This window comes from Rhizobium album, from assembly GCF_003122325.1.
Classification (GTDB): Bacteria; Pseudomonadota; Alphaproteobacteria; order Rhizobiales; family Rhizobiaceae; genus Metarhizobium; species Metarhizobium album.
Map to the genome: position 1 here is coordinate 1 of NZ_QFBC01000025.1, position 57,671 is coordinate 57,671.

The window sequence follows — 57,671 nt, forward strand, 5'->3', positions numbered from 1 at the left end:
TGGCAATCGAAATCGATTTTGGCCTTCCGAAGAAATCTCCGGCATGAGCAATACCCCCGATAACCTGCGTTATAAGGGGTATTGCTGAATATGGTCCTAACGATTCCACATTTAAGTTAGTGGCTGGCGGTCGAAGCCGGGCTTTTTCGTCTGTATTCGGATCGGCCGATCAGGCGGCGTTGGAGATCCAGCTGGAAAGCGCCGTCTTCGGAGCAGCACCGACCTTGATGTCGGCCACTTCGCCGCCCTTGAAGATGGCGAGCGTCGGGATCGAGCGGACGCCGAACTTGGCGGCCAGTTCCGGGTTTTCGTCGATGTTCAGCTTGGCGATCTTCACCTTGCCGGCCAGTTCAGCGGAAATCTCTTCGAGGCTCGGAGCGATCATTTTGCACGGGCCGCACCATTCGGCCCAGAAATCCACGACCACCGGCTCGGCGGAATTCAGGACTTCGGATTGGAAATTGGCACTATCGACTTTCACGGTCGCCATGAGGCTGCTCCTTTGCGGAAGAATTCTGTTGCTTGCTATGTGATGCTGAGATGACGGAATTTCAATGCTCCGTATCTCACTTTGTCTTGAGCGCGGCAAGGCTGGCGTCGAGATCTTCGCGGGAAAGGCGGATCAGGTTGGCCGTCTCGGTATAGACCAGCACGCAGTCGAAGTGTTTATCCGGATAAAGCGGCTTGAGGATTTCCCGGTAGATGGCAAGCTGCGCCTTGTGGGCCAGCGAAACACCGGCTGCATTGACCGGCGGAACGCGGTTGGTCTTGAAATCGACGAGGATGACGCGGTCGCCGTCGACCGCCAGCCGGTCCATGCGGCCGGAAACGGCATAATCCTGATCGTTGATGCGCACCGTTCCCATGACGGCCACTTCGGCACGGGCTTCGGACGAAAAGACGGCCGCAAGCTCGGGATGGGAAAGAACGGAAAGCACCGAGGCGGCAAGGCTCTGGCGTTCTGCCGCCGGCCAGAAACGCGCCGCCCGTTCCAGATAACGAATGGCCGCCGCCTCGCGCTCCGGCGCCGGCATGTCAGGCAGGATCTGCAACATGCGGTGGGTGAGCTTGCCGCGTTCCAGCGACCGGTCGCCGCGTGCTGCCTTCTCGCCGAACAATGCCGACGCGACCACCAGGTCGTCCGCCTCGTCGTCGACGATCAGGCCGGCGCCGGACGGGCTGAGCGGCCGTGGCAGATATTTTTGCGGCGGCAGGGCCTGCCCCAGGGCCGGCGGCAGGTCTTGCGTTGCGTTTTCGATTGTCTCGCGCTGCTTGCGCTCGATCTGCCGGGAAATGCCGGGAACGCGCCAGGAAAGCCCGCCCCATTCGCCATCCGGTCCGGAAAAGCTGGCCGGTTTGCAAAAGGTATCGTGCTGCGCCAGCGCTGCGGCAATCATCTTGTGCCAGGTATCGGGATTGTCGCGCACACCGCGATAACCGCAGACGATCAGCCGGTCGGCGGCCCGTGTCATGGCGACGTAGAGAAGCCGCCGATATTCTTCCTCGGCAAGCCCTTGCAGGCGGGCGGTGTCGGCATCGGTGAGCGCATTGCCAAGACCGCCGACCGGAACCCAGACCGGCAGCGGCACGGTCTCGTCTTCGGAGGCGAGCAGCCGGAATTTCGGCAGATGCGTATGGGTGAAAGCCTTCGATCCGCCGTCGACCAGGAAGACGATCGGTGCCTCCAGCCCCTTGGCCGCATGCACGGTCATGATCCGCACTTCGTTGCGGCCCTTATCCTGCTCGCGCTTGACCTCGGGTGCCTCGAGCTCCAGCGTCGAGACGAAGGATTGCAGGCCCGGCAGGCCGGAACGTTCGTGATCGAGGGCAAAAGTCAGGAATTCGTCGAGGATGTCGCTGACCTCGGTTCCGAGCCGCGCCAGAAATTTTCGACGCCCGCCTTGCGAGCCGAGCACGCGGGCATAAAAATCATGCACCGAAAGCTCCCGCGCCATGCGCAGGAAGGTGCCGAGCCGCCCGACCACCGCCTGCAGGCGCGGATTTCCCTCCGCCGCCAGCTGTTGCAGGTGATGCCAGACGCTGTCTTCGGTCTGCCGCAGGGCGGCGATCTCGAAGACATCTTCCTCGGAAAGATCGAAAAGCGGGCTTTTCAACAGCGCCGAAAGGGAAAGGTCGTCCGCCGGCAGAAGCATGAAGCGACCGAGCGCCAAGAGGTCCTGGATGGCGATGTGGTTCGTCAGCCGCAGGCGGTCGGCGCCCGCCACCGGAATATTGTTGCGCCGCTTGAGGGCGCGGGTGAGCGCGTTGACGAAACTGTCGCGCTTGCGCACCAGGACAAGAATGTCGCCGGCTTCGATCGGCCGTTCTGCGCCACCCTCAATGATGGTTTCCTTGCCGACCAGCGAGGACAGGACATGGGCAATCCGCCCGGCCAGGATGGCGGCGGGCGCGCTTTCCGGCGTGGCATCGAAGGGGGCGGTCCAATCCTCTTCGGCGGCAGCCGGCTCCGGCGCCACCATGTCCCAGAGATCGACGGCGCCGGGATGGCCGATGCGGCTGGAGCGGTGCACGACCGGATCGCCGCGGGCACTCAGCCCGCGGGCGTTGCTATCGAGCGAAAATACCTGGTCGACGGCGGCAAGCACGTCGGCGGTGGAGCGGAACGACAGCGGCAGCCGCACCGGCGAAAACCCCTGCCCGCTCAGCCGCACCCGGCGCGCCGTTTCTTCGCTTTCGCGCGAAAACCGTTCGGGACGCGCGCCCTGGAAGGAGTAGATCGACTGTTTTTCGTCACCGACGGCAAACAGCGTGCGGCGCGCCACGCGGGCACTCTGGCCGGAAAAGAAATCCTCGGCAAGCGACTGGATGACGCTCCATTGCACCGGGCTGGTATCCTGCGCCTCGTCGACGAGGATATGGTCGATGCCCTGGTCGAGCTTGTAGTGCACCCAGGGGCTGACGCCACTGCGGGTCAGAAGCGTTGCGGCGCGATCGATCAGGTCCTCGAAATCGAGCTGGCTGCGGACCTTCTTCAGGTCGTCATAGTCGCTGTTCAGCCGTTCGGCCAGCACCAGCGCTGCCCGCGTCGCCTCGAACATGCGCAGCAACCGCAGCCGGTCGCGGCAGGCGAGAATGTGCTGGCGCACCGTCGTCAGGACGTCGACCAGGCCGGGGGCCGCATCCTTCATCGCCTTGGCGATCAGCGACGTATCCGCCTTGGCCTCGCCCTTTTGCGTCAGGAAAATGCTTTCCAGCATCTGTGCCCTTAGCCGCGGATCGGTCTCGGCGGCGGCACGGCGCAGGCCCTGCGCCACGTCCTGCACCTTCACCCCGCCCTTTTCGTCGGCAAGCCGCAGATAGGTGTCGAGTTGCGGGCCGAAAAGCTCCGGCAGCGGCCAGTAGCGTGCGATGACAGCCGCTTCCGTTTCTCCCGGCGCGATGCCGAGGCGGGCACGCAGCACATCCTCGACCGAACCGATCTCGGCAGCGGCATTGATGAAATGGCGGATCGCATTGCGGTTGGCGACGATATCGCCGAGCAGCGTTTCGAGGCCGGATTCGTCGGCCAGCTCCAGCACCTGCGCAAAGGCTTCCGCCAGCCGTGCATCGCCCTCGGTGGAGGTCGCGGTCAAAAGCGAGCGGCGCGCATCGGAAAGAAGCGTGGCGGCGGCGCGGTCGTCGAGCACCGAAAAATGCCCGGCGACATTGGCCTCCAGCGGAAACTGGTGCAGCAGGGCTTCGCAGAAGGCGTGAATGGTCTGGATCTTCAGGCCGCCCGGCGTTTCCAGCGCCTTGGCGAACAGCCGCCGCGCTTCCGCCAGCTTGAATACATCGGCGGGTTCGCCCTCGATGGTTTCGATCCGCTTGCGCAGTTCCTCGTCCGGCAGGATCGCCCATTCCGACAGCCGCTGGAAGACGCGGTTCGACATTTCCGATGCCGCGGCCTTGGTATAGGTCAGGCAGAGGATCGAGGAGGGGCGCGAACCGGCGAGCAAAAGCCGGATTACCCGCTGCGTCAGCACATGCGTCTTGCCGGAACCGGCATTGGCAGACACCCAGGCGGAGCGGGCGGGATCGGAGGCGACCGCCTGCTGCACGGTCGTCCAGCCGATCCAGGTCAGCGGGTCATCGCCTTCCGGCAGCGGTGCAGTGTCACTCATCGCCGCCAGGCTCCTCGTTTTCGGCCGTCGACCATTCGGCAACGCGGGCGAGATGGTCGTAGTCGCCGCCAAAATCCTGTTCGCTCATCGGGATCAGCCGCGAGGCAAAACCCTTCTCGCCGCTTTGCAGCAGCTGGACGAACTTGATGAACTGATCCATGGAGTCTTCGGCAAGATCGATGGCGGATTTCGCCTTGCTGCGGTCGCCGCGGCCGGAAAGCTCGTTGTTGACCGTCTCGGACTTGAAGCGGTCGCCGGGCCGCAGACGGACGTAGATCAGCTTTTCCGGTTCGATCGCCCCGACCTCGCGGAAGGCGCCGGCGCGAAGGGCGGCCGCCTCCAGCGCCAGCTGCGGATCGAGCAGGGCGCGCGCCTGCGACGGCGAAGGATTGTAGCCGGTCTTGTAATCGATGATGTCGGCGCTTTGCGGGCCGGTGATGTCGATGCGGTCGGCAACGCCGGTGAGCCGGATACCGATCTCACCGATCTCCCAGCCGGCGGCAATTTCCGTATGCGTCTTCTGGATCTCTCCCTGCCGTTCCTGCTCCCAGCGCAGGAAGGCGCGGGCCACCTCGCGGAAGCGCGGCCGCCACACCGTGTCGATATGGGCCGGCAGCTGCTCGGCGTCGAACAGCGCGTTGAGGATGTTTTCCATCGCCGCTGCCGCGGCAGGCGTTCCCGCCCGGTGTTTTTCCCGCGTGAACCGGTCGATGATGCGATGATACAGCGTGCCACGTTCGGAAGCGCCGGGATCGCGGTTGAAGGGATCGACGGGATCGAGCCGCAACACGTTTCGGGCATAGATCGAATAGGGGTCGCGCCGCAGCCGCCCCACCTGGCTGAAGGAATATCTGCGCGGCTGCAGCGACAGCGGCGGCCGGGGTTCGGGGCGCCTTGCGCCTTCCTGGTTCTCGCCGCCATCCAGCAGTCCGGCCCATTGGCGGTAGCGGTCGCCGCGCCGCCTCAGCGTTTCGCCGAACGGCTTGCCGCAGAGCGCCAGTAGCCGCTGCAGCCAGCGCGAGGCGACTGTCGGCGTCGCCCCCTGGCGCAGCGCCCGGGAATAGATCAGATGCCGCGTGCCGTTCGCCATCTCGAAATCGTGGGCGAGCTGGCCGATGCGCTGTTCCGGCGGCTGCAGGCCGATCTCGGTCTTCATGGTGCGGGAGATGAAGGGATTGTTCGAGGTCTGGTCCGGCCACGAGCCTTCGTTCAGGCCGCCGAGTACCAGGGTATCGACGCTCTGCAGCCGTGCTTCCAGCGTTCCGAAGATGAAGACGCGCGGATGGCTCATCGCCCGCGGCTTCACCGCCTCGCCGGTGGTGAAGGCGGCCATGATATCGATCCATTGCGGCCCGTCTGCCTCGATCTGGCCGTCGGTTTCGATGATGCTCTTGAGCAGATCGGCAAGGGCTGCACCCGCTTCGCCCGACCACAGGGCGGCCAGGTCGCCGCGTTCGTCGATGGCGACCGCCTCCAGGGCGCGGCCGGTGCGTTCGGCCCATTCGGTCAGCGTGTACGTCGTCGTCAATCCGCGTCCGTCGCGGCGGCGGCGCACCAGAGCCGAGGCGAGCGGTTCCGTCGCTACGGCGATCCGGGCGGCCAGGTCGCGGGCTTCCTCTTCGGCATCGGCCCCAAGCGACAGACGCCATTGCGGCGCGTGCCGGTCGTCCGCCTGTTCGAGGAGGCGTTTTTCCAGAAGCGGGCCGAGTTCGCTGATATCGACCTCGCTCACGCCGCCGCGCAGCGCAAGCAGTTCCAGCGCATCGACGGCGGCCGCAAGCCGGTCACGGTCGAGGCCGAAACGGGCGAGGGGGTGCTTGAGAAGCGAAACGATGGCGACGGGATCGCCGGGCCGCAACGTCGCCTCCAGCATCAATTGCAGCAGCGTGCCCTGATGCGTGGCCGAAAGCGGCGTGCCGGCAGAATCGTCGGCGGTGATGCCGAAGCGGGCAAGCTCCGCCGTCACCCGCCGGGCAAGCGCCCGGTCCGGCGTGATCAGCGCGGCCTGCGACGGGCCATTGGCACCGGGTTCCTCCAGCGCCAGCCGCAGCGCGATGGCGATTGCCGTTGCTTCCTCGCGCTCGTTGGAAGCCTCGATCAGCGCGACATCGCGGAAGGCCGCTTCGAGCGCTGCCGTCTCGTTTGCTGCTTGCCAGGCGCTCCAGCGGTCGGTGGCGCGGGCTGGCACCATGGCCTGCGACAGGGTTTTGGCGCGCAACGCCATGTCCGGTTCAGCGTGCCCGAGCGGACGGACATCGTCGCGCGTCAGCCCCAGCCGCTTGAGGAGATGGAACAGCCCGTATTGCGGATGGCTGCAGGTGGCGGGGTCGCTGCGTTCGCCGGGCGAAAGCTCCGGGTTCACCAGCCGCCATTCGTCTTCCGACATGGAGAGATCGAGGCCGGGCAGGACGATCACGCCGTCGCGCATGTTGGAGACGGCAAGGATCAGCTCGGCCGCTGCCGGAATGGAACCGGTCGATCCGGCGATGATCACCGGTCCCGGCGCCTGGAAGTGCGATAGCCGATGCGCCTCGGCGCGCAGCAGGGCATTGCGATGCCGGACCGACGAAGACCGGTCGAGTTCGGCCAGCCGCGCCGGCCAGAAGGCGCTGGCGATCTTCAGAAATTCCGTGGTGAGCTGCCACCAGAGCGCATGATCCTGCGCCTCCAGCTTTTCGAGGTCGTCCCAGTCGCGCTCTTCCGTTTCCAGCGAATCGATGAGGTCGGAGAGGTCGCGGGCGAGCCAGATGGCATCGGCCGGGCTTGCCGGCGCCACCAGCGGCGAATCGGAATGGATGTCGCGGACGATCTGCGGCAGCCGGTTGCGCCAGGCGAGAATGAGCCGCGCCAGTTCGAGAAGTCGGGCCGTGCTCGGCAGCGGCTGGGCCAGGTCCAGGATAGCCGGCGAATCGATATCGAAATAACCGCTGTCGTCATCGGTTTCGCCGAGCGGACGAATGACCGGCAGGATGGCGGACTGGCCGCCGAGCAGATCGACGAATTCCGACCGCAATACACGGGCGGCACGCCGCGTCGGCAGGAAGATCGTCATCTTGGCCAGCGAAAGCGGATCGGCCGGGTCGTGGCGAAAACGATCCGTCAGCCGGCCATCGCAGAGCGCTGCCGCCAATGTTTTCAGGAAGGGCAGCCCGGGCGGAATGGTCCAGACGGTTTTGTGGCGCGTCTCCGCCATGGCTCAGACGGGCTCCCGCAGGCGGGCCAGCGTTGCTTCCGCCTCGCCGATCGCATCGGGCGTGCCGACAGTCAGCCAGTGGCCGTGCATCATCAGGCCGTAAAGCCTGCCGCTGGCAATCGCCTTGTCGAAGCAGATGTTGAGATTGAAGGCATCGTCCGGCGCGTCGTCGAGCAGCGCCGGCAGCATGGCGATGGCGCCGGCATACACCACCGGCCGCGGATCGCCCTCGCGATACCGCATCAGCCGGCCGTCATCGGCGAGGTTGAAGTCCTTCTTGCCGTTATGCCCGGTGGTATCCTCCAGCCGGACGCAAAGCAGCGCCATGTCCATGCGCTCGGGGTCGAAAAAATCGGCCAGCGCCTGCAGGTTCGTTTTTTCGGCGGGCGGCTCGATCCAGAAGAGGTCGGCATTCATGACGAGAAGCGGTTGGCGGTCGAGAAGGCGGATGCCTTTTGCCAGTCCGCCGCCGGAATTCATCAGCCGGTCGCGCTCGTCGGAAACGATGATCTGCAGGCGGCCGTATTGCCCGAGATGGGCGAGCATCTGGTCGGCATGGTGATGGACATTGACCACGGCCCGTTCGACACCGGCATCGGCGAGCGCATCGAGGGCATAATCGATCATCGGCTTGCCGGCGATCTTCACCAGCGGTTTCGGGGTCGTGTCGGTGATCGGGCGCAGGCGGGTTCCAAGTCCTGCGGCCAGCACCATGGCATTGGTGATCGTCATCTGAAACTGGCGCCTATGATTCGGGTTCGCCTATTCCAACTGCCGCGCACCAATCGCGCAAGGGGGCAAGATCAGGATGTTCGAGCGCCGTTGCCAGATAGGCGAGCGTCCGCGGCATGTGTTTCATGTAGCCGGCTTTGCCGTCGCGCTGCATCAGCCGCACCCACAGGCCGGCGAGCTTGCAATTGCGCTGCGCCGCCATGATCGACCATGCGGTCAGAAAACCGTCCTCGTCGAAACCGCCCTGTGCCCGCCGGGCGGCAAGATAGGTTTCCATCAGTTGCCGGCGCAAATCGGGGGAGATGGTGACGCGCGCATCCTGGACCAGCGACGCGACGTCGTAGGCCGTCGGCCCGATCATCGCATCCTGGAAATCGATGAGGCCGATGCGCCGCACGCCCTTTTCGAAAGGTCGCCAGATGATGTTCGGAGAATGGAAATCGCGCAACAGCAGGTTTTTTTCCGTCCGTTCCAGGCGATCGACCAGGCCATTCCAGATGGCGCTGTAGCTCTCGCGCTCGGCCTCCGTTGCCGGGGTGCCGCGTTTCCAGGGCAGGTGCCAGTCGATCAGCAGCCGGGCTTCCATCTTGATGGCGGTGCGGTCGAAATCGGGGATGTGGTGCGTGTGGTCGGCCGTCACGGGAATGTCCCGCGCCACCGGCTTTTCATGCAGGGCGGCGAGAAAACGGGCGCTTTCGAGATAGCGCTCGGCAATCGGCCGGCCTTCGTCGTCAAGCACGCCATCGGTGCCGAGATCTTCGAGCAGCAGGATACCTCGATCGTAATCCGCAGCGAGGATTTCGGGCGCGGCAAATCCGCGCTCGCGCAGGGCGTGGGCCAGGGCGACAAACGGATAGGCGTCTTCGGCGATATGCGCCACCTTCGGATAAGGCTTGCCGTCGAGTACGGGCGGGCCTTCCGGCTGGCGCGGCCAGTCCATGAGAATCAGCCGCTTGCCGTGATCGAGCGGCAGATATTCATAGGCCCGCACCGAGGCGTCGCCGGTGAGGTATCGCCGCTTCACCGTACCCAGACCCTGCCGGCTCAAAAAATCGCGGATGGCGAGAACCCGTTCGATCCGCTGCCGTTGCGGCGCATCGGCGATGATCGTCGCCCGCCGGCCGTCGCCTTCGTGTTCGAGGATCAGCCGGATGCGGTTTTGCGGCAGTTCGGATTCGGCCATTTCCGGCCATTCCACCAAGCAGATGCCGGTGTTCAGCGCTTCCTCGAAACCGAGTTCGTCAAGCTCGCTGCCATCGGCCAGGCGATAGAAGTCGAAATGTGTCACCGGAATTCGCAGATCGTAGGCCTGCACCAACGTAAAGGTCGGGCTCGGCACTTCGAGGTCGGGATCGTCGGCCATGGCGCGCAGGAAGGCGCGCGCCAGCGTCGATTTGCCGGCGCCGAGGTCGCCGGTCAGGGCCAGGCAATCGCCGATCCGCAACGCCAGCGCCAGATCCTCGCCGAGCCGGATGGTGTCGGCCTCGTCTGCCAGCGTCAACGTTAGAGCATCCGGGGAAAGGCTCATTCGGCGGCGACAACCTGCGGCAGTTCGGCCGAAGGAATGCGGCACAGCACGGTGGTGCCTTCGCCCGCGCGGCTGTCGATCGTCACCTTGCCGCCGTGCAGGCTGACGAAGCTCTCGACGATGGAAAGGCCGAGGCCGGCGCCGCTGCGCTTTCCGCCCTTGCCGCTGGCGGCAAAGCGGTCGAACACCGAGTTCAGCAGTTCTTCGGGAATGCCCGGTCCCTTGTCGGCGACGGAGAAGACGAAATCCGCATCCTCGCGCCAGCATTTCAACGCCACGATGGAATTTTCCGGCGCGAAGTTTGCGGCATTGGTCAGGATTTTCAGGAGGATCTGCTTCAGGCGCTGCTGGTCGGCCACCACGGTGCCGAGATTGGCCGGCGCGGTGATTTCCAGAGTCACATTGCTTTCCTGCAGCCGGTCGGCGATCTGGATCGAGACGTCGTCGAGCAGGTCGTCCAGCGAAATTTCCGAAAAATTCAGCTGCATGATGCCAGCATCGACGGTGGCGAGATCGAGGATATCGTTGACGATGGTCAGCAGGACCGCCGAGGACGTCGAGATATGATCGATATATTCCGCCTGCCGATCGTTGAGTTCGCCGATGCCGGGTGTCTTCAGGAGATCGGTGAAACCGATGATATTGGTCAGCGGCGAGCGCAGCTCGTAGGAGACGTGCTGGACGAAATCGTTCTTCAGCGCGTCCGCCTTGCGCAGCGCCTCGTTCTTTTCGGTGAGCGCCCGTTCGGCGCGGACGCTGTCGGTCATGTTGACGAAGGTCAGCATGGTTTGGGCGTTCGGCAGCGGAATCACGGCGTAATCGAGCACCAGCCCGGTGCGCAGCTCCAGCGTTCCTTGCGATGACGGACGCTCGTCGTCGAAGCTGGTGATCATTTGGCCGAAGCGGCGCCAGCCATCCGGTTGGTCGTAGGCAACGGCGCAGGCGGTTTCCAGCCCGCGAATATGCGTGCCGGGCTTGGCTTCCGCCTCGGAAATGCCCCAGAGCGCCCGGAAGGCCGGATTGCACAGGCGGATGCGCCCGTCCGGACCGAAGACGGCAACCCCTTCGGAGAGATGGTCGATGGTTTCGCCCTGGACCTTGACCAGCGTGTTGTAGCGGGTTTCGAGATCCACCTGCTCGGTGAGGTTTTCAAACACCCAGGTCGCACCGCCCTGCGGATGCGCCGTGGCGAAGACGCGCAGCGTCTGGCCGTTCGGGAGGTGCCAGAGGTCAGTCTTGGTATCGAGCGCCTGGTAGACGGCCAGCGTGTTTTCTTTCCAGGATTTCCAGCTCAGCTGCTCCGGCAGCTTGTGCGCGGCGCGCAGGCGGTCGAGCAGCTCGCTGTTGTCGGGCTTGGAATCCAGGAACGGAATGTCCAGTTCCCAGAGCTGCTGGAAAGCCTGGTTGTAAAATTGCAGCCGGCGTTCGCCGTCGAAGATCGCCACCGGCGTCGCCAGGTGATCGAGCGTCTCGGCATGCGCCTTCAGGGTGCGTTTCAATTCTTCGCGTACCGCCTCGACTTCGGAAACATCGATGGCCATGCCGGCCGAACCGTCGGGGCTCTTGATGTCGACGACGTCGAAGAAGGTGCGATTGCCGTGCACGACGGTGGAAATCTTGTCGTGGAACGGCGATTCCGGCGTGGCCGAAGCGCGGATGCGCTCACGGGCGACGGTGCTCAGGAGTTCGCGTTCCTCGCGCACCGCCTGGTCGGGCGAGGTCGCTTCGACGGCCTCGCCGAAGGCTTCGTTCACCCAGGCAAGCTTGCCTTCGCGGTCACGCTGCCAGACGGGCAGGTCGATGGCGTCGAGCAGCGTCTGGAAGGTGGACATGGAATGCAGCAGGCGATCCCGCTCGATCTTCAGCTCCGCAAGCTCGGCGCGCAGATTGTTGAGGGCGATGAAGCGCACGAAGGCGCGACCGCCGGACACCCGGCCCTGCGCTTCCAGCACTTCTTCCCGCTGGGTTTCGACCACCATGTCAAAACTCTGGGCGTTGCCGCGCAGCTTTTCGATCGCCTTTTCAAGCTCGCCGGCCGAATGCGATTTCATCCAGCGGCCGAAGGCCAGGAAGTCCCCGTCCTGCTGCGGCGCGCCGGTTTCCGCCGGCAGCTGGCCCAGAAATTCCGGCTGGCCTTCCAGCGCGTCCCAGATGACGATGCGCCGGTTCTTGTCGGCGATCAGCGAATGGTAGCGCGAAATCTTCTGGTTGGCGTCGGACAGCGCGGTGCGGATCTCCCGGCTTTCGCTCTCGATGTTGCCCTTCTGGCGGATCAGCCAGACCGCTGACAGAAGCACGGCGGAAATCACGCCGATGATGACCGACGAGGTGATCATTTCCGTCGATGTGAACAGGCGGGCCGTCACAGCCTCTTCCGCCTCCACGCCGGCAAAGGCAACGCCGGCATATCCCGCCAGCGCCGTTCCCGACAGGCACAAGCGCCAGAAACGCGTGCGCAGGCTGCGTTTTCCGGTTCGTTTCTGTGCCACTATCCCAATACCGGGCTGCTGAGTGCGGGATCTCTCGTCAGATCCCTCGTTCTCGCATCCTCGTTCACCCGTCCCGCCAGACAGGCTGCTTTTCATTACCGTCATTCCCGGTCTGTCTCCGTCCTTCGTGCCGCATGATCGACAAGACATCCGATGGTCGTGGCCACCGGCCGAGTGCCGGAAAACCGCGAATCAAGTTCTAAAACAATACTGTTTAAGGGAATTTGCGGGAAGCCATTCGCCCAAAAAAGAAGCCGCCGGCTTTGTCAAGCCGGCGGCCACCATATGTTGTGGATAAGAAAGTGCTTATCAATATCTGTAGTGTTCAGCCTTGAACGGGCCCTGCTGCGAAACGCCGATGTAGTCGGCCTGGGTCTGCGAAAGCTCAGTCAGCTTGGCGCCGAGCTTTTCGAGGTGCAGGCGGGCGACCTTTTCGTCGAGGTGCTTCGGCAGGATGTAGACCTCGTTCTTGTATTCGCCAGGCTTGGTGAACAGCTCGATCTGCGCCAGCACCTGGTTGGTGAAGGAGGCCGACATCACGAAGGACGGATGGCCGGTGGCGTTGCCGAGGTTGAGCAGGCGGCCTTCGGAGAGAAGGATCATGCGGTTGCCCTTCGGGAACTCGATCAGGTCGACCTGCGGCTTGACGTTGGTCCACTTGAGATTGCGCAGCGCGGCGACCTGGATCTCGTTGTCGAAGTGGCCGATGTTGCCGACGATCGCCATGTCCTTCATCTCGCGCATATGCTCGATGCGGATGACGTCCTTGTTGCCGGTGGTGGTGATGAAGATGTCGGCGCTGGAGACGACGTCTTCGAGCGTCACCACTTCAAAACCGTCCATAGCGGCCTGGAGGGCGCAGATCGGGTCGATTTCGGTGACCTTGACGCGGGCGCCGGCGCCCTGCAGCGAGGCAGCCGAACCCTTGCCGACGTCGCCGTAACCGCAGACGACGGCAACCTTGCCGGCCATCATCACGTCGGTGCCGCGGCGGATGCCGTCGACCAGCGATTCCTTGCAGCCGTACTTGTTGTCGAACTTCGACTTGGTGACGCTATCGTTGACGTTGATCGCCGGGAAGGGCAGCAGACCTTTCTTGGACAGTTCGTACAGGCGGTGAACGCCCGTCGTCGTTTCTTCGGTGACGCCCTTGATTGCGTCGCGCTGCTTGGTGAACCAGCCGGGCGTTGCCTTGAGGCGCTTCTTGATCTGCGCGAACAGGATCTCTTCTTCTTCGGAGCCGGGATTGGAGAGCACGTCCTCACCGGCTTCGGCGCGGGCGCCGAGCAGGATGTACATGGTGGCGTCGCCGCCGTCGTCGAGGATCATGTTGGAGAGACCGCCATCGGCCCACTGGAAGATCTTGTCGGTGTATTCCCAGTATTCGGTGAGCGATTCGCCCTTGACGGCGAAGACCGGAACGCCGGTGGCGGCGATCGCGGCGGCGGCGTGGTCCTGGGTCGAGAAGATGTTGCACGATGCCCAGCGGACGTCGGCGCCGAGCGCGACCAACGTTTCGATCAGCACGGCGGTCTGGATCGTCATGTGCAGCGAGCCGGTGATGCGGGCGCCCTTCAGCGGCTTCGTCTGGCCGAATTCGCTGCGGCAGGCCATCAGGCCCGGCATTTCGGTTTCGGCAATGTTCAGTTCCTTGCGGCCGAAATCGGCAAGACCGATATCGGCGACAACGTAATCTTTTTCAGCGCTCATGAAGCTCTCCAGGATGGATGAACAGCCCCTGCCGCAACGCCGGTCGGCAGGGCGGGGAAGGGGATGCGGGAAATCACCTCCGCAGCATACGCGGATGCTGCAGCCCATGTATCAGGCTTCAAGGGGGAAGGCAACAGTGATATAAAGAAGTCTTTATGTCTTTATATCAACGTGACGGCGATTACATTTCTTCGCCGAAACGGTTCTGGATGAGCCGGTCGAGCGCTTCGAGGACTTCGGCGGCCTGGTTGCCGCTGGTGGTGACGTGGATGGTGCATCCCGGACTTGCCGCCAGCATCATCAGTCCCATGATCGAGGTGCCGCCGACGGTCATGCCGTCCTTGGACACCGTCACCGTGGCGTCGAAGCCGTCGACCGTCTGCACGAATTTTGCGGAGGCGCGGGCATGCAGACCGCGTTTGTTGATGATCAGCAGTTCCCGGGAGAGGTCGGACATGAAAGGGTCTTAAAAGTCCATCATTTGCCGCTGAGAACGCGGCTTGCCACGTTGATATATTTGCGCCCGGCCTCGGAAGCTTCGACCAGCGCCTTTTCCATGTTGTTTTCGCCGCGCACGCCGGCCAGCTTGATCAGCATCGGCAGGTTCACCCCGGCAATGACTTCGATGTGTCCGCTGCTCATGGCGGAGATGGCGAGGTTCGAGGGTGTGCCGCCGAACATGTCGGTCAGAATGATGACGCCATGGCCCGCATCGGCGCGTGTGACGGCTTCCAGGATGTCCTGCCGCCGCTGGTCCATGTCGTCCTCGGGTCCGATGCATACCGTTTCGATCTGTTTCTGTGGACCGACCACATGCTCCACGGCATGACGAAACTCTTCTGCCAGCTTGCCATGGGTGACAAGCACAAGTCCGATCATGATCATTCTGCTCCCTGCGATACGCAAACAGGTGGGCAGATATCGCAACGCAACAATCCCGTCCACCGTCGGCGGCACATCTTGGCAGCGAAAAGACGAAGTGCAAGTTAAAAACGTCGCAAGTTTGGCGAGGAATCCCCCCCGGAAGGCGGTTTTCCGTTAAAAGCGATGAAGGCGGAAAGCACCGCCAGCGGATCCGGAACCGTCGCGGCAATGCGCAGCAGAGGCAAAAGAGCGCCTTCAAACAGTTCGAAATGTTCGCCTTCCGCCGGCAGGCGGTCCGAATTGCGCAGGTCCACCGGCAGCACGGCATAGTGCAGCAGGGCAGGCGACAGGGTCTCTGTTTCGACGATGCCGCTGCCGCGCACCTCGATCAGGCCGGTGATGGCGTCCGGCGCCCGTGCCACGACGCGGCCCGATTGTTGGCTGACGAAAACCTGGTCGTCGCTGACCAGCGCCGAGAAAAGACCCTCGCGCCGCGCCTGTGCCAGGCAGGAAAAGGCAAGGCTCGACTTGCCGATGCCGGAAGGGCCGACAAACAAGAGACCGCAGGTTCCGATGACGATTGCCGTGCCGTGGATATTGACGGCGGGGCGGCTCATAGCGGCTGGTCTGCCGGCAGCGACAGGACGAAGCGGGCGCCGCATAACTGGCCCTCGACATCGAGGATGTTTTCGGCTTTCAGCGTACCGCCATGCGCCTCGGCGATCTGGCGGCTGATCGACAGGCCGAGGCCGGAATTCTGGCCAAAACCTTCCGCTTCCGGCCGGTCCGTATAAAAGCGCTCGAAAATCCGGTCGATATCTTCCGCCTGGATGCCGGGACCGTTGTCCTCGACATGGACGATGCAGCGCGATTTCGAGCGCGACAGCCGCACCAGGATGCGCCCGCCATCCACGGGCACGAAGGAGCGGGCGTTCTCGATCAGGTTGGTGACGATCTGCCCCAGACGAAGGTCATGGCCGGTTACGGTAAAGCGCGCCTTCGGATGCGCCTTGCGATCGACGAGGAAGTCGAGCGTTACCGGTTTCTTGTTGCTGCGGATCTGCCGCGAAATCTCGACGAGATTGCCGAGCAATATCTCAAGATCCACCTGCTTGGCGTCGGAACGGGCCAGTTCGGCATCGAGGCGGGAGGCGTCGGAAATGTCGCTGATCAGGCGGTCGAGGCGGCGCACGTCGTGCTGGATGATGTCGAGCAGTCGCTTCTTGGAGTCTTCCGTGCGCGCCAGCGGCAGCGTCTCGACGGCGCTGCGCAGCGAGGTCAGCGGGTTTTTCAGTTCATGGCTGACATCGGCGGCGAAACTTTCGATGGCATCGATGCGGTCGTAGAGCGCCGTGGTCATCTCGCGCAACGCGACGGACAGATTGCCGATCTCGTCCTGGCGCACGGAAAAATCCGGAATTTCCTCACGCGTCTTGGCGCCGCGCCGCACCCGCACCGCCGCCGCCGCCAGACGGCGCAGCGGATTGGCGATGGTCGACGACAGAAGCAGCGAAAGAACGACGTTCACCAGCGTCGCGACGCCGAAGACGCGCAGAATCGCCAGCCGCTCGGCATGGACGATCTTGTCGATGTCGCCGGCCTGGGTCGACAGAAGCAGCACGCCGAGCACGGCGCGGAAGCGCTGCACGGGAACGGCGACCGAGACGATCAGTTCGCCCTTGTCGGTGACACGCACGACGGCGCCGCGCACGCCGGTCAGCGCATTCATCACTTCCGGATAGATCGAACCGTCGCCGCCCGGCGCTTCCTTGTATTGCGGCAGGTTGCTCGGCTGCAGGATCTTGTTGACCCAGTTGGCAAAGCGGCTGCTCCAGCTGCCCTGCTCGTCCTCGACGGGCGGCAGGTCGAACCGCAGAACCTGGCCGCGCGAATAGAGGTGCCGCGAATCGAGCAGCAGGTTGGCATCGGCGTCGAAGATGCGGGCCCGGGTGCGGGTCGGCGAGATCAGCCGGCGCAGCACCGGCGCCACGCGTTCCGGATCGATCGGGAATTCCAGGTCCTCGTCGTTCGGGATCGGCGTGATGCTCTGGCCGGCCTGCAGCTCGAGCAGCTTTTCCGGGTCGATGGTGATGGAGTTGGTATCGACCGAGGCGGAGGCCGAGATGGCGCCGGCGATGATCTCGCCCTGGGTCAGCAGGCTTTCGACACGGGCGTCGATCAGGCCTTCTCGGAACTGGTTGAGATAGAGGATGCCGCCGACCAGAACCAGCAGGGCTGCCAGATTGAAGAACAGGATGCGCCGCGTCAGGCTGGAAAACACGGCATTGCCGAAGATCCGCCGGATCAGCGTGAACGGGCGCGACAGATAGCGTCGCGTTCCGCGGCGCACGACCGGGCTCTCGGTATCGTCGATATCCCTCTCCAAGGGCACTGTTGCCAAGTCGATCTGCCTTCCGCAGGGGCGGGCTCAATCGCCCGGCCGGTCCTGCCTTTTCTTTTCCGCCGGACGCCTGAGGCGACTCAGGCAGCTTCGCGGAAGCGATAACCCACGCCGTAAAGGGTTTCAATCATGTCGAAATCGCCGTCGACGACCTTGAACTTCTTGCGCAGCCGCTTGATGTGGCTGTCGATGGTGCGGTCATCGACATAGACCTGTTCATCATAGGCGGCATCCATGAGGGCGTCACGGCTTTTCACCACACCGGGGCGTTGCGCCAGCGAATGCAGGATGAGGAATTCCGTGACGGTCAACGTTACCGGCTCGCCCTTCCAGGTGCAGGTGTGCCGTTCCTGGTCCATGACCAGCTGGCCGCGCTCCAGCGAGCGTGCCGCCTGCTGGGCTGCGGTCGGTTTTGCCGCCGTGCCGGCTGCCGCCTGTTCGCGGTTGGCCGCCCGGCGCAGGATCGCCTTGACGCGCTCGACGAGCAGGCGCTGCGAGAACGGCTTGGTGATGAAATCGTCGGCACCCATCTTCAGGCCGAACAATTCGTCGATTTCCTCGTCCTTGGAGGTGAGGAAGATGACGGGAATATCGGATTTCTGCCGCAGGCGGCGCAACAGCTCCATGCCGTCCATGCGCGGCATCTTGATATCGAAGATGGCCATCTGTGGCGGACGGGCGAGCAGGCCGTCGAGGGCAGAAGCGCCGTCCGTGTAGGTTTCGACCTTATATCCTTCCGCCTCGAGCGCGATCGATACGGATGTGAGGATATTGCGGTCGTCGTCAACGAGCGCGATTGTCTGCATGGTATTCGTCTCCATCGTCATAGGTGCGCATCTCCCGGCAGTTGCCTAAGCCCAGGTGGCGATCGAAGCGCTTCATGGGGATAAAGGTGGAACAAATTGTGGCAAAGATAAAGGGTGAAGCCATCCACCAGCGCCGGCGCACCGTCCGCAGCGCTTCCCACCACGCATAAAAATACCTCTTTTAAACGATTTAAAAGAACTGTTATTTTTTTAAATCGATTAATATATTGATATTATTGAATATTTTAGGAGAGGCATCTTGCCCTTTTAAAAATCGCTGTCTATTTTCCCGAAAATTCACCGACATCGATCTTCCCAGCAAAGGAAACGCCACATGGACGAAATGGGCATTCACAACCCGGCTCTCGGGGTTGCGGCAATCGGCCTTCACGAGGCGGCGCAGGTTTATTACAACCTGGACGAAAGCCGTCTCTACGAAGAATCGATTCGTCGCGGTGAAGCCGACCTGACGGCGGACGGAGCGTTGCGGGCGCTCACCGGCCAGCACACCGGCCGTTCCGCCAAGGACAAGTTCGTCGTCCGTGATGCCGACACCGAAGACAAGATCTGGTGGGACAACAACAAGCCGATGTCGCGCCCGCATTTCGATCTGCTGCACCAGGACATGCTGGCGCATGCCAAGGGCCGGACGCTGTTCGTCCAGGACCTGATCGGCGGCGCCGATGCCGAAAACGCCCTGCCGTCGCGGGTGGTGACGGAATTCGCCTGGCATTCGCTGTTCATCCGCAACCTGCTGATCCGTCCGGAGCGTTCGACGCTCAAGACGTTCGAGGCGAAGCTGACGATCATCGACCTGCCGAGTTTCCGCGCCGATCCGGAGCGTCATGGCTGCCGCAGTGAAACCGTGATCGCCTGCGACCTGACCAACGGCCTCGTGTTGATCGCCGGCACGTCTTATGCCGGCGAAATGAAGAAGTCGGTGTTCACCGTGCTGAACTACCTGCTGCCGGCCAAGGGCGTCATGCCGATGCATTGCTCTGCCAATGTCGGCAATGATGGCGATGCCGCGGTGTTCTTCGGCCTGTCGGGCACCGGCAAGACGACGCTGTCGGCAGATCCCAGCCGCACGCTGATCGGCGACGACGAGCACGGTTGGGGCGAACACGGCATCTTCAATTTCGAAGGTGGCTGCTACGCCAAGACCATCCGGCTGTCGGCCGAAGCCGAGCCGGAGATCTATGCCACGACCAAACGTTTCGGCACCGTGCTGGAAAACGTCGTGCTCGATGAAAACCGCGTGCCGGACTTCGACGACGCCTCGCTGACGGAAAACACCCGTTGTGCTTATCCGCTGCATTTCATCCCGAATGCATCGGAAACCGGCCTCGCCCCGCATCCGAAGACGATCATCATGCTGACGGCGGATGCCTTCGGCGTGCTGCCGCCGATTGCCCGGCTGACGCCGGAACAGGCGATGTATCACTTCCTCTCCGGCTACACCGCCAAGGTCGCCGGCACGGAAAAGGGCGTCACCGAGCCGGAAGCCACCTTCTCGACCTGCTTCGGCGCGCCGTTCATGCCGCGTCATCCGGCCGAATACGGCAACCTGCTGAAGGAACTGATCAATCGCCACGGCGTCGATTGCTGGCTGGTGAATACCGGCTGGACCGGCGGCGCCTACGGCACCGGCCACCGCATGCCGATCAAGGCGACACGCGCGCTTCTGACGGCTGCCCTGACCGGCGAGCTGAAGAAGGCCGAGTTCCGCACCGATGCCAATTTCGGCTTCGCCGTGCCGGTGAAGGTCGAGGGCGTCGATACCGGCATTCTCGACCCGCGCTCGACCTGGGCCGACAAGGCCGCTTATGACGCGCAGGCGAAAAAGCTGGTCGGCATGTTCATCGGCAACTTTTCCAAGTTCGAAAGCCATGTCGACGGCAAGGTCCGCGATGCCGCGCCTCGCACGGCGGTTGCAGCCGAATAAATCCTGGCGGGCATGATTCACGTGAAACCCGGTGGCTTCGGCTGCCGGGTTTCGCCGTTCTTGCCGGATGGATTCGGGTTTTCAAGGCGCGGGCGATGTGAAATAGATCGCGCTCGGAGACGGAAACATGGCCAGTGACGCGCTTTACATCAACGACCGCATTACCATTGCCGGCTGGGAGCTGACGGAACAATTCGTGCTGGCCGGCGGTGCCGGCGGGCAGAACGTCAACAAGGTGTCGACGGCCGTCCAGCTGTTCTTCAACATCAGTAATTCCCCGTCGCTTTCCGAGCGGATCAAGGACAATGCGCTGAAGCTGGCCGGCCGCCGTGCGGCCAAGGACGGCACGCTGATGATCGAGGCGAACCGTTTTCGCAGCCAGGAGCGCAATCGCGAGGATGCGCGCGACAGGCTGAAGGAGCTGATCCTCAAGGCCGCCGAACCGCCGCCGCCGCCGCGCAAGAAGACCCGGCCGACGAAAGGTTCGGTCGAACGCCGGCTGAAGGAAAAGGCCGGCCGGTCCGACGTCAAGAAGATGCGCGGCAAGCCGGGGGGAGGCGAATGAGTTGCCGGAGCCGGGTGTTTCGGCCATGATCGTTCTTCCCGGCGGCATCCGGCATTTTCCCGGTTTCCTCGACCGTGCGGCGCAGGAAAATCTCGTGGAGCGCATCCGCACCGTGGCCGCCGCCGCACCGCTATACCTGCCCATCATGCCGAAGACCGGCCAGCCGATGTCGGTGCGTATGACCAATTGCGGCTTGCTCGGCTGGGTGACGGACAAGGAGAGGGGCTATCGATACCAGCCGACGCATCCGGTGACGAACGAGCCATGGCCGCCGATGCCGGAAGAATTGCTGCGGCTCTGGGACACGGTTGCCGAAACGCCGGTCCGGCCCGAAGCCTGCCTCGTGAATTTTTACAATGACGAGGCCAAGATGGGCCTGCACCAGGACCGCGACGAAAAGGATCGGAGCGCGCCGGTGGTGTCGATTTCGCTCGGCAACAGCTGCCTGTTCCGCTTCGGCGGCTTGAACCGCAAGGACAAGACCCATTCGGTGAAGCTGCAGAGCGGCGATGTCGTCGTGCTCGGCGGCGAGGCGCGCCTCAGCTTCCACGGCGTCGACCGCATCTACCCCGAAACCTCGACGCTCCTGAAGAACGGCGGGCGGATCAACCTGACGCTGCGCCGGGTGACCGTGCCCGCGGACTCCGGCTAAGGAACTCCGACGAACGTCAACGGGATCTGTGCAGGCGGAAAGATCTCAAAGCTTGCGCAGGGCGACTGCTTCGATCAGGTGATCCACGCCCTTGCGCAGGATAAGGTCGGCGCGCGGCCGCGTCGGCAGGATGTTGCGGCGCAGGTTGCGCAGGTTGGTCTTGCTCCACAGGCCTTCGGCGATCTCCAGCGCCTCGCTTTCGCCGATCGAGGCGTAGCGGTGGAAGTAGGAGTTCGGATCACGGAAGGCGGTTTGCCGCAGCCGCATGAAGCGGGTGATGTACCAGTCGTGGATATGATCTTCGTCGGCATCGATATAGATCGAAAAATCGAAGAAGTCCGAGACCATCGGCACGATCTTGCCATCCGCCGGCAGGTCGCGGGACTGCAGCACGTTGATGCCTTCGAAGATCAGGATGTCCGGCCGGTCGATGACGGTAAATTCGTTGGGCAGCACGTCATAAGTCAGGTGCGAGTAGCGCGGCGCCGGCACGTCCGGCCGCCCGGCCTTGATTGCCGAGAGAAAACGCAGGACCGCAGCCACGTCGTAGCTTTCCGGAAAACCCTTGCGGTCCATCATCCGCTTGCTCTGCAGCACGGCATTGGGAAACAAAAAACCGTCCGTCGTCACAAGGTCGACCTTCGGGCTCGATGGCCAGCGCGCCAGGAGCTCCTTCAGCACGCGGGCGGTGGTCGATTTGCCGACGGCGACCGAACCGGCAATGCCGATGACAAAGGGCGTCTTCACCGCGCCAGAGAGATTGAGGAAGCGGTTGCGTTGCTCGAACAGCAGCTGCGAGGATTCGACATGCGACGACAGGAGCCGCGACAGCGACAGGTAGATGCGCCGGACTTCCTGCAGGTCGATCGGGTCGCCCAGCGAGCGTAGCCGGCTCACTTCGTCGCCCGTCAGCGTCAGCGGCGTATCGGCGCGGAACTGCGCCCACTCTTCCGACGAGAAGAAGTGGTAGGGCGAAAAGCCGTTGGGCTGGAAATGGTCGAGCGTCTCGGGCACTGCGATTTCCTTGGAAATATCCATCATGTACCCTGCCGGCTGGCCTTTTCCTTGAGGCCGGATTGCGTCGTGCGCCGCTGCAATTCGTCAAGGACCTGTTCCAGCGGAATATCCGCAATCTTGAGGACGACCAGCAAATGGTAGAGGAGGTCGGCCGCTTCGTAGGTCAGGTTTTCGCGATCGTCGGCGATGGCGGCAATCACCGTTTCGATCGCCTCCTCGCCGAGTTTTTTGGCAGCCTTCGCCTGGCCGGCGGCAACGAGCTTGGCCGTCCAGGATTGGTCCTGGGAGGCTTTTGCCCGCTCGGCAATGATCGCTTCAAGATCGGAAAGGGAAAATCCGCTCATTCGCCTGCTTTCAGTCCAGTCGCATGGCAATGCCATGGTCCTGCATATAATGTTTTGCTTGACCAATGGTGAAGGTGCCGAAGTGGAAAATCGACGCGGCCAGCACCGCCGTCGCATGGCCCTCGGTCACGCCGGCGACCAGGTCGTCCAGCGTGCCGACGCCGCCCGACGCAATCACCGGTACCCGCACCGAATCGGCGATGGCGCGGGTGAGCGCGATGTCGTAGCCGCTCTTGGTGCCGTCACGATCCATTGAGGTGATCAAAAGTTCGCCGGCGCCGCGCTCGACCATGCGGCGGGCAAAATCCAGCGCATCGATGCCGGTCGGCTGCCGGCCGCCATGGGTAAAAATCTCCCAGCGGTCGGCCTCGCCCGCAGCCGATACCTTCTTGGCGTCGATCGAGACGACGATGCACTGGTTGCCGAACTTGTCGGCAGCTTCGGCCACGAAATCCGGGTTCTTCACCGCCGCCGAATTGATCGACACCTTGTCGGCGCCGCAGAGCAGCAGCTTGCGGATATCGGCGGTGGTGCGCACGCCGCCGCCGACGGTGAGCGGCATGAAGCAGTGGTCGGCGGTGCGCGAAACCACGTCGAAAATGGTGTCGCGATTGTCCGAGGAAGCGGTGATGTCGAGGAAACACAGTTCGTCGGCACCGGCCGCGTCATAGGCTTTCGCCGCCTCGACCGGATCGCCGGCATCGATGAGATCGACGAAGTTGACGCCCTTGACGACACGGCCGTCCTTCACATCGAGACAAGGGATCACACGGGCTTTGAGGGTCATCGGCCGGCCGCCTTTCCTGTTTGCGCGTCCTCGCCGCAAAGCGGCTGCGGGCGTCGCGGGCCGTCCTTCACATCGAGACAGGCGATCACGCGGGCTTTGAGGGTCATTGTTTTGCCTCCTTGGCAGCCTTGATCAGCGCCAGCGCCTCCTTCGGATCGATGCGGCCGTCATAGAGCGCCCGGCCGGTGATCGCGCCTTCCAGCTTGGCGGCATCGGGCTCCAGCATGCGGCGGATGTCGTCGAGCGAGGCAAGGCCGCCGGAAGCGATGACGGGGATGGACACGGCATCGGCCAATTCCAGCGTAGAAGCCCAGTTGATGCCGGTCAGGATGCCGTCGCGATCGATGTCGGTATAGACGATGGCGGCGACGCCGGCGCCCTCGAATTTTTTCGCAAGCTCGATGACGCCGAGTTCGGAGGCTTCCGCCCAGCCCTCGACGGCCACCTTGCCGCCCTTGGCATCGATGCCGACGGCGATCTGGCCGGGAAATTCCTTGCAGGCCTCGATCACCAGCGCCGGATCGCGCACGGCAACGGTGCCGAGGATGACGCGGGCAAGACCCCGCGTCAGCCATGCCTCGATATGGCCGAGCGACCGGATGCCGCCGCCGAGCTGCACCGGATTGTCGGTGGCCTTCAGGATGGCATCGACAGCCTCGCCGTTCACCGTATGGCCGGCAAAGGCGCCGTTGAGGTCGACGACGTGCAGCCACTCGAAACCCTGGTCCTCGAAGGTTTTCGCCTGGGCGGCGGGGTCGGTGTTGTAGACGGTCGCCTGATCCATGTCGCCGAGTTTGAGGCGAACGCACTGGCCGTCCTTGAGGTCGATGGCGGGGAAGAGGATCATCGCGAAATTCCGATCTGTTGGGGCATGGCTCAGGGCTTCCAGCGCAGGAAATTGGCGATCAACTTGAGGCCGAGCGTCTGGCTCTTTTCCGGGTGGAACTGCGCCCCGACCTTGTTGTCGCGGCCGACGAAGGCGGTCATCGCACCGCCATAATCGGTGGTGGCGATGACGTCTTCGGGATTTTCCGCCGCCAGATGGTAGGAATGGACAAAATAGGCGTGTTGCCCGTCCGGCCCGGTGGAAATGCCGTCGAAGAGCGGATGCGGCCGGTTGAGATTGAGCGTGTTCCAGCCGATCTGCGGTATTTTCAGAGAAGGGTCGGCGGGCGTCATCTCGACGACGTCGCCGGGGATCCAGCCGAAACCGTCGGTGATCGTCTTTTCAAGGCCGCGCGACGACATCAGCTGCATGCCGACGCAGATGCCGAGGAAAGGCCGGGCCTTGGCCTCCACCGCCTCCCGCAGCGCTTCGCTCATGCCGGATACGGCGTCGAGGCCCCGGCGACAGTCGGCATAGGCTCCGACCCCCGGCAGCACGACGCGATCGGAGATCGCCACATGCTCCGGCTTGTCGGTGAGATCGATATGCGCATCGATGCCGGCTTCGCGGGCGGCGCGTTCGAAGGCTTTTGTCGCCGAACGCAGGTTTCCGGATCCGTAATCGATAATCGCGACGCGCATCAGCGTCCTCCATCATAGTCAAAAAGGCCGAATGTGGCGCCGCCCGGGGTGCGGGACGCGCTTGATTGCGAAGTCCTGGACCAATCCGCGGCAACGGGACGGGCCGTCTCTTCTGTCATGGGCAGGCTGCCGAAATAGATGTCTTCGGCGTCGCCGAGCGTTTCGGCAACGACGACGTCGTCGAGAACCCAGCCGCGGTGCTGTAGCAGCATCGACTGGATATGCACGCCTTCCAGCGCCGTCAGCAGCGAAACGGCGAAAAGCACGACTGCGACGACCGGCGCAAGTCCGTCCTGCGCCATCAGCGTCAGGGCGGCGATCTGTATGACGAGCACGGCAAGGCCAAGAACCCAGGCGCGCTGGGTAAACAGCCAGATCGCCGGCAGGACAAAACCGAAGAACGAAAATCCGTCGCGCAGGAAACGGGTGCCGGCATGATCGGCGAAAGGACCGCCGGGCGGTATCAGAACCAGAAAACTTGCCATGAACAGTCCGGCCTTTCGGCTATCAGACCAGCGTGCCCTTCGTCGAGGGAACACGGCCGGCCTGGCGTGGATCGATTTCCGTTGCCGCACGCAGCACGCGGGCGACGGCCTTGAAGCAGGTTTCGGCAATATGGTGGTTGTTGGCGCCGTAATGGTTCATGACATGCAGGGTGATGCCGGCATGCTGGGCCAGCGCCTGGAAGAATTCCCGCACCAGCTCGGTATCGAAGCGGCCGATCTTCGGCGCGCTGAAATTGACGTTCCAGACGAGGAAGGGACGGCCGGAAAGATCGACGCCGGCTTTCGTCATCGTCTCGTCCATGACGAGGTCGAGCGAGGCGTAGCGGGTGATGCCGCGACGGTCGCCGAGCGCCTTGGCAATCGCCTGGCCGATGGCGATGCCGGTATCCTCGACGGTGTGGTGATCGTCGACTTCAAGGTCACCCTTGGTCTCGATGTCCATGTCGATGAGCGAATGGCGGCAGAGCTGGTCGAGCATATGGTCGAAGAAGCCGACGCCGGTCGAGATCTTGGCCGTGCCGGTGCCGTCGATGTTGACGGACACGGAAACCGAGGTCTCGTTGGTCTTGCGGGAAATGCTGGCGGTGCGGCTCAACGTCTCTGCCATGGCAGGCTCCATCCGGTATGATCGCCGCTCCTTATCAGGCGACGGCCGAAGAATCCAGCAGCCGGGGAAGGAAAAGGCCAATCCCCCTACATGGGAAAAGCTGCGGAGGTGTTCAACGGATTGTAATCGCGCCGCAGCCGCTTACATAGGCTCTCAAGCGCCGGGAAAACGGCGGAAACGAAAGCCGGAAGGACCGGCCAATGGGTGTTTGATGACAACGATTCTGACAGTCCGCAAGGGCGGCAAGGTGGTCATGGCCGGCGACGGCCAGGTGAGCCTTGGACAAACGGTAATGAAGGGCAATGCCCGCAAGGTGCGCCGCATCGGCAAGGGCGACGTCATCGCCGGTTTTGCCGGTGCCACGGCGGATGCCTTCACGCTTCTGGAGCGCCTCGAAAAGAAGCTCGACCAGTACCCCGGCCAGCTGATGCGCGCCGCCGTCGAGCTTGCCAAGGACTGGCGCACCGACAAATATCTGCGCAATCTCGAAGCCATGATGCTGGTGGCCGACAAGTCGATCACGCTGGCAATCACCGGCAACGGCGACGTGCTGGAGCCCGAACACGGCGTCATGGCGATCGGTTCGGGCGGCAATTATGCGCTCGCCGCCGCACGCGCCCTCGTCGATACCGACAAGACGGCCGAAGAAATCGTCCGCCGCGCGCTCGATATCGCCGCCGATATCTGCGTTTATACAAATCACAATCTGGTGGTCGAAACGCTCGACGCCGAATAACGCATTTCTTGCGAAGCGATTGCCGCTTTCGGGATCGCTGGAGATAACGCTTATGACCACATTTTCCCCCCGCGAGATCGTCTCCGAGCTCGACCGCTATATCATCGGCCAGCACGAGGCCAAGCGCGCCGTGGCGATTGCTTTGCGCAACCGCTGGCGCCGCCAGCAGCTCGATGCCGACCTGCGCGACGAAGTCATGCCGAAGAACATTCTGATGATCGGCCCGACCGGCGTCGGCAAGACGGAAATCTCCCGCCGCCTGGCCAAGCTCGCCGGCGCGCCCTTCATCAAGGTCGAGGCGACGAAATTCACCGAAGTCGGTTATGTCGGCCGCGATGTCGAGCAGATCATCCGCGACCTCGTCGAGATCGGCATCGGCCTGGTGCGCGACAAGAAGCGTGCCGACGTGCAGGCCAAGGCGCATGTGAGCGCCGAGGAGCGCGTTCTCGATGCGCTGGTGGGCAGCACCGCCTCGCCGGCGACGCGCGACAGCTTCCGCAAGAAGCTGCGTGACGGCCAGCTGGACGACAAGGAAATCGAGATCGAGGTTGCCGATGCCGGATCCGGCATGCCCGGCTTCGAGATCCCCGGCATGCCGGGCGCCAATATCGGCGTGCTCAACCTGTCGGAAATGTTCGGCAAGGCCATGGGCGGCCGCAGCAAGAAGGTCAAGACGACGGTCAAGGAGAGCTACAAGGAGCTGATCCGCGACGAATCCGACAAGCTGATCGACAATGAGGCGATCCAGCGCGAAGCGGTGCGCTCGGTCGAAAACGACGGCATCGTCTTCCTCGACGAGATCGACAAGATCGCCGCGCGCGACGGCGGCATGGGTGCCGGCGTTTCCCGCGAGGGGGTGCAGCGCGACCTCCTGCCGCTGGTCGAAGGCACGACGGTTTCGACGAAGTATGGGCCTGTCAAGACCGACCACATCCTCTTCATCGCGTCCGGCGCCTTCCACGTCGCCAAGCCGTCGGACCTCCTGCCGGAACTGCAGGGCCGCCTGCCGATCCGCGTCGAGCTGAAGCCGCTCACCAAGGAAGACTTCCGCCGCATCCTGACGGAAACCGAAGCAAGCCTGATCCGCCAGTACATCGCCCTGATGGCGACGGAAGATCTGGCGCTCGATTTCACCGAGGATGCCATCGACGCGCTTGCCGATGTCGCCGTGCACCTCAACAGCTCGGTGGAAAATATCGGCGCTCGCCGCCTGCAGACCGTCATGGAGCGCGTGCTCGACGAAATCTCCTTCACCGCACCCGACCAGGGCGGCCAGAAGGTGTTGATCGACCAGGACTATGTGCGCGAACATGTCGGCGATCTCGCCCGGAATACGGATCTGTCGCGGTTCATTCTGTAAGGGACGGGCAAAGCGGGCTTGTCGCAAATTTGCGACAAGCCCAATAGAACTCTTCCTCGGGAGCGGCCCACGGCCGGCTCGATGGCGACGCTCAACGGCTCCACGACCAGACGGAGAGGTCTTTCTCGACCGACATGAGCCGTTCAAGGCAATGCGCGAGCGCCCGGCGCAGGTGACGATCGACCATGTTGCGCGAGATCTGCAGCTTGGCGGCGATCTCGTCCGGGGAGAGCTGGTGAAGCCGGTGCAGGACGAAGACCGCGCGCCGGCGCGCCGGCAGCTCCGCGATTGCTTCGCGAAGGACCGTAAGGCGCGCCTCGATCTCGAGACCGCGATCGGGAGCCATATCCTCCGCCGCAACGATCTGCGCCTCATGCGCGCTGCCGGAAAACAGGCGTGCCTCGAAGCGGTCCCGGCGGAAGCGGTCTATGCCGAGATTCATCGCCGCCCGGCAGAGATAGGCCTTGATCGAGCGCTTGTCGCGCAGGGCGCCCGGCTGGGCGGCAAGTTTCAGGTAGAGGTCGTGGACGATGTCGAATGCCGTCGCGCTCGACCGGCTGCGTCGGCCGGCGGCTGCCACGATCTCCTCGTAATAATCCTCGATCGCCCGATTCAGCAGATCGTTGCTGTCGATGTCGTTCAAGGAAACAGAGCCGGATTGGGTTGGCATCGCTTCGCTTTCGTCCTGGTCCGCCCGTGCCGGCATCCAATGGTTCCGGAACCGGACAGGCGGCCGATCTCCGTATGTCATCATCCGCGCAAGAGTGATCCCTGATTAGAGAAGCGGTGAAAATCGTGCAATAGCAGCAGGTTAAATCAAACGGGCGATACTGGCTCGAACAGGCGAGTAAAGTGGATTTTAAAAGTCATATTTACCCTTTGATTTCGTTGCACGAATCTGGCCATGTACTGAGCGGGCTGCGCTGTCAGCAGCGGCTTTTCGCCGGCATAAACCTCAGCCGTGTTGTCATCGCGCAACAATCATCCGCCGCAGGATGCATGCTGCCGGTGGCGCAGGGGCAGGGGAATGCACATGGGGGTTGCGGTGACGGGATCGGGCACCACCCTCACGGCGACGGAGAAGACATCGGCGATCCGTTCGGCAGTCACCACGTCTTCGGGCCCGCCGGCCGCGACGACGGCGCCGGCTTTCAGCAGCACGATATGGTCGGCATGGCGCGCGGCCTGATTGAGGTCGTGGAGCACCGCCACGACGGTCTTGCCGCGTTCGGCGACCAGCCGCGAGAGCAGTTCCATCACCTCGATCTGGTGGGCGAGATCAAGGAATGTGGTGGGTTCGTCGAGCAGGAGGATCGGTGTTTCCTGCGCCAGCGTCATCGCAATCCAGGCCCGTTGCCGCTGGCCGCCGGAAAGATTGTCGAGTGGCCGGCCAGCCAGTTCCGTCATTCCGGTCAGAGCCAGGGCTTCCGCACACGCCTCTTCGTCCCGTTCCGACGCACGTCCGAACAGGGGGAGGTGCGGGTAGCGCCCCTGCCGGACGAGGTCCAGTACGGTCAATCCTTCGGGCGCGACGGGGCCCTGCGCCAACATGCCCACGCCGCGGGCGATTTCTTTGGTCGTCAGTCGGCTCAAGGGGCGTCCGTCGAGCAGAACCCTGCCTGCCCGCGGCGAAAGCAGGCCGCCCAGCGTTCTGAGGATCGTCGACTTGCCGCTGCCGTTCGATCCGATCAACGCCGTGAAGGCGCGGGGCGGAATGGCAAGGTCGAGGTCTTCGACGACGGCCGCGCGTCCATAGGCGACCGAAACGCCCTCGGCGGCGAGCGCCGTGCCTGCGGTTGCGCTAGCCTGCGGCATGACGATGTCTCCAGAGCAGATAGGCGAAGAATGGGGCGCCGATCAGCGCGGTAACGATCCCGGCCGGCAACTGCGCCGGGGCGACGAGCATGCGCCCGGCAAAATCGGCGGCCATCACCAGCGTCGCGCCGATCAGCGCGGAGACCGGAAGCAAACCCGCATGAGCCGGGCCGACCAGCCGGCGGGCCATGTGCGGCGCGACCAGCCCGACGAAGCCGATCAGCCCGGACGCCGCGATTGCCGCGCCGGACAGAAGCGTGCACAGCATCATCATCAGCGCGCGCACGAGGTTGACCCTCTGCCCGAGGCTTTGCGCCGCGTCGTCGCCGAAGCGGATCAGATCGAGCTGGCGGCTGGCCATCATCGTCATCGCCATCGGCGCGACAAGCCAGAGCGCAAGCATTCGCACGCCTGCCCAATCGGCATTGTAAACGCTGCCGGCAAGCCAGATCATCGCGCGTTGCACGTCGCGAATGTCGCCGAAGGCGGTGAGGAGCGTGGTCGCCGCGCCGGCAAGGGCGGAAAGCCCGATGCCGATGAGGATGATGCGCAACGACGACGTGCCGCCGTTATGGCGCGACAGCATGTAGATCGTGGCCGCCATGCCGCTCGCGCCGGCGAAACTCGCCCAGGGAAGAAACTGGGCGGGCACATCCTTCAGCGCGGCGATGACGATCATCGCCGCGAGCGCCGCGCCGGCATTGATGCCGAGGAGGCCGGGCTCGGCGAGCGGATTGCGCATCACGGCCTGCACGATGGCGCCGGCCATCGCCAGCGCCGCACCGACCAGCATGGCGAGCAACGCGCGCGGCAGCCGCAGGTCGAGAACGATCATTTCCACCTGGGGATTCGTACCCGCCGGCTGCATCAGGATGGCGAGCAGATCGCCCGGCGCGACGATGTAGCCGCCCCAGGCGACGGATGCCAGAAGAACGGCCAGCAGCAGGAGCACGAGCGCGGCGATACGGATCATGGCGCGGCATCCACGCGGCGGCGCGCAAGCCAGATGAAGAAGGGCGCGCCGACCAGGGCCACCGTCACACCCACCGGAAAGCTCTGGCTCGCGAAGAGGGTGCGCCCGAGCGTATCGGCGAGCACGACCATGAGTGCGCCGCCGACCGCGCCGAAAGGGATGATCCAGCGATAGTCGACGCCGACGGTCAGCCGCGCGATATGCGGCACGACCAAGCCGACGAAACCGACGGGCCCGGCAAGCGAAACCGCGCCGCCGGCAAGCAGGATGACGATGACGACGGCAATGCCGCGCCACAGGACCGGGTTCTGTCCGACGGCGCGCGCAGCACTCGCCCCGAGGCTGAGGGTCATCAGGTGGCGGCGGAAAATCAGGGCGGCGGCAAGGCCGGCGAGAATATGGGGCGCGACATCCACGACCTGCTGCATGCTGCGGCCGGCGAGCGAACCGGCCGTCCACAGCCTCACGGCATCGAGCGTGGTCTGGTCGAAAAGAAGGAATGCGGTGGTCAGCGAGGTCAGGAACGTGGTGAGCACGGCGCCAGCCAGCACCAGCTTCAGCGGTGTCGCGCCGGCGCGGCCGCTGGAGGCCAGCGCGTAGACGATGACCGCCGCCGCGCCCGCGCCGCCGAAGGCGAACCAGACATGCGTGCCGCTCGATGCGACGCCGAGCAGCGACATTGCCATCACGACCGCAAAGGCCGCGCCGGCATTGACGCCGAGCAGACCGGGCGATGCCAGCGGATTGTTCGTCATCGCCTGCATGATGGCCCCGGCTACCGCCAGCCCCGAGCCGGCCAGCAATCCGGCGAGCACGCGCGGCAGGCGCAGCGTCATCACCACCAGATGCTCGCGCGAGCCGTCGAATGCCAGGATCGCCGCCAGCACATCGCGGATCGAGGTGCGCGAGGTGCCGAGCGTCACCGACCAGATCGCAACGGCGGCAAGGACGAGGCAAAGAGCCGCCAGCGCGAAGGACCGCATGCCGTCGGTACGCGCGGCGATCCGCCCGCCTAGGCGAGTTCCTGTCATCCGTATGCTCTTCACGGCGCGGTCAGTATATAGCGTTCGACGTCGTCAAGGATGCGGTGGGCGGATGCAACGCTGTTGAAACCGAACCATGCCGCCTTGTCGACGCGATAGGCACGCCCCGCCTGCACCGCAGGCAGCATCTTCCAGAGCGGGTTGGCGATCGTCTCCGCCTCCAATTCCTCGTCCTGTCCGGGGCTGTTTCCTGCGGCCACCACATAGAGCAGGATACGACCGTTCAGTTCGGCAATCTCCTCCCATGTCGGACGCTTCAGGACGGTATCGTCATCGGTGGTTTCGTAGGCGGTGCGCTTCACGCCGGCCTCATGCAGGACGGCATAAGGGGCGTAGGCGGCGGGACCGTCGAGATAGACGTGAAAGCCGTGAATCGCGACGCGGATCACCGACACCTCGATATCTGCGGGCATGCGTGACTTGATGGCCGAGGCGCGCTCGCGAAAGATGCGCAGCGCCTCCTCCGTCTTGTCCGAGCGCCCGGTGACGTCGCCGAGAGTAAGAAAATAGTCCTTCCAGTCCGCCACGTCGATCAGGGCCGTCGGCGCGATACGGGCCAGCTTGTCGTAGAACTGGCCGTGGAGCTGTCCGTCTCCGAGGATGAGGTCGGGCTTGAGCGCGACGATCCTTTCGAGGTCGGGCTGGCGGGTATCGCCGATATCGACGATTGAAGCGGCCTGCGCGCGCACGCGCAACCCGGCGTCCGGAGCCGTGAGCAACGGTGCGCCGACGACCGGCACGCCGATTTCAAGCGCCATGCCGAGATTGTAGAACGGATCGAGCACGACCACGCGCTGTGGATTGCCGGGTACGCAAACCGGCGCCTGCAGGATGTGGCCGGCGATCGTGCGGCCGCTGCAATCGGCCAAGGCGGGCCAGGCGCAGAGGAACAGGATGACGATGAGGGATGGAAGACGCACTGGAAACTCTGCTCGCTCGGATCGAAGGCACGATGACGGAGGGGCGGAGACCGGGCTCCGCCCCCTTTGGATCAAAACCTGACCTTGAGGTTGAGGCCGAAGCTGCGGCGTTCGCCGAGCGAGGCGGCAATGTCGTTGTCGTTATAGACGAAATACTTCTCGTCCAGGAGGTTCTGCGCGAATGCGTTGACTTCCCAGCGTTCCGTCTTGTAGCCCGCCTGCATGTTCACGATCCAGCGGCTGTCGAGAAAATCGTGCGGCAGGCTGCCCAGCCGCGCCATGTAGCTCGACGTGTATTTGGCATCCGCACCCACGAAGACGCCGTTGTCGAAGGTGTAGCGCGCGCCCAGGCCCAAGGACCATTCCGGGGCTTCGGGGAAGGGCAGCCCGGAAAGATTGCCATATGTCAGGTCATTGAAATCCTTGAATTCGGTATGGACGTAGCCGAGCGAGACGAAGGTCTCCAGATTGTCGGTGACCTTGAATGACGGCTCGATCTCGAAGCCCCATGCTTCCGAGGACGCGGCGTTGAGGATGCGGCGCGTGAGCGGATCCGTCGGGTCGAGCTGCATCTGGACCTGCTGGTCCGAATACCGGGTGAAGAAGACGTTCGAGTTCAGGGCCAGCCGGTCGTCCAGGAATGTTCCCTTGTAGAAGATCTCATAGGTCGAGGCTGTCTCGGGATCGTAGGTGTAGGCGGTACGATTGAGGGAATCGTAGCTTGCCCCACCCGTTCTGAAGCCCTGGGAATAGGTCACGCCGATGGTTTGCGTTTCCGTCAGTTCTTTCGAAAGGCCGATCTTCGGCACGAAGTTGACCTCATCGAAGGATGCGCCGTAGTCCGTGAGAACGGACGTCCTGCCACCGAGCGGCTGGGTCCGCACGAGATGCTGCGTGATGTCCTGTTCGGTGTAGTCGAGGCGCCCGCCGACGGTCACCTTCCAGGTGGGGATGAACTCGTATGTCGCCTCTCCGAACAGGGCGGCGTTGAACGATTTCTGCGTATTGTGCTGCACCTGGTTGCGGTTGATCGTGGCGCTCAGCGGAATCGTGCGATCATAGAAGTTCTTTTCGTCCTCATAGGATAAATAAACCCCGCCGACCCAATTCCATTTGTCGCCCTCATAGTTGAGGCGCAGCTCCTGGGAGCCGATCCACTCCTTGTAGTAGCCGTGATAGGTATTGATCTCGCCGACGGTCCCGTAATTGGGCGAACGGCGTTTCGTGTCGGAATAACTGAAGGCGGAAAGCGACGTCAGTTTCAGTTCGTTCGAGAAGTCATGGGTCACTTCCAGTCCGATATTATGCACGTCGGTCGGCCGGGTTTCGATGTAGGCCGGGATCTGGTAATCGCCGCGCTCCTCGTCGAAACTGAAACCCATCGAACCGGCCGGGCCGCCGATGTCGCGGACATAGGGGTCGTCATGCGAGAAGGAGTAGCTTAGCAGCGCCCGTGTCTCCGGCATCTCCGCCGGCTCGAAGAGCACCTTGCCGCGGATCTGGTAATTGAGATCGTGCGTGAATTCGTCATACCCGTCATAACCGGTGAAGGTCGGATAGTTGATGTCGTTCTTGCTGCGCTGGATTTCACCGGCAATGCGAACGGCGATCTGGTCGTCCACCAGCGGCGTGTTCACCATGAAGGCGCCGCCGTAGAGATTGCCCGTGCCGATGGTGCCCGACAGCTCGGCCTCCCGCTCGAAAACCGGATCCTTCGTCTTGATGTAGATGGCGCCGGACATTGCCGCCCGACCGGACAGCGTCGACTGCGGGCCACGATAGACCTCGACCTGCTCGACGTCGAAAAGGCCGCGCGCGCCGCGCCGCGCACCCCGGACCGTCTGCTGTACGCCATCGACGTAAAGCGTCGCGAGCGGGGCGCCCCCGGGGACGAGGCCCTCGGAATTGACGCCGCGGATGATGAAGCCTCCGTCGACCCAGTCGGCATCCATTACGTTTGCAAGGCGCCGGAAGCCGTCACGAAAGCTCTGTATATGGCTGTCGTTGATCTGTTCCGCGGTGATGATGCCGATGCTGGACGACGTACTGGCAAGGGTCGTGGCATTGCGCGCGCCGTAGATGGTGATCGCCTCGAGCTCGGTCGCGCTGCCATTGCCCGCCTCGGCGGTGTCCTCGCCTATCGAGGCTGTGTTGATGCTCAAGACGACCTGTGTCTTGCCGGCAAAGCGCCCGCTGATGCCGGTTCCGGCGAGAACGGCGTCGAGTGCTTCCTCCGGCGTAAGATTGCCGGCAGCGCCGCGCGTGGTCTTGCCCTGCGCCAGTTCTGCCTCGAACAGGATTTGCAGGCCGGCCTGGGCTGCAAGGCGATTGAGCGCCGGGGTCAGCGGACCGGCGGGGATCGAAATGGACTGCTGCGCCATCTGCCCGGGGGCGGCGTTCTGTGCGCTGGCCGGAGAAGTCCAGTTGACGGCCAGAATCGTGCCGGCCCATAGGGCGAGCCGCAGGCGGCCACGGTTTCCGGATGCTGGTCTCGTCTTTTTTTTCGTCGTCATAAAAGCCCCCATTCGAACGGCGTTCAAGGCGCCGCGATCCATTGCAGCGAGCGGGTCGTCTCCCCGCTCACTGACTTGACGATTGGGGAAACCGCGATTGGGACTCTGCCGGCAAAAAAATCCGTGGAAGCCGTCCGGCAGATTTCAGCACCTCAGGAGGAGGTAGGCCTGGTCCGCAGAACATGCTGCCGCATTGCCATGCGCAATTCCGCGTCCCGCCGCTCGGGGGTGTTGAGGACGCATGTCGGGCAGACGGCGCCATCATCCACCGTATAGTGGCGACAGCAGCCGCCCCGCGCCCGGAAGGTATGCGAGATCTCCCCGCAATCTTCATCCGAAAGAGTGAGGTCGAAATAGTGAAGCTGGCGGTTGCAGAGCGGCGATCCGGGCTGCTTGAGGATCGTCATCGCCGCCGCCTTCGCCTCCTCGATCCTGCCGAAGCGCCGGCCCGCATCGAGGAAGGTGGCGGCAACGGCATCCGCCACCAGTCGCCATAGCGCATTGCGCGCGAGGTTGGTCCTGGCGTGAAGCTGCCCGACCAGCGGATGAAAATGGCCCTCGACCGAATGGCGGAAGAGATCGCAAAGCGCATCGTCGTCCAGGTTCCCCGTCTCGCCGGGGCATGGCGGATCAGTCCCCCTGACCGTCTGGATGTCAGGGGAGAGAAAGCGGACATGCGCGCGTCGTGCCTCGTGGACGTGGCCATCATGTTCGATCGGGGTGACGTGGAAATGCAAGGCAAACTGTCGGGGCGACAGGTCCGGGACAATACCGAAACCCACGAACAACGGAACGACGGCCGTCGAAAAGATATAACCGTAGTCGGCCATCATGGCGGCCGCGCAGGTCTTCCTGTCCATGTTCGCATGGAAAGAACCTTCGTAGCGGAGATACTCCTCGATGGCGGCGTCGCTGGCAAACAGCGAGGCCGCCGTCATCCATCCCGGTTCCAGCGGGCCTGTTCCGGTCCGAACCTCGGGCCAGTTTGCCGATTGCGCAGCCAGCGCCGCACGAAACCGGACGCAGGCCGCTCTTTCCCTATCGCCCCTCCCCGCGCGCGTGTTGTGTTCCTGATCCAAATCCGACCTCGATCATCAGGGCGGTTTCCGCCCCGGTCCTCAGCTCACGCCCGGCGCGTAGGCGCCAGGTCCTCATCGATACGACGACTGAACAGGGGTCTTTGGGACTGGCGCATCAAAATAAAGCATGGGAAGAGCGTTCGATTCCTGGCTGAAAATGGTTTGGCCATTGATCTTGAAATGGCAGGAAATAGAAGTCGGTTTCGTGATAGGAACCAGGGTCGCCGCATGTCCATGCGGGCCTGTTTTCCGCCGGTCTCTCAAAGGAGATCATTGCATCGAACTGGCGCCATGTGGTTCGGTCCGGATCGACGAAACCTACGTCAAGATTCGTGGCAAGTGGCGTTTTCTGTACCGCGCCATCGATAAATACGGAAACCCGGTCGATTTTCTGCTGACGGCCAAGCGTGATCTCGATGCCGCCAAACGATTCTTCCGCAAGATGCTGAAAGACGATCCGTTATTGTCGCCCGGCAAGATCGGCACGGATGGCGCCAATACGTTTCCGCCGGCGATTAAAGCGTCGGTTGACGATGGGCTACTGCACCTGGATCCCGTGCACGACGTCACCAAGCATCTGCAACAAGCCATTGAAAGCGACCATTTCCGGGTGAAGAAGACCATGCCCAGGATCGGCGGCTTCCAATCATTCAACACTGCGCGGCGAACCATCGCGGGGTTCGAGGCGATGCTGTGGTTGAGGAAAGACGGCTTTTCCGGCGGCTGGACCGTCAACGATCAGAACGATCTGCTTGCGCGTCTCTTCGGACTGCAAAAAGTTAACAGAGCATGAATGTGGCATCGTTCAGGCCATAGCTGCGGCCGCGGGCGAGGTTTGCGACAAGCCCATACTATTCCATTCTTCTCAAGAGTGTTTCAGATGTCCCAAATCGTTAGGTTTGTTCGTTTCTGAAGTGAGACGACAGCATTCGGGGATATCGCCATGACCGGCAGGCAAAGCACGCGCACGGAGAAAAAACGGCACGAAGAGGCCGCCGGCTGGGTCTTGCGCAACAGAGAGCCAAGCCAGACCGAAGGGGAGAAAGCCGCATTCGATGCTTGGCTTGCCCGCGATCCCGAAAATGCCAGGATTTACCAAGCCGCCGAACGCCTGATGGGCGAGGCGCGCGCGGCTATCGAATCCGATCCCGCATTGCGCGACCTCAAGGTGAAGCCGCGCCAGGTCTCAAGGCCGATCATCCGTTCCGTCGTCGCCTTGTTCCTGGTCGGCGGGCTGTTCGTGCTGTTCGACGGGCCGATGCGCTTGCGGGCCGATGTCATCGCGGGAACCGGAGAAATGCCTGTGATCACGCTGGAGGACGGCTCGACTGTGCAGCTCAACGCCTCCTCGGCGATCTCCCATGACTATAGCGGGCACAGGCGCATCGTGAAGCTGCTGCGTGGCCAGGCGTATTTCGAAGTCGCAAGCGACCCTGAGCGTCCCTTTCAGGTCGAAGCCGGAGACGTCCTCGTAACCGCTCTTGGCACGGCGTTCGACGTGCGGATCGGCGACACGGAAACCGATGTAACGGTCACGCAGCACGCGGTGCAGATCGACATCGCCGACGGAAAGAACACGTCGCTTCGCGTCAACGAGGGTGAACAGGTCAGCTATGACCTCCAGGCGCACAGCAGCGCGGTGAAGGAGACGGACAGCATGCTGGCACTCGCCTGGCGGCGCGGCCAGCTGGTCCTCGACAATGCGCCACTTTCCTATTTGGTTGCCGAAATGCGCAGCCATTTCCGGGGGCAAATCGTTATCGTCGGCGACGAGCTCGCGCGGCGGCGGGTCAGCGGCACACTGGCGATAACCGACACCGATGCGGCGCTGACCTTCCTGGAGCGCTCGCTTGGCGTCAAGACCAACCGGATCGGCCCTTTAATCCTCATCCGTGACTAACATACGGTTCGGATAGGGTAGTTCTGCTGCGGCCGCCAAGCCGAGGGGCTCTGTGCTTTTGTTTTTGCCGCATTGCTGCGGGAGAGCACCTGTCCGTCTCTCGATCGGATTACATTCGAAACGGCACGAATTGTCTCCGTTCGATGCGCCACCACACATCTCTCCGATCTTGCAGGCCACCGTTTACCGTTAGCAATCGTATGAGATCGAGTATCGAGCCGTGATCGCGCGTCTAAATAAATCGGCGTATACAATCACATTGGATTGCTAAAACGCGGCCAAGTCTATAAGCGGAGTGCATTAGTCCAGTTATACACAGCGATAGGCCACCCGTGACGACCAAGGAATCCGAATTCGAGGCTCTTTACGCGTCGGAACGCTTCCGGCTCGAGAAGTTGGCCGGCCGCCGGATCGGCCGCTCGAATGCAGCCGATGTCGTGCAGGATGTTTTCGCCGTCCTTTGGGCTCGCGCGAAGGAACATGCCTCGCTTACGCCAGCGTATCTTTCCCGCGCCACGCAGTTCACGGCCATCACCCATTTTAGGGCTGAGCAGAGGCGCCAGAAGCTCGCTAAAGGCCTGACCGAAGAGCAATATACCCAAGCCGTGATCCCGCCAGACCAGATCGTTGGCGCGCGCCAGGAACTCCGCCACCTTCAGACGGCTATAAGCAACCTCCCGGAACGCACGCGGCAGGTTTTTATGCTGAACCGCCTTCACGCCTGCACCTATGACGAGATTGCAGTTGCGCTGGACATTTCCTACAGCACCGTCGAGCGCGAGATCGCCAAAGCTCTTCTTGCCTGCCGCCAAGTACGGTAATCAGACGCACCTGAGGGTGATCGCGCTCGCCGCGCGATATATTTAGAGGAAGGCCGACTGAGCGCGTCGGATTGCGAGCCAAGGCGATTTCATTCGATGGACGACAGGCAAATCTCTCCGGATAGGGCACGGATCGAGCGGGAGGCGATTGCGTGGTTCACCCGCATGAACGGCAAACCTTCCCATCAAGACAATCGCGACTTTCACGACTGGCTTGCCACCTCGACGCTTCACAAGCAGGCTTTCGAAGATATCGGCGGCCTGTGGTCTGATCTCGGTGCCACCGGTCCGGAAAGAGGTCCTGAGGACGACGAACTCGCACTTCCGCTGGAAAAGATCCGACGGCTGCGTGAGAAACGGATCAGGGGCAAGGCCGGCGCCGTCGTTACCTGTTGTCTCGTGTTTTTGCTGGCCGGAGCGTGGACTTGGCTGGAGCAGCCTCACCTTTGGCAGGATATGCAGGCTGATTTCGTCTCGCCGCGCGGCGACCGTCGCGAATTGGCGCTCAGCGATGGGTCGCATGTTCTGCTCGATGCCGATAGCGCGCTCGACGTCGCAATTTCTGCCCGTGAAAGACGTGTGAGGCTGTTGCGAGGGAACGCCTTTTTCCGGATCTCTCATACCGGTGTGCCCTTCGTGGTCGAAGCCGCCGGCGGGGAAGCGAAAGTTCTCGGAACCGAATTCGATGTCTCGCTGAAGGAGGATCGGCAGGTCACGGTGACCCTTGCCGAAGGCAGCGTGAAGGTTGGCGTGATCGGAGCCGGACAGGATGTCATCCTTAAGCCAGGAGAAAGCGTCGACTACGGATCTTCGGGCCTCAGCCCCGTCAAACAGGCCATCATCGAAGACGAGATGGCCTGGCATGATGGCCGCTATATCTTCACCAATGCCCGGCTCGCGGACGTTCTTGCCCAGATAGAACGTTATCGGACCGGGCGCATCGTGGTTCTGGGTTCGAGCCTCGGCGAACTCAGAGTCAGCGGCAATATTGCGCTCCACGATACCCACGAGGCGCTTGCTGCCTTGCAGTCGACCGTCGGCTTTCACCTCAACAGTTTTGGCCGCATCACCGTGGTCGGCCCCTGACATCCGCCTTTGGGCCGCCAAAGAAAATTCTTGAGAAAATGTGAGGGTGGGCCGGCCCCCAGGACGATATCCCTTATGAGAAGCCGATGCCGGACACCGGCAGGCTGCGCTCGTTTTGCTTGACATGAGGGCGACGTATGAGGGGCAAGGTATTGAGAAACAGGACCATGGTTCTGCTGGCAGCAACGATGATGGCAGTCTTTGCCGTGGATGGTACCGGTGTAACGCCGGCCGCCGCACAGGCTCTCGCGGGGCGACAGCATAGTTTCAACATTCCCGCCAAGCCGATCCGCCAGGCGATGAACGACATCGTTCGCGCCACTGGCATCAATGTCATTTTCCCCGAAACTGCGGCCGCCTCGACAACCGGCCGCAGTGTGCGCGGCACGATGAGCACGGCTCAGGCGATCTCCACCCTGCTCTCCGGTTCGGGGCTTCAATTCAGCTTCACCAACGCCAACACCGTGACCATCGTCAGTATCGTTCAGACAGACAGTGCCGGTGTCACGGGCGACGCAACCGCGCTGGCACCGATCATCTTGGCGGGCGAGGCCGGTGGCGTTGATGGCTATGTTGCAGAAACCAGCACGGCCGGCACCAAAACGGACACGCCGATCCTTGAAGTGCCCCAGACGGTCAACGTCGTGACGCGCAAGGAGATGGACGATCGCGGCGTTACCGATTTCAATTCCGCCGTCGCCTACACACCCGGCGTGCGTATGATCGATTATCCTGGCGGCCAGGGAATGCCGGACATCTATTTGCGCGGCTTCAGGGCGATCGGGCAGTTCGCCAACTATCGCGATGGCCTGCGCAACGGCTTCAACAGCTATGACAGCGATATCGAGATGTATGCTTTCGACCGTCTGGACGTGTTGAAGGGGCCGTCCTCGGTGCTTTACGGCCAGGCGACACCGGGAGGCCTCGTCAATACGACGACCAAACGCCCGACCGAGACACCTTTGCGGGAAGTCGAGGTCCAGTATGGCAGTTTCAACAGGAGGCAGACAGCGCTCGATTTCAGCGGGCCCGCGAACAAGGACGGCACCTTTCTCTATCGCCTGACGGGTCTTTACCGCGATAGCGGTACGCAAATCGACCACTCGCCCGACGACAGCCTCTACATCGCGCCGGCATTCACCTGGAAGCCGGACGATGCAACGAGCTTCACCCTGCTTTCCAATTACCAGAAGACGACCAAGGGCGGTGGTGAGCAGAGCCTGCCGATGGACAACACGATTTTCGACAACGGCGTGCGGATTCCGTCCAGCACTTATCTCGGCGTGGCCGGGCTCACCGAGTGGAAGGTCGAAGGCGAGTCGGTTGGCAACGAGTTCAAGCACGAATTCGACAATGGCTGGACCTATCGTCAGAATGCCCGCTTCAGCCATTCAAAGGTAGATTATACGGCCGGTTTCATCTGGGATTGGCCTACCGCGCTGGTTAATGGCCATTTCGCCAATATCGGCACCCAGAAACGCCCTAAGACCACCAGCAGTTTCCTGTTCGACAACAATGTCAGCGGCGAGATCGATATCGGTCCCGCGACCCACAAGATCACGCTCGGTGCCGATTACGGTTATTATTCCGGCAAGGAAAGCCGCGCCAACTCTTCCAACTTCATCACGATCGATGTTCTCGATCCGGTCTATGGCGGCCCTGCCCTGACCTATGATCCGCTCTGGACGGATGAAAAGGTCGTCACATCGCAGTTCGGCATCTATGCGCAGGATCAGCTCAAGTGGGACAACTGGATCCTGTCGCTCGGCGGACGTTATGATTGGGTGAACGGCAAGGTCTACGACAATCTCTCCGACAGCGTGACGAAAACAGACGATGCAGCCTTCAGCGGTCGGATCGGCCTGGGATACATGTTCGACAACGGCATCGTGCCCTATGCCAGTTACGCGACCTCCTTCCAGCCGGACTCATCGATCGATTTCTCGGGCAACCCCTTCAAGCCGACAAGGGGCCAGCAATACGAGGCTGGCATCAAATACCAGCCGATAGGATGGAACGCGCTGTTCACTGCCTCGGTTTTCCAGATCACCCAGCAGAACGTCTCGACGACCGACCCGCTGCATATCGGTTATGCGGTGCAGCAAGGCGAGATACGCTCGCGCGGCTTCGAACTCGAAGCCAAGGCAAGCCTGACCAAAGAGCTCAGTCTGACGGCCGGCTATTCCTACACGGATGCGCGTGTCACTGAGGACAATCCGAACACGAGCGGCGTCAGCGCGATCGGATCCCGCTCAGCGTCTGTTCCCTATCATACTGCATCGTTATGGCTTGATTACGCTTTTCAGGACGACGCGTTCGACGGCCTGAGACTTGGCGCGGGATTGCGCTATGTCGGCAGTTCGATGGCCGTAATGGACACGACGACAGGATCGCAGGTCAAGGTTCCTGGCCACACACTTCTCGATGCCTCGATCTCCTATGATTTCGGCGCGAAAAACCCCGATCTGAATGGGCTGACCCTGGCAGTCAGCGGCACCAATCTTACAGACGAGAAATATTTCACGCCCAGCTTCTACTCCAACACCGTTGTTTACGGCAACCGGCGCGCCATCAACGCCACCCTTGCCTACAAATGGTAATCGCTTGATCCGGCGACGGACGTCCCGCCATCTCATCCCCCGCCGGGCATTTCTCGGCGGGTTGATATCTCTCACCCTCCCGCCGACATCGGGTGCCGGTAATCCTCTACCACTTCAAATTGCCGCCTTGGACTGGACAAGTGCGCAAAACCTGTTGGCACTCGGCGCAAACGTCATCACGCTGCCCGAGCGCACGCGTTATAGCGAGCGCGTGGTGGAGCCGGAAGCGTCGCCGAACACGCACGATCTCGGTCTTCGTTCGGAGCCAAATCTCGAACTGCTTGATAGCTTGGCGCCAGATCTGATCGTCCTGCATCCGGAACTCGGCATGCTGCTGCCGGAACTGAATGCGATCGCCCCGGCCATTCTCTTCGATCCTGATGCAAACGACGACCTACAACCCGTCGACAGACTTGCCAATGCCCGGGTAAAACTGGAACGGCTCGCCGGCGAGATTGCAAGACCTAGCGCATTTTCCTCGTACATAAATGCTTATGAAGCGGCGATATCGGAGGCTGCAGCGAGATTGCGAGGTTACGATGGCAGGGCGGTCTATATCGTCACCCTGCTCGACACCCGCCGCGCCCTTGTCTTCGGAAAGAACAGCCTGTTTCAAAACCTGTTCGACCAGTTTTCTATCGAAAACGCATGGGATGGTCCGACCTCTTTCTATGGTCATGCGACGGTCACGATCGATGCCCTCGCGCGGCAGTCCCATGCAAGGTTGTTGTCAGTCGGACGCGAAAGCAGATTACTTTTGCAGCCGGCTCTGCAGTCTCCCGTCATCGCCAGCCTTCCCTATGTCCGGGAAGAGCGGGCCGTTGCGATCGACGACGTGCTATTTTACGGCGGCCTGCCGTCGGCGCAACGTTTTGCGCGACTGGCATCCTTTGCGTTGACGGACACCACCGCGCCATGAGACCGGGCGACGTGCTCCACCATCCTGCGGCTGTTCTCGGCATGATGGCGATAACCGCTGCGGTGGTCTGCCTGCAAAACATCCATGGCGTGCTGCCTCCCGGTGCAGGCATGAGCACAATCTTGTTTCCGAACCCGTCAAGCACGGCGGAACTGCTGCTTCACTACACGGTTCTGCCGCGCATCGTGATGGCCCTGATGGCCGGCGGGGCGCTCGGCCTCTCCGGCGCACTTCTTCAGCGCATTCTGAGAAACCCGTTGGCAGAACCCGCAACGCTCGGCGTTTCGGCGGGCGCGTACCTGACACTTGCGATTGCAGGCGTTTTCGCACCTTTCACTCTTCTTGTCGCCCAGACATGGATCGCGATTGCCGGTGCAGCACTTGCGCTTCTTGCCGTTCTAGGCCTGTCCTGGAGAAGCGGTCTTTCACCGGAGACCGTGACCCTGTCCGGCCTGATCGTCAGCCTTTACTGTGGGGCAGCCAGCGCCGTGCTGACGCTATTCAATCATGAACTGCTGCTCGGACTGTTCATCTGGGGCGCGGGGTATCTCGATCAACAGGACTGGACGGGCGTGCTTTTTCTGGCACCCCGTCTTACATGTCTGGCAATCGCCGTGGCGCTCATTCTGCGCCCGCTGACGATCCTCTCCCTTGACGACCGGAGCGCCCGTAGCCTCGGTCTGTCCACAACGATCTTCCGAATTATCGCGCTGGTTCTGGCGACCGCGCTTACCGGGCTTGTGACAGCACAGGTTGGTATCATCAGCTTTATCGGCCTGGCCGCACCGGCGATTGCGGGCGGTCTAGGCATGCGACGCATCGGCGGAGCGATTGTATGGTCGAGCCTGATCGGCGCGCTGCTTCTGCTGCTGACGGACCAGATCGTGCTTTCCTTTCCCGTCACCTATCGGCTCTTTCCAGTTGGGACAATTACGGGCCTGCTGGCGGCACCCTTGTTGATCGTGATGATCCGCCGGCTGAGGCCGACGAATGTGCCGGAGCAAAGGGCGCGCCAGGGGGTGGCTCAAGAGTGGCGCCCAATCCTGCTGATGGCGGCGCTGATCCTTGTTAGCCTCCCACTTTTCTGGTTTGTGGTTGCCTTCGGTCGTGGACTGGGTGGCTGGGAACTCTCCAGTGGTGACACCCTCCTAAACCTGTCGATTTGGCGATTGCCGCGGGCAGTTTGCGCCTTTGCCGGAGGTGCGATGCTGGCGCTGGCCGGCGCCATTTTGCAGCGCATGACATCAAACCCGCTGGCTTCGCCGGAAATTATGGGCGTTTCCTCCGGCGCATTGGTCGGCACAATCCTGTTCATCATGACAGACGCACTGCCCACACGATGGGGACAGATCGGCGCCGGGGCAGCGGGTGCTTTCATTGTGCTCGTGGTCATGCTGATCCTGTCGCGCCGACCTGCTTATGGCGGAAACCGGCTGCTCCTGCTTGGCGTCTCGCTGAGTTCGATTTCCAGCTTTATTATCGCGCTGCTGATGACAAGCCAGGATCCTCGCCTGGGGCAGGTTCTAAGCTGGCTTTCGGGTTCGACCTACGCGGTGACACCCTCTGATGCCATCTCCTCCGCCGCCGTGCTGTTTTTCGGCTTCCTCACCATTCCGTTGATCGCCCGCTGGCTTGAACTTCTGTCGCTGGGTGAATCCGCGGCATCGTCCCTCGGCATACCCCTGATCGGAAGCCGGTCGATCCTGTTTTCGATCGCAGCGGTCATGACGGCCGTGGCAACAACGCTGGTCGGCCCGCTAAGTTTTTCGGGCTTGATGGGACCACATCTCGCTCGTCTCGCTGGTTTTCGACGGGCGGCCAGCCATCTTTTTTCCTCGGCGCTGATGGGCGGGCTTATTCTCCTGACTGCCGATTGGGTTGGCAGAAATCTAATCTTCCCCTACCAAATCCCGGCAGGACTGCTGGCGACGCTCATCGGTGGCCCTTTCCTTCTCTTCTTAATTGGAAAAAAGACATGAGGAGAAACAGCAGTATCGGTACGGATGATGGTGCCAATACGTTCCGCCGGCGATTAAAGCGTCGGTTGACGATGGGCTGCTGCATCCGGATCCCGTGCACGACGTCACCAAGCATCCGCAGCAAGGCATCGAAAGCGACCATTTCCGGGTGAAGAAGACCATGCCGTAGATTGGCGGCTTCCAATCCTTCAACACGGCGCAGCGAACCATCGCGGGGTTCGAGGCGATGCTGTGTTGGGGAAAGGCTTCGGCTTTTCCGGCGACTGGACCGTCAACGATCAGAACGATCTGATTGCGCGTCTCTTCGGACCGCAAAAAGTTAACCAGGCATGAAAGTGGCATCGTCCAGGCCATAGCTGTGGCCGCGGGCGAGGTTTGCGACAAGCCCGGGCAAACAGCGCCGTTTCATTCCATATGCAGTCGCTCCGTTGCAAACGGGTGAGGGTGAGGATGATGGACAGCCCCAGCCGACCTCCGCCGCCACGCTCCTTCATATCTGCGTGAATCCCGCCCAGCGTGCGAAACAACACTCGACAGCGCGCCCTTATCTTCTTATGGAAGGGCTCGTTTTCGGGGATTTTTCGCCCGGAGCATCATTCGGCCAAGATTGTCCAGCATGGAGCGGCCGAAATTGATCCGATGGATTTGCGTGAGGATTGGCTGATCGTGCGGCGCTTCGTCATCTCTTTCATGGTTGCCCTGGCCTGTCTGGTGCCGACGCTGGCGTCGGCGCGCACTATCGTCGTCGTGCCGCCCGGCAATCGTCATGCCGAACAGCCGGCGATCCCCGGCGCCTCCGTCCGCCGCACCAAGGCCGGCAAGACCAGCTTCGACCAGAAATACGAAAAGATCCGCGACCTGCTCGCCTCCGACCGCAAGCTGATGTCGAAGATCAAGTCGACCGCATCCGCCTATGGCATCGATCCGATCCATATCGTCGGTGCGCTGGTCGGCGAACACACCTATAATGTCGATGCCTACGACCGGCTGCAGTCCTACTACGTCAAGGCGGCGTCTTATGCCGGCAACAGTTTCCGTTTTGCCTATGACGACGAATCGATTGCCGATTTCGTGGCGCGGCCGGAATTTTCCCGATGCGGCGGCGATTCCTACAAGCTGTGGAACTGCCGCGAAGCCGTCTGGGAAAAGAGTTTTCGCGGACGGTCGGTGGGCGGCAAGTCGTTTCCCGACAACCGTTTCAGCGCCGTGTTCTTCCAGCCGTTTTACGCCGGCCAGACGTTCGGCCTCGGCCAGGTCAATCCGCTGACGGCGCTGATGCTGTCGGACATGGTGTCGCGCGCCTCCGGGCTCGCAAAGCTTGATGCCAACGATGCGGCGGCAGTCTACAAGGCGATCATGGACCCCGACATGTCGCTCGCCTTCACGGCGGCGGCGATCCGCCGGTCGATCGACGACTACCGTTCGGTCGCCGGCATGGACATTTCCAAGAATCCCGGCCTGACGGCGACGCTTTATAACGTCGGCGGCTCGCTCTCCCGCGCCCGGGCGCTGGCGGCGAGGAATGGCGGCGAAGGCACCGTCTGGCCGGAAGAAAACTATTACGGCTGGCTGATCAACGACAAGCTGGACGAGCTCAAGGCCCTGCTTTAACCTCCTGTTTTGCCGCATTGTCCGACGCCGAAGCGTTCCGCTTCGGCTGGAAATGCTCTGGCGGCGACGTATCTGCGGCACATGTCCGCTTTTTTGCCGGAATGTGCGTGCTCTCTGTTTCAGGCGATAGAGGATGCAAAACGCGTTTCGCGTTTTGCTCGAATTGCCCCGGCATCACGGAAAGGCGGATCCCATGGATATGCGTCCGGAACCCTTCGAACCGCCGGCACCGGTGCCGCGCACCGTGCCGCCGTCGCGGCTGGAAATCATCCGCACGGTGATGCGCAATCCGCTGGAACTCTGGGGCGAACCCTCCTACACGCTGCCCTGGATCCACACGAAATTCTTCAAGGAACGCACGCTGATCGTCAACGATCCCGGCCTGATCCGGCACGTGCTCGTCGATAACGCCGCCAATTACGAGATGTCGGAGATCCGCCAGCTCATCCTCCGGCCGATCCTGCGCGACGGGCTCCTGACGGCGGAAGGCGATGTCTGGAAGCGCTCGCGCAAGGCGATGGCACCGGTGTTCACGCCGCGGCATGCCAAGGGTTTTGCCGGCCAGATGTTGCGGCAATCCGAACTCTACGCCGAAAAATATGCCGGTTGCGGCCCGGAGGGCAAGGTTTTCGACATCTCCGTCGACATGACGGAGCTCGCCTTTGCCATCCTCGCCGACACGCTGTTTTCCGGCGAGATCGCCTCGCAATCGGAAAAATTCTCCGACGATGTCGACCAGCTGCTGCACCGCATGGGTCGGGTCGATCCGATGGATCTTCTGCGCGCACCGTCCTGGGTGCCGCGGCTGACCCGCATCGGCGGCACGAAGGTGCTGGCGAAGTTCCGCGACATCGTTTTCCGCACCATGGAGATGCGGAAAGATCGCATGGCGACGGACCGGGCCAACACGCCCAACGATTTCCTGACGCTGCTGCTTGACCTCGACGGCCCGGACGGGCTGACTCTCGACGAGATCGAGGACAATATCCTCACCTTCATCGGCGCCGGCCACGAAACGACGGCCCGGGCGCTTGCCTGGACGCTCTATTGCGTCGCCAATGCCCCGCATGTTCAGGCGGCGATGGAAGAGGAGATCGACCGGGTGCTCGCCAGCCGCGCCGAGCCGGTGGAATGGCTGGAGTTGATGCCGAATGTGCGGGCGTCCTTCGAGGAGGCCTTGCGGCTCTATCCGCCGGCGCCGTCGATCAACCGGGCGGCGATCATGGATGATTCGTGGACCAGTCCTTCCGGCGAGGTGGTGCGCATCGATGCCGGCGTCACAGTGCTGATCATGCCGTGGACGCTGCATCGCCATGCGCTCTATTGGGAAAAACCCCGCGCCTTCATGCCGGAGCGCTTCCTTCCGGAGAACCGCGGCAAGATCAACCGTTTTCAGTTCCTGCCGTTCGGCGCCGGCCCGCGCATCTGCATCGGCGCCACCTTTGCGTTGCAGGAAGCCGTTATCGCTCTGGCGGTGCTGATGCACCGCTATCGATTCGAGATGACGCCCGAGACAGACCCCTGGCCGGTGCAGAAACTCACCACCCAGCCGCTCAACGGGTTGGCGTTGCGGGTGCGGGCTCGGTCTTCATCTTCGTCGGCTTGAGGATCGTCTTGATCTGGGCGCAGGTCGCCTCGGCGTTCTGGCAGGGTTTGTAGACGACGATCTCGCTGCCGTTGCCGTCGTCCCAGACGACCTGGATGGCGATGGTCTTGGCCTCACCAGGCTTCAGCTTGAGATACAGCGTTTCGTTGGTCGGATCGTCCGGCAGGTTGAAGGGCAGCTGCGGATCGCATTTCGCTACCGGAAACCGCTTGTCCAGCGTCTCGGAATTGATCGAATAGCGGATTTCCGAAAGCCGGCAATGCATGGTCTGCAGGGTGGTGAAATAGATCAGCTCCTGGTCCATGAACTGCCGGAAGGCGATCCAGCCGGTCTGCTTGTTGGCATCCAGCATCGCCTGGTAGATCGAGGCTTCGGGGATCTGCGGCTTGTATTCTTCTTCCTGCGCCGTTGCGCTGACGGGAAGGAAGGCGAGAAGGGCGGCCGCAAGCGCGCCGATCGGTGCAAATGCTTCAGGCTTTTTCGTCATCGTCCCCACCGGAAATCGTCGTTTGTGCGTTGATGCAGGCATATTTGCCGTTGTCAGCCATTTCCTAGATGCCATAACAGCTTATGCGTTTATCTTGAAGATGGCCGCTTCAAGTTGTTTTTCCTGACAGGACCTGGTTCGCGTGAAATCCCAATATCTGCTCGGCATCGATACCGGTGGCACTTACACCGACGCGGTGCTTTTTGACGAAACGCAAGGCGTCGTCGCCAAGGCGAAATCGCTCACCACCCGTCACGACCTTGCCGTCGGCATTTCCGGTGCCGTCGATGCGGTGTTGCGACAGGCCGACGTGCCGGTGTCGGCGATCAGTCTCGTGTCTCTGTCGACGACGCTGGCCACCAATGCGCTGGTGGAAGGGCAGGGCGGCCGCGCCGGCCTGGTCATGATCGGTTTCGGTCCCGAGGACCTGAAGCGCGACGGCCTCGACCAGGCGCTGGGCGGCGATCCGGTAATCTTCCTGCCGGGCGGCCACAATGTGCATGGTCACGAAACGCCGCTCGACATGACGGCGCTGGAGGAGGCTCTGCCCGAGCTTTCGAAAACCGTCTCCTCCTTTGCCGTCGCCGGCTATTTTGCCGTGCGCAATCCGGCGCACGAGATCCGCGTGCGGCAACGCATCCATGAAGTCTCGCATCTGCCCGTGACCTGCAGCCATGAACTCTCGTCCAAACTCGGCGGCCCGCGCCGGGCGCTGACGACGCTGCTCAATGCCCGGCTGGTGTCGATGATCGACCGGTTGGTCGGCGCCTGCGAGGATTTTCTGATCCGCCGCGGCATCGATGCGCCGATGATGGTGGTGCGCGGCGACGGCGCGCTGATTGCCGCCAGCGAAGCAAAAATCCGGCCGATCGAGACGATCTTGTCCGGCCCCGCCGCCAGCCTGGTCGGCGCCCGTTACCTCACCGGCCTCGACAACGGCGTCGTCTCCGATATCGGCGGCACCACCACCGACGTCGCCGTGCTCGACGGCGGCCGGCCGCGGCTCGATGCCGAAGGCGCCGTCGTCGGCGGTTACCGCACCATGGTCGAGGCGGTGGCGATGCGCACCTACGGGCTGGGCGGTGATTCGGAACTGCATATCAACGACCGCGGCCTGGTCGCCGGGCTGCATCTCGGCCCGCGGCGTCTGCTGCCGCTCAGCCTGGCGGCGGCCACCTATGGCGATGCCGTTCTCCCGGTGCTCGAACGGCAGAAGCGCGCGACGCATATGGGCCGGCATGACGGTCGATTCGCGGTGCGCACCGGCGTGCCCGATCATCTGGCCGCCGGCCTGCAAACGCAGGAGCAGGCGCTGTTCGACCGGATCGGCACGACGCCTGTCGCTCTCGACCAGTTGCTCACCTCGACCTCGCAGAAAGCGACGCTCGACCGCCTCATTGCCCGCGGCCTCGTGCACCTCTGCGGCCTGACGCCGTCCGATGCGATGCATGTGCTCGGCCGCCAGGGCCAGTGGAATGCCGAGGCGGCCCGCCTCGGCCTCGAACTCGCCATCCGCATGAAGGATGGCTCCGGCCGGCCGATTGCCGCTTCGCCGGAAGACATGGCGAAAAACATCGTTGCGGCCCTGACCCGGCAATCCGCCGAAGTGATTCTCGCCGCCTGCCTGGCGGAGGATGGCATCGGCGAGATCGATCCCGCCCGGTCGCAGCAGATCGATCGGGCACTGCGGCGCGCGCCCGGCATCGTGCGCTTCACGGCCGCACTCGACCGGCCGCTGATCGGCCTCGGCGCTTCGGCCCCGGTCTATTATCCGGCCATCGCCGAAATGCTCTCGGCCGAATCGGCCATTCCCGGTGATTCGGATGTCGCCAACGCCATCGGCGCTGTGGTCGGCCAGGTAAAGGCGAGCGTCACCGTCTTCATCACCATGCCGGAAGAGGGCATCTTCATCATCAATGGCTCCGGCGACAGTCTTCGCCTTTTCAATGAGGATGACAGTTTTGCCACGGCCCGGCAGCGCGCAGCTGAAGCCGCCCTGGCGCAGGCGCGCCTGAACGGCGCCGACGAACCCGTCGTCAGTCTCATCGAAGAAATCGATGCGCCGGAGGTGGAAGGGCAACGCAAGCTGATCGAGGCACGTTTCATCGCCACCGCCAGCGGCCGGCCCCGCATCGCGCATCACTGAGCGGCAAAAGGAACGATCACTTTTTCCAAAACGGAACAAATCTTTCGAACCATTGCTGAATTGACTATGAATCAAAGCAGGGCACACTGCGGACAACGCATGCAACGAGAAAGAACGGAGCGATCATCATGAGCCGCATTGAAAAGCACGGACTAGCCATCGACGCGGTGCTGCATGATTTCCTGGTGAACGAGGCGCTGCCCGGCACCGGCCTCGATGCCGATGCCTTCTTCGAAAAGTTTTCCGCCATCGTGCACGATCTGGCGCCACGCAACCGCGAACTGCTGCAAAAGCGTGACGATCTGCAGGCCAGGATCGACGAGTGGTACCGCGCCAATGGCGCGCCCACCGACATGGACCGGTATCAGGCATTCCTGCGCGAAATCGGCTACCTGCTGCCGGAAGGCGACGATTTCACCGTTGCCACCGCCAATGTCGATCCCGAGATCGCCAGCATCGCCGGTCCGCAGCTCGTCGTGCCGGTGATGAATGCCCGCTACGCCCTCAACGCCGCCAATGCCCGCTGGGGCTCGCTCTACGATGCGCTGTACGGCACGGATGCACTGGGTGATTCGCCAACTGGTCCCGGTTACGATCCGGCGCGGGGTGCCCGGGTGGTTGCCTGGGCGAAAGATTTTCTCGACACCAGCATTCCGCTCGCCGCCGGCAAATGGACTGATGTCACCGGCTTCGACTATGAGAACGGTGCACTGCTCGTCGATACCGCCGAAGGCCGCACTGGCCTTGCCGATCCCGGCCAGTATGCCGGCTTCAAGCGTGAAAGCGACAGCGCCTATCGCCTTTATTTCAAGACGAACAATCTGCACACCCTGGTCTTCGTCGATCCCGACAGCCTGATCGGCAAGGACGATCCGGCCGGTATCGCCGATGTCGGCCTCGAATCGGCGATCACCACGATCATGGATTGCGAGGATTCCGTCGCGGCGGTCGATGCGGCCGACAAGGTGGTCGTCTATCGCAACTGGCTCGGGCTGATGAAGGGCGATCTGGCTGAAGAGATCAGCAAGGGCGGCCGGTCATTCACCCGCAAGCTCTCTGCCGATCTCGAACTGACCGCGCCTGATGGATCTGCGGCGAGCTTGCCGGGCCGCTCGCTGATGCTGGTGCGCAATGTCGGTCACTTGATGACCAATCCGGCAATCCTCGACCGCGACGGCAGGGACGTGCCCGAAGGCATCATGGATGCTGTCGTTACGGCGCTGATCGCGCTTTACGATATCGGCCCGAACGGCCGCCTGCAGAATTCCCGCACCGGCTCGATGTATGTCGTCAAGCCGAAGATGCATGGCCCGGAAGAAGTCGCCTTTGCCGGCGAAATCTTCTCCCGCGTCGAGGACGCGCTGGGCATGGGCCGCAACACCATCAAGATGGGCATCATGGACGAGGAGCGCCGCACCACGGTCAACCTCAAGGAATGCATCCGCGCCGCCCGCGAGCGCGTCGTCTTCATCAACACCGGTTTCCTCGACCGCACCGGCGACGAGATCCATACCTCGATGGAAGCCGGCCCGATGATTCGCAAGGGTGACATGAAGCAGGCCGCCTGGATCGCCGCTTACGAAAACTGGAACGTCGATATCGGCCTCGAATGCGGCCTCTCCGGCCATGCGCAGATCGGCAAGGGCATGTGGGCGATGCCGGACCTGATGGCGGCGATGCTGGAGCAGAAGATCGCCCATCCCAAGGCCGGTGCCAACACCGCCTGGGTGCCGTCACCGACGGCGGCGACGCTGCATGCCACGCATTACCACAAGGTCAATGTCGCCCGCCTGCAGCAGGGTCTCAAGGACCGTGCCCGCGCCAAACTTTCGGACATTCTCTCGGTGCCGGTCGCCCCCCGGCCGAACTGGACGCCGGAAGAAATCCAGCGCGAACTCGACAACAATGCCCAGGGCATTCTCGGTTATGTCGTCCGCTGGGTCGACCAGGGCGTCGGTTGCTCCAAGGTGCCCGACATCAACAACATCGCCCTGATGGAAGACCGCGCGACGCTGCGCATCTCCGCCCAGCACATGGCGAACTGGCTGCATCACGGTGTGGTCACGCAAGCGCAGATCGTCGAGACCATGCGGCGCATGGCCGCCGTCGTCGATGGCCAGAACGCCGGCGACCCGCTGTACCAGCCGATGGCCGGCCGTTTCGACGAATCGGTCGCCTTCCAGGCGGCGCTGGAGCTGGTTCTGAAGGGCCGTGTCCAGCCGAACGGCTATACCGAACCGGTGCTGCACCGCCGCCGGCTGGAGCTGAAGGCGAAGAGCGTCGCCTGAGGGATGCCGGGAGCATGTCCAGCCGAAGCGGTATCGCTTCGGCATCGGACAATGCGGCAAGAACAAGCGGATAAAGCAAACAAAAAAGGCCGCCGGGCGATGCTCCGGCGGCCTTTCTGCTGCGTTTGACCGCAAGAATTACTGGATCACGATAACCTTGGCGTTCTTGCCGGGGCGGACGCGCTTGTAGAGGTCGATGATGTCCTGGTTCATCAGGCGGATGCAGCCCGATGAAGCGGCCGTGCCGATGGACGCCCATTCCGGCGTGCCGTGCAGGCGGAACAGCGTGTCCTGGCCCTTTTCATTGAAGAGATACATGGCGCGGGCGCCGAGCGGGTTGCGCAGGCCCGGGCCCATGCCGGCCTCGACATATTTCGCCACGTCCGGACGGCGGGCCGCCATTTCTTTCGGCGGATGCCAGGTCGGCCATTCCTGCTTCCAGGCGATGTAGGCTTCACCCTGCCAGGCAAAACCCTGCTTGCCGACGCCGATGCCGTAACGAACGGCCTTGCCGCTCGACAGGATGTAATAGAGATGGCGCTCGCGGGTATTGACGATGATCGTGCCCGGCCGCTCGTTCGACTGGTAGCTGACGATCTGGCGGCGGAACTTCTCGCTGACCTTCTGGATCGGGATCGCCGGCAGGGCGTAACCGGCATCAGTCACCTGGCCGTAGGCGTCGTCGAAGATCTGCGCCGTTTCGGTCTTGCCGTCGTCGGACTTTCCGGCGTCAGCGGTGGTGGAGGTCGTGGAGCAGCCGGAAATGGCGAGCGTCGTCACCAGGCCGAATACAGTCAATGCATCGCGGAAGCGCATGGAATTCTCTTAGGATTTTGATAATGCAGGAGGCTCTTTCGAACCATCGTTGATTATGGTTTATTTTCGATTAAACTTGGCTTTGCAAGCTGTTGCTCTGCAACAAGTTCAATCCGCAGCGCAAATTAGAAGCCCATGGTTTTTTTGCAACATGCTGCGCGACCGAGAAAAACTTATCCCGTGACGATTCTTTCTGTTTACAATAACAATCCGTTAATCGACGGACGACAATCGGACAGGGCCATGCTGGTGCGCCGCGGCATGCAGATTCTCCTGCATGACATGCGCCATGCCGTGCTGCCCGAACTGTCGCTTTCCAGCGGCCGGCGCGCCGATCTGATCACGTTGACGGAAAAAGGCGAGATCTGGATCATCGAGATCAAGACCTCGATCGAGGATTTTCGGGTCGACAGGAAATGGCCGGATTATCGCACCCATTGCGACCGGCTGTTCTTCGCCACCCACAAGGACGTGCCGCTCGATATTTTTCCGGAAGACTGCGGCCTTTTCCTCTCCGATGGTTACGGCGCGCATCTGATTCGCGAGGCGCCGGAACACCGCCTGCCGCCGGCGACCCGCAAATCGGTCACCCTCAGTTTTTCCCGCACGGCGGCGGAGCGCCTGATGCTGGCGGAATGGGCGGCGGGAAAGTCCATCGTGACGTAAAGACAAGGCGCCCAGAGCATGTCCGCTTTTCTTCGAATCGCGAAAACACTCTTCCCTCTTGTTTCTGCGCAATTCCGGACGCAAAACCGCTCAGCACTTTTGCTGGAACTGCTTTATTTCGGCGCCCGCTTGGCGAGAATGCGTTGCAGCGTGCGGCGATGCATGTTCAGCCGCCGCGCCGTTTCGGAAACGTTGCGTTCGCACATTTCATAGACCCGCTGGATATGCTCCCAACGCACCCGGTCCGCCGACATCGGATTTTCCGGCAGTTCGGCCCGTTCGCCCGGCCGCTGCGTCAGCGCCGCGTAGATCTCGTCGGCATCGGCGGGCTTGGCGAGATAGTCGAGCGCCCCCAATTTGACCGCCGTCACCGCCGTGGCGATATTGCCGTAGCCGGTCAGCACGATGATGCGGGTATCCTCGCGCCGCTGGCGGATCGCCTCGATGACGTCGAGCCCGCTACCATCGGTCAGCCGCAGGTCGACGACCGCATGTTTCGGCGGATTGGCTTTCGATTTGGCGATGCCTTCGGCAACCGTCTCGGCCGTCTCGACGGAGAAACCGCGTGTTTCCATGGCGCGGGCAAGCCGGCGCAGAAATGCCGTGTCGTCATCGACGATCAGCAGCGAGGCATCGGGGCCGATGTCGTGGGTGTCGCCGGGCTCGGCAGTTTTCGGCGTTTCGGGTGTCGCTGGCATCTTGTCCGTCTTCTTTCGTGCCTTGCGGGGGGTATAACCCCAATATCGGCACTGGTTATGGCTGCTTCAACCGGGGTGGTAAAGCGTTTTGTTGCCGGCCTCCATCAAGGCCCGCGGCCATGCCACCCGGACGCGGGCGCCCGGCTGGTTTTCGAAGGACAGGCGCGCGCCCGAGCGTTCCAGCAACGTCTTGGCGATAAAAAGCCCGAGTCCCAGCCCACCCGCCGTGTCGTCGCGCTGACGCGAGGTGACGTAGGGCTCGCCGATGCGCGCCAGAATATCCGGCGTATATCCTTCGCCGTCGTCCTCGATCACCACAATCACCTCCTGCGGATTGTGCTCGACCGTCACCGTCACTTTTTCCCGCGCATAATCGACGGCATTTTCGATGAGGTTGCCAAGGCCGTAGAGAATGCCGGGATTGCGCAGGCCGACCGGCTCGCCGGCCCGCCCGGTCTTTTCCACAAGCAGCAGCTTGATGCCGAATTCGCGGTGCGGCGCCATCACCTCCTCGATCAGCGACGACAGCGGCAGGAGCCGCATATGCGCCTCGTCGCCGGACGACAGCGTCGTCAGCCGCCGCAGGATGTCGCGGCAGCGTTCGCTCTGGCTGCGCAGCAATTGCACGTCCTCGCGAAAGCGCTCGTCGTCGCCAAGCTCGCGCTCCATCTCCTTGGCGACGACGCTGATCGTCGCCAGCGGCGTGCCGAGCTCGTGCGCCGCGGCGGCGGCCAGGCCGTCGAGCTGCGAAAGATGCTGTTCACGCTGCAATACGAGTTCCGTCGCCGTCAGCGCATCGCCGAGTTGCCGCGCTTCGCTGGAGACACGATGGACATAAAAGGCAGCGAAGGCGGTGGTGGAGGCGATGGCGCACCAGACGCCGAGCAGCATCACCACATGCACCGAGACGGCGCGATCGGAATACCAGGGCAGCGAAAACGGCGAAAAGGCCAGCGCCGTGGTCGCCGCGATCGCCGCGAGCAGCAGGATCATGCTGTAGCGAATTGGTTGCGACGCGAAAGAAATGATCACCGGTACGCAGACCAGCGGCGCAAAAGGATTGGCAAGGCCGCCGGTGATGAACAGCAGAGCGCTCAACTGCACGAGATCGAACCCGAGCAGCGCGAAGGCCGCCGGTGGTTCCAGCCGGTGCGTCGCCGGATACCGCACGGCGAGATAAAAATTCGCCGCCGCCAGCGAGCCGATCAGCAGCCCCGCCGCCAGCAGCGGCAGCGGAAACTGCAGCCAGAAGGCGACGATGATCACGGTCATCGCCTGCCCGCCCACCGCCAGCCAGCGCAGCCAGACCAGCGTCTGCAGCCGCAACCGGCGGCTGGATTGATGCGGAACCTGTATCTCTGCCGTCACCACTGCCCGTTCCTTCCCGTCACCGTTTTTCTGCGCGCGCATGTCCGCTGCAGGCGGATCAGCGGCAAAACCATGCAAGCATGTGGTTTAGCGCGAAAACGGCATCACCGGAATGCGTCTCTGTCGTCCATCGCCGGCAACCGGCCGGATATCTTTATGTCTCGCGCGGCTTGGCCCGTGTCGTCGGCGCTGCCGCCGCCGGATCTTCGGGCCAGGGGTGGCGCGGATAACGGCCGCGCATGTCGGCGCGTACGTTCTTCCACGAACCGGCCCAGAAACCCGGCAGGTCCCGGGTCGCCTGGATCGGCCGGTGCGCCGGCGACGTCAGTTCCAGGAGCAGCGGCCGGCGGTCGACCCCCACGGCAGGATGGCTGGTCAGCCCGAACAGTTCCTGCACCCGGATCGACAGCACCGGTTCGTCGCCGTCATACCGAATCGGATGGCGCT

Annotated in this window: 47 protein-coding genes and 2 pseudogenes (1 of these 49 running past the window's edge); 18 read left to right on the forward strand and 31 right to left on the reverse strand. The window is 62.7% G+C overall.

Annotation, left to right across the window (positions count from 1 at the left end; translation table 11 throughout):
* Nucleotides 1-169: 169 nt before the first annotated feature.
* From trxA to DEM27_RS30785, 12 genes are all read right to left on the reverse strand, one after another.
* The gene (gene trxA / locus DEM27_RS30725) at nucleotides 170-490 is read right to left on the reverse strand and encodes a thioredoxin (RefSeq protein ID WP_109462058.1); all 321 of its coding nucleotides are present in this window, start codon (nucleotides 488-490) and stop codon (nucleotides 170-172) included.
* 76 nt (nucleotides 491-566) lie between these two features.
* Nucleotides 567-4,121: a double-strand break repair helicase AddA gene (addA, locus tag DEM27_RS30730; RefSeq protein WP_109462059.1), complete on the reverse strand. Its 3,555-nt coding sequence runs from the start codon at nucleotides 4,119-4,121 to the stop codon at nucleotides 567-569.
* The gene (gene addB / locus DEM27_RS30735) at nucleotides 4,114-7,314 is read right to left on the reverse strand and encodes a double-strand break repair protein AddB (RefSeq protein ID WP_109462060.1); all 3,201 of its coding nucleotides are present in this window, start codon (nucleotides 7,312-7,314) and stop codon (nucleotides 4,114-4,116) included. The genes addA and addB overlap by 8 nt, the downstream gene beginning before the upstream one ends.
* 3 nt (nucleotides 7,315-7,317) lie before the next feature.
* On the reverse strand, nucleotides 7,318-8,046 hold the full coding sequence (locus DEM27_RS30740; RefSeq protein WP_109462061.1) for a nucleotidyltransferase family protein: 729 nt from the start codon (nucleotides 8,044-8,046) through the stop codon (nucleotides 7,318-7,320).
* A gap of 13 nt (nucleotides 8,047-8,059) precedes the next feature.
* Entirely contained in the window at nucleotides 8,060-9,574 is a 1,515-nt protein-coding gene (gene tsaE / locus DEM27_RS30745; protein WP_109462062.1) for a tRNA (adenosine(37)-N6)-threonylcarbamoyltransferase complex ATPase subunit type 1 TsaE, read from the reverse strand.
* On the reverse strand, nucleotides 9,571-12,159 hold the full coding sequence (locus DEM27_RS30750; protein ID WP_109462063.1) for a PAS domain-containing sensor histidine kinase: 2,589 nt from the start codon (nucleotides 12,157-12,159) through the stop codon (nucleotides 9,571-9,573). The genes tsaE and DEM27_RS30750 overlap by 4 nt, the downstream gene beginning before the upstream one ends.
* Nucleotides 12,160-12,372: 213 nt before the next feature.
* The gene (ahcY, locus tag DEM27_RS30760; RefSeq protein WP_109462064.1) at nucleotides 12,373-13,773 is read right to left on the reverse strand and encodes an adenosylhomocysteinase; all 1,401 of its coding nucleotides are present in this window, start codon (nucleotides 13,771-13,773) and stop codon (nucleotides 12,373-12,375) included.
* 181 nt (nucleotides 13,774-13,954) lie between these two features.
* Entirely contained in the window at nucleotides 13,955-14,230 is a 276-nt protein-coding gene (locus DEM27_RS30765) for an HPr family phosphocarrier protein (protein ID WP_109462065.1), read from the reverse strand.
* Between the two features lie 20 nt (nucleotides 14,231-14,250).
* A complete protein-coding gene (locus DEM27_RS30770) occupies nucleotides 14,251-14,652 on the reverse strand; it encodes a PTS sugar transporter subunit IIA (RefSeq protein ID WP_109462098.1) in 402 nt (133 codons plus the stop codon).
* Nucleotides 14,653-14,759: 107 nt separating this feature from the next.
* Nucleotides 14,760-15,254 (reverse strand): HPr kinase/phosphorylase, encoded by a 495-nt coding sequence (locus DEM27_RS30775; protein WP_109462066.1) that lies wholly within the window; start codon nucleotides 15,252-15,254, stop codon nucleotides 14,760-14,762.
* A complete protein-coding gene (locus DEM27_RS30780; RefSeq protein WP_245446245.1) occupies nucleotides 15,251-16,987 on the reverse strand; it encodes a stimulus-sensing domain-containing protein in 1,737 nt (578 codons plus the stop codon). Before DEM27_RS30780 ends, DEM27_RS30775 begins: the two co-directional genes overlap by 4 nt.
* A gap of 131 nt (nucleotides 16,988-17,118) precedes the next feature.
* Complete coding sequence (locus DEM27_RS30785) at nucleotides 17,119-17,844, reverse strand: response regulator transcription factor (RefSeq protein WP_205908994.1); 726 nt, start codon at nucleotides 17,842-17,844, stop codon at nucleotides 17,119-17,121.
* A gap of 334 nt (nucleotides 17,845-18,178) precedes the next feature.
* On the opposite strand from DEM27_RS30785, the gene DEM27_RS30790 reads away from it, so the two are divergent.
* From DEM27_RS30790 to DEM27_RS30800, 3 genes are all read left to right on the forward strand, one after another.
* Nucleotides 18,179-19,789, forward strand: coding sequence for a phosphoenolpyruvate carboxykinase (locus tag DEM27_RS30790; RefSeq protein ID WP_109462069.1), 1,611 nt, complete (start codon nucleotides 18,179-18,181; stop codon nucleotides 19,787-19,789).
* 127 nt (nucleotides 19,790-19,916) lie between these two features.
* Nucleotides 19,917-20,354: an alternative ribosome rescue aminoacyl-tRNA hydrolase ArfB gene (gene arfB / locus DEM27_RS30795; protein ID WP_109462070.1), complete on the forward strand. Its 438-nt coding sequence runs from the start codon at nucleotides 19,917-19,919 to the stop codon at nucleotides 20,352-20,354.
* 25 nt (nucleotides 20,355-20,379) lie between these two features.
* Nucleotides 20,380-21,006, forward strand: a complete 627-nt coding sequence (locus DEM27_RS30800; RefSeq protein ID WP_109462099.1) for an alpha-ketoglutarate-dependent dioxygenase AlkB family protein — start codon at nucleotides 20,380-20,382, stop codon at nucleotides 21,004-21,006.
* A 45-nt stretch (nucleotides 21,007-21,051) separates the two neighbouring features.
* Here DEM27_RS30800 and coaA read toward each other — a convergent pair whose 3' ends face one another.
* From coaA to hisB, 7 genes are all read right to left on the reverse strand, one after another.
* Entirely contained in the window at nucleotides 21,052-22,044 is a 993-nt protein-coding gene (gene coaA, locus DEM27_RS30805) for a type I pantothenate kinase (protein ID WP_109462100.1), read from the reverse strand.
* On the reverse strand, nucleotides 22,044-22,367 hold the full coding sequence (locus DEM27_RS30810; protein ID WP_109462071.1) for a phosphoribosyl-ATP diphosphatase: 324 nt from the start codon (nucleotides 22,365-22,367) through the stop codon (nucleotides 22,044-22,046). The genes coaA and DEM27_RS30810 overlap by 1 nt, the downstream gene beginning before the upstream one ends.
* A 10-nt stretch (nucleotides 22,368-22,377) precedes the next feature.
* Nucleotides 22,378-23,154, reverse strand: coding sequence for an imidazole glycerol phosphate synthase subunit HisF (gene hisF, locus DEM27_RS30815; RefSeq protein ID WP_109462072.1), 777 nt, complete (start codon nucleotides 23,152-23,154; stop codon nucleotides 22,378-22,380).
* Between the two features lie 103 nt (nucleotides 23,155-23,257).
* Nucleotides 23,258-24,001 (reverse strand): 1-(5-phosphoribosyl)-5-[(5-phosphoribosylamino)methylideneamino]imidazole-4-carboxamide isomerase, encoded by a 744-nt coding sequence (gene hisA, locus DEM27_RS30820; protein WP_109462073.1) that lies wholly within the window; start codon nucleotides 23,999-24,001, stop codon nucleotides 23,258-23,260.
* 29 nt (nucleotides 24,002-24,030) lie between these two features.
* Nucleotides 24,031-24,681, reverse strand: a complete 651-nt coding sequence (hisH, locus tag DEM27_RS30825) for an imidazole glycerol phosphate synthase subunit HisH (protein ID WP_109462074.1) — start codon at nucleotides 24,679-24,681, stop codon at nucleotides 24,031-24,033.
* Complete coding sequence (locus tag DEM27_RS30830) at nucleotides 24,681-25,166, reverse strand: DUF2628 domain-containing protein (protein WP_109462075.1); 486 nt, start codon at nucleotides 25,164-25,166, stop codon at nucleotides 24,681-24,683. Before DEM27_RS30830 ends, hisH begins: the two co-directional genes overlap by 1 nt.
* A gap of 22 nt (nucleotides 25,167-25,188) precedes the next feature.
* Nucleotides 25,189-25,794, reverse strand: a complete 606-nt coding sequence (gene hisB / locus DEM27_RS30835; RefSeq protein WP_109462076.1) for an imidazoleglycerol-phosphate dehydratase HisB — start codon at nucleotides 25,792-25,794, stop codon at nucleotides 25,189-25,191.
* A gap of 211 nt (nucleotides 25,795-26,005) precedes the next feature.
* Between hisB and hslV the strand changes: the two genes are divergently transcribed.
* The gene (gene hslV, locus DEM27_RS30840) at nucleotides 26,006-26,530 is read left to right on the forward strand and encodes an ATP-dependent protease subunit HslV (RefSeq protein ID WP_109462077.1); all 525 of its coding nucleotides are present in this window, start codon (nucleotides 26,006-26,008) and stop codon (nucleotides 26,528-26,530) included.
* Between the two features lie 52 nt (nucleotides 26,531-26,582).
* On the forward strand, nucleotides 26,583-27,890 hold the full coding sequence (gene hslU, locus DEM27_RS30845) for an ATP-dependent protease ATPase subunit HslU (RefSeq protein ID WP_109462078.1): 1,308 nt from the start codon (nucleotides 26,583-26,585) through the stop codon (nucleotides 27,888-27,890).
* 91 nt (nucleotides 27,891-27,981) lie between these two features.
* Here hslU and DEM27_RS30850 read toward each other — a convergent pair whose 3' ends face one another.
* The 7 genes from DEM27_RS30850 to DEM27_RS30880 all read right to left on the reverse strand — a co-directional run bounded on the left by DEM27_RS30850 (nucleotide 27,982) and on the right by DEM27_RS30880 (nucleotide 36,092).
* Nucleotides 27,982-28,596: an RNA polymerase sigma factor gene (locus DEM27_RS30850; protein WP_245446240.1), complete on the reverse strand. Its 615-nt coding sequence runs from the start codon at nucleotides 28,594-28,596 to the stop codon at nucleotides 27,982-27,984.
* Nucleotides 28,597-28,871: 275 nt separating this feature from the next.
* Nucleotides 28,872-29,705, reverse strand: coding sequence for an ABC transporter ATP-binding protein (locus DEM27_RS30855; RefSeq protein ID WP_109462079.1), 834 nt, complete (start codon nucleotides 29,703-29,705; stop codon nucleotides 28,872-28,874).
* Nucleotides 29,692-30,678: a FecCD family ABC transporter permease gene (locus DEM27_RS30860; protein WP_109462080.1), complete on the reverse strand. Its 987-nt coding sequence runs from the start codon at nucleotides 30,676-30,678 to the stop codon at nucleotides 29,692-29,694. The genes DEM27_RS30855 and DEM27_RS30860 overlap by 14 nt, the downstream gene beginning before the upstream one ends.
* Complete coding sequence (locus DEM27_RS30865; RefSeq protein ID WP_109462081.1) at nucleotides 30,675-31,709, reverse strand: FecCD family ABC transporter permease; 1,035 nt, start codon at nucleotides 31,707-31,709, stop codon at nucleotides 30,675-30,677. The genes DEM27_RS30860 and DEM27_RS30865 overlap by 4 nt, the downstream gene beginning before the upstream one ends.
* Nucleotides 31,710-31,720: 11 nt before the next feature.
* Nucleotides 31,721-32,641 (reverse strand): iron-siderophore ABC transporter substrate-binding protein, encoded by a 921-nt coding sequence (locus DEM27_RS30870; RefSeq protein WP_245446241.1) that lies wholly within the window; start codon nucleotides 32,639-32,641, stop codon nucleotides 31,721-31,723.
* A gap of 71 nt (nucleotides 32,642-32,712) precedes the next feature.
* Complete coding sequence (locus DEM27_RS30875) at nucleotides 32,713-35,154, reverse strand: TonB-dependent receptor (protein WP_109462103.1); 2,442 nt, start codon at nucleotides 35,152-35,154, stop codon at nucleotides 32,713-32,715.
* A 152-nt stretch (nucleotides 35,155-35,306) separates the two neighbouring features.
* Nucleotides 35,307-36,092: a (2Fe-2S)-binding protein gene (locus DEM27_RS30880; protein WP_109462082.1), complete on the reverse strand. Its 786-nt coding sequence runs from the start codon at nucleotides 36,090-36,092 to the stop codon at nucleotides 35,307-35,309.
* A 433-nt stretch (nucleotides 36,093-36,525) separates the two neighbouring features.
* Here DEM27_RS30880 and DEM27_RS30885 point away from each other — a divergent pair.
* From DEM27_RS30885 to DEM27_RS30930, 10 genes and pseudogenes are all read left to right on the forward strand, one after another.
* Nucleotides 36,526-37,026: pseudogene (locus DEM27_RS30885) on the forward strand (IS6 family transposase); the annotation flags it as partial.
* Nucleotides 37,027-37,176: 150 nt separating this feature from the next.
* Entirely contained in the window at nucleotides 37,177-38,133 is a 957-nt protein-coding gene (locus DEM27_RS30890; protein ID WP_109462083.1) for a FecR family protein, read from the forward strand.
* Between the two features lie 332 nt (nucleotides 38,134-38,465).
* Complete coding sequence (locus DEM27_RS30895) at nucleotides 38,466-38,954, forward strand: RNA polymerase sigma factor (protein ID WP_165823698.1); 489 nt, start codon at nucleotides 38,466-38,468, stop codon at nucleotides 38,952-38,954.
* A 96-nt stretch (nucleotides 38,955-39,050) separates the two neighbouring features.
* Nucleotides 39,051-40,040: a FecR family protein gene (locus tag DEM27_RS30900; protein WP_109462085.1), complete on the forward strand. Its 990-nt coding sequence runs from the start codon at nucleotides 39,051-39,053 to the stop codon at nucleotides 40,038-40,040.
* 167 nt (nucleotides 40,041-40,207) lie between these two features.
* Nucleotides 40,208-42,640 (forward strand): TonB-dependent siderophore receptor, encoded by a 2,433-nt coding sequence (locus DEM27_RS30905; RefSeq protein WP_245446243.1) that lies wholly within the window; start codon nucleotides 40,208-40,210, stop codon nucleotides 42,638-42,640.
* Nucleotides 42,641-42,701: 61 nt separating this feature from the next.
* Entirely contained in the window at nucleotides 42,702-43,559 is an 858-nt protein-coding gene (locus DEM27_RS30910) for an ABC transporter substrate-binding protein (RefSeq protein WP_420028871.1), read from the forward strand.
* Complete coding sequence (gene fhuB, locus DEM27_RS30915) at nucleotides 43,556-45,538, forward strand: Fe(3+)-hydroxamate ABC transporter permease FhuB (RefSeq protein ID WP_109462088.1); 1,983 nt, start codon at nucleotides 43,556-43,558, stop codon at nucleotides 45,536-45,538. The genes DEM27_RS30910 and fhuB overlap by 4 nt, the downstream gene beginning before the upstream one ends.
* Nucleotides 45,539-45,552: 14 nt before the next feature.
* Nucleotides 45,553-45,871: pseudogene (locus DEM27_RS30920) on the forward strand (DDE-type integrase/transposase/recombinase); the annotation flags it as partial.
* 357 nt (nucleotides 45,872-46,228) lie between these two features.
* Nucleotides 46,229-47,149: a DUF1402 family protein gene (locus DEM27_RS30925; protein WP_109462104.1), complete on the forward strand. Its 921-nt coding sequence runs from the start codon at nucleotides 46,229-46,231 to the stop codon at nucleotides 47,147-47,149.
* 193 nt (nucleotides 47,150-47,342) lie between these two features.
* Nucleotides 47,343-48,755 carry a cytochrome P450 gene (locus DEM27_RS30930; RefSeq protein WP_109462089.1) on the forward strand — a complete coding sequence of 471 codons (1,413 nt, stop codon included), beginning with the start codon at nucleotides 47,343-47,345 and terminating at the stop codon, nucleotides 48,753-48,755.
* Here the strand turns inward: DEM27_RS30930 and DEM27_RS30935 are convergent.
* Nucleotides 48,703-49,242: a hypothetical protein gene (locus DEM27_RS30935; RefSeq protein WP_128755605.1), complete on the reverse strand. Its 540-nt coding sequence runs from the start codon at nucleotides 49,240-49,242 to the stop codon at nucleotides 48,703-48,705. The two genes, DEM27_RS30930 and DEM27_RS30935, sit on opposite strands and share 53 nt — an antisense overlap.
* Before the next feature lie 142 nt (nucleotides 49,243-49,384).
* Between DEM27_RS30935 and DEM27_RS30940 the strand changes: the two genes are divergently transcribed.
* Complete coding sequence (locus DEM27_RS30940; RefSeq protein WP_109462091.1) at nucleotides 49,385-51,388, forward strand: hydantoinase/oxoprolinase N-terminal domain-containing protein; 2,004 nt, start codon at nucleotides 49,385-49,387, stop codon at nucleotides 51,386-51,388.
* 128 nt (nucleotides 51,389-51,516) lie between these two features.
* The gene (locus DEM27_RS30945) at nucleotides 51,517-53,676 is read left to right on the forward strand and encodes a malate synthase G (RefSeq protein ID WP_109462092.1); all 2,160 of its coding nucleotides are present in this window, start codon (nucleotides 51,517-51,519) and stop codon (nucleotides 53,674-53,676) included.
* A 138-nt stretch (nucleotides 53,677-53,814) separates the two neighbouring features.
* Here the strand turns inward: DEM27_RS30945 and DEM27_RS30950 are convergent, their stop codons facing one another.
* Nucleotides 53,815-54,492: a L,D-transpeptidase gene (locus DEM27_RS30950; protein WP_109462093.1), complete on the reverse strand. Its 678-nt coding sequence runs from the start codon at nucleotides 54,490-54,492 to the stop codon at nucleotides 53,815-53,817.
* 180 nt (nucleotides 54,493-54,672) lie between these two features.
* Between DEM27_RS30950 and DEM27_RS30955 the strand changes: the two genes are divergently transcribed.
* Nucleotides 54,673-55,158 (forward strand): MmcB family DNA repair protein, encoded by a 486-nt coding sequence (locus tag DEM27_RS30955; protein WP_109462094.1) that lies wholly within the window; start codon nucleotides 54,673-54,675, stop codon nucleotides 55,156-55,158.
* Nucleotides 55,159-55,271: 113 nt separating this feature from the next.
* Here the strand turns inward: DEM27_RS30955 and DEM27_RS30960 are convergent, their stop codons facing one another.
* The 3 genes from DEM27_RS30960 to hrpB form a co-directional block, all read right to left on the reverse strand.
* Nucleotides 55,272-55,856 carry an ActR/PrrA/RegA family redox response regulator transcription factor gene (locus tag DEM27_RS30960; RefSeq protein WP_109462095.1) on the reverse strand — a complete coding sequence of 195 codons (585 nt, stop codon included), beginning with the start codon at nucleotides 55,854-55,856 and terminating at the stop codon, nucleotides 55,272-55,274.
* 66 nt (nucleotides 55,857-55,922) lie between these two features.
* The gene (locus DEM27_RS30965) at nucleotides 55,923-57,227 is read right to left on the reverse strand and encodes an ActS/PrrB/RegB family redox-sensitive histidine kinase (RefSeq protein WP_420028872.1); all 1,305 of its coding nucleotides are present in this window, start codon (nucleotides 57,225-57,227) and stop codon (nucleotides 55,923-55,925) included.
* Between the two features lie 151 nt (nucleotides 57,228-57,378).
* Nucleotides 57,379-57,671 carry the 3' end of an ATP-dependent helicase HrpB gene (gene hrpB, locus DEM27_RS30970; protein ID WP_109462097.1) on the reverse strand. It continues 2,173 nt past the right edge of the window, so the window shows 293 of its 2,466 coding nt (coding positions 2,174-2,466); the start codon falls outside the window, past its right edge — the gene reads right to left on this strand; its stop codon occupies nucleotides 57,379-57,381.

What these genes read in the sequence shown, in the direction of transcription:
- DEM27_RS30875 (WP_109462103.1), bottom strand. Translation starts at nt 35,154, where the DNA reads ATGACGACGAAAAAAAAGACGAGACCAGCATCCGGAAACCGTGGCCGC.
- DEM27_RS30865 (WP_109462081.1), bottom strand. Translation starts at nt 31,709, where the DNA reads ATGACAGGAACTCGCCTAGGCGGGCGGATCGCCGCGCGTACCGACGGC.
- tsaE (WP_109462062.1), bottom strand. Translation starts at nt 9,574, where the DNA reads ATGAGCCTTTCCCCGGATGCTCTAACGTTGACGCTGGCAGACGAGGCC.
- DEM27_RS30900 (WP_109462085.1), top strand. Translation starts at nt 39,051, where the DNA reads ATGGACGACAGGCAAATCTCTCCGGATAGGGCACGGATCGAGCGGGAG.
- hslV (WP_109462077.1), top strand. Translation starts at nt 26,006, where the DNA reads ATGACAACGATTCTGACAGTCCGCAAGGGCGGCAAGGTGGTCATGGCC.
- DEM27_RS30960 (WP_109462095.1), bottom strand. Translation starts at nt 55,856, where the DNA reads ATGCCAGCGACACCCGAAACGCCGAAAACTGCCGAGCCCGGCGACACC.
- DEM27_RS30905 (WP_245446243.1), top strand. Translation starts at nt 40,208, where the DNA reads ATGGTTCTGCTGGCAGCAACGATGATGGCAGTCTTTGCCGTGGATGGT.
- hslU (WP_109462078.1), top strand. Translation starts at nt 26,583, where the DNA reads ATGACCACATTTTCCCCCCGCGAGATCGTCTCCGAGCTCGACCGCTAT.
- hisH (WP_109462074.1), bottom strand. Translation starts at nt 24,681, where the DNA reads ATGCGCGTCGCGATTATCGATTACGGATCCGGAAACCTGCGTTCGGCG.
- fhuB (WP_109462088.1), top strand. Translation starts at nt 43,556, where the DNA reads ATGAGACCGGGCGACGTGCTCCACCATCCTGCGGCTGTTCTCGGCATG.
- hisB (WP_109462076.1), bottom strand. Translation starts at nt 25,794, where the DNA reads ATGGCAGAGACGTTGAGCCGCACCGCCAGCATTTCCCGCAAGACCAAC.
- coaA (WP_109462100.1), bottom strand. Translation starts at nt 22,044, where the DNA reads ATGGATATTTCCAAGGAAATCGCAGTGCCCGAGACGCTCGACCATTTC.
- DEM27_RS30860 (WP_109462080.1), bottom strand. Translation starts at nt 30,678, where the DNA reads ATGATCCGTATCGCCGCGCTCGTGCTCCTGCTGCTGGCCGTTCTTCTG.
- DEM27_RS30765 (WP_109462065.1), bottom strand. Translation starts at nt 14,230, where the DNA reads ATGTCCGACCTCTCCCGGGAACTGCTGATCATCAACAAACGCGGTCTG.
- DEM27_RS30890 (WP_109462083.1), top strand. Translation starts at nt 37,177, where the DNA reads ATGACCGGCAGGCAAAGCACGCGCACGGAGAAAAAACGGCACGAAGAG.
- addB (WP_109462060.1), bottom strand. Translation starts at nt 7,314, where the DNA reads ATGGCGGAGACGCGCCACAAAACCGTCTGGACCATTCCGCCCGGGCTG.
- addA (WP_109462059.1), bottom strand. Translation starts at nt 4,121, where the DNA reads ATGAGTGACACTGCACCGCTGCCGGAAGGCGATGACCCGCTGACCTGG.
- trxA (WP_109462058.1), bottom strand. Translation starts at nt 490, where the DNA reads ATGGCGACCGTGAAAGTCGATAGTGCCAATTTCCAATCCGAAGTCCTG.
- DEM27_RS30785 (WP_205908994.1), bottom strand. Translation starts at nt 17,844, where the DNA reads ATGCAGACAATCGCGCTCGTTGACGACGACCGCAATATCCTCACATCC.
- DEM27_RS30930 (WP_109462089.1), top strand. Translation starts at nt 47,343, where the DNA reads ATGGATATGCGTCCGGAACCCTTCGAACCGCCGGCACCGGTGCCGCGC.
- DEM27_RS30790 (WP_109462069.1), top strand. Translation starts at nt 18,179, where the DNA reads ATGGACGAAATGGGCATTCACAACCCGGCTCTCGGGGTTGCGGCAATC.
- DEM27_RS30880 (WP_109462082.1), bottom strand. Translation starts at nt 36,092, where the DNA reads ATGACGGCGGCCTCGCTGTTTGCCAGCGACGCCGCCATCGAGGAGTAT.
- arfB (WP_109462070.1), top strand. Translation starts at nt 19,917, where the DNA reads ATGGCCAGTGACGCGCTTTACATCAACGACCGCATTACCATTGCCGGC.
- DEM27_RS30750 (WP_109462063.1), bottom strand. Translation starts at nt 12,159, where the DNA reads ATGAAAAGCAGCCTGTCTGGCGGGACGGGTGAACGAGGATGCGAGAAC.
- DEM27_RS30945 (WP_109462092.1), top strand. Translation starts at nt 51,517, where the DNA reads ATGAGCCGCATTGAAAAGCACGGACTAGCCATCGACGCGGTGCTGCAT.
- ahcY (WP_109462064.1), bottom strand. Translation starts at nt 13,773, where the DNA reads ATGAGCGCTGAAAAAGATTACGTTGTCGCCGATATCGGTCTTGCCGAT.
- DEM27_RS30775 (WP_109462066.1), bottom strand. Translation starts at nt 15,254, where the DNA reads ATGAGCCGCCCCGCCGTCAATATCCACGGCACGGCAATCGTCATCGGA.
- DEM27_RS30855 (WP_109462079.1), bottom strand. Translation starts at nt 29,705, where the DNA reads ATGCCGCAGGCTAGCGCAACCGCAGGCACGGCGCTCGCCGCCGAGGGC.
- DEM27_RS30770 (WP_109462098.1), bottom strand. Translation starts at nt 14,652, where the DNA reads ATGATCGGACTTGTGCTTGTCACCCATGGCAAGCTGGCAGAAGAGTTT.
- DEM27_RS30950 (WP_109462093.1), bottom strand. Translation starts at nt 54,492, where the DNA reads ATGCGCTTCCGCGATGCATTGACTGTATTCGGCCTGGTGACGACGCTC.
- DEM27_RS30800 (WP_109462099.1), top strand. Translation starts at nt 20,380, where the DNA reads ATGATCGTTCTTCCCGGCGGCATCCGGCATTTTCCCGGTTTCCTCGAC.
- DEM27_RS30810 (WP_109462071.1), bottom strand. Translation starts at nt 22,367, where the DNA reads ATGAGCGGATTTTCCCTTTCCGATCTTGAAGCGATCATTGCCGAGCGG.
- hisA (WP_109462073.1), bottom strand. Translation starts at nt 24,001, where the DNA reads ATGATCCTCTTCCCCGCCATCGACCTCAAGGACGGCCAGTGCGTTCGC.
- DEM27_RS30740 (WP_109462061.1), bottom strand. Translation starts at nt 8,046, where the DNA reads ATGACGATCACCAATGCCATGGTGCTGGCCGCAGGACTTGGAACCCGC.
- DEM27_RS30935 (WP_128755605.1), bottom strand. Translation starts at nt 49,242, where the DNA reads ATGACGAAAAAGCCTGAAGCATTTGCACCGATCGGCGCGCTTGCGGCC.
- DEM27_RS30850 (WP_245446240.1), bottom strand. Translation starts at nt 28,596, where the DNA reads ATGCCGGCACGGGCGGACCAGGACGAAAGCGAAGCGATGCCAACCCAA.
- DEM27_RS30830 (WP_109462075.1), bottom strand. Translation starts at nt 25,166, where the DNA reads ATGGCAAGTTTTCTGGTTCTGATACCGCCCGGCGGTCCTTTCGCCGAT.
- DEM27_RS30925 (WP_109462104.1), top strand. Translation starts at nt 46,229, where the DNA reads ATGGTTGCCCTGGCCTGTCTGGTGCCGACGCTGGCGTCGGCGCGCACT.
- hisF (WP_109462072.1), bottom strand. Translation starts at nt 23,154, where the DNA reads ATGACCCTCAAAGCCCGTGTGATCCCTTGTCTCGATGTGAAGGACGGC.